General features: G+C 61.6%; 56 protein-coding genes, 1 tRNA gene, 1 pseudogene and 1 riboswitch (1 of these 59 cut by a window edge). Of the genes and pseudogenes, 26 read left to right on the top strand and 32 right to left on the bottom strand.

The annotated features are described in order from the left end of the window. The 6 genes from ACIQUB_RS27660 to ACIQUB_RS27635 form a co-directional block, all read left to right on the top strand. A protein-coding gene (locus ACIQUB_RS27660) for an RluA family pseudouridine synthase (RefSeq protein WP_018902332.1) crosses the window boundary here: on the top strand, positions 1-450 show its end. It extends 543 nt beyond the left edge of the window; 450 of the gene's 993 nt are visible here — the last part of the coding sequence; its start codon lies beyond the left edge, outside the window; it ends in the stop codon at positions 448-450. An 8-nt stretch (positions 451-458) separates the two neighbouring features. Further along, positions 459-1,112 carry an HAD-IA family hydrolase gene (locus ACIQUB_RS27655; protein ID WP_113236658.1) on the top strand — a complete coding sequence of 218 codons (654 nt, stop codon included), beginning with the start codon at positions 459-461 and terminating at the stop codon, positions 1,110-1,112. A gap of 8 nt (positions 1,113-1,120) precedes the next feature. Beyond that, complete coding sequence (locus tag ACIQUB_RS27650; RefSeq protein WP_113236659.1) at positions 1,121-1,930, top strand: ATP12 family chaperone protein; 810 nt, start codon at positions 1,121-1,123, stop codon at positions 1,928-1,930. Between the two features lie 69 nt (positions 1,931-1,999). Beyond that, a complete protein-coding gene (locus tag ACIQUB_RS27645) occupies positions 2,000-2,476 on the top strand; it encodes a hypothetical protein (RefSeq protein WP_402934264.1) in 477 nt (158 codons plus the stop codon). Positions 2,477-2,499: 23 nt separating this feature from the next. Continuing rightward, positions 2,500-4,032 (top strand): acyl-CoA carboxylase subunit beta, encoded by a 1,533-nt coding sequence (locus ACIQUB_RS27640; protein WP_113236660.1) that lies wholly within the window; start codon positions 2,500-2,502, stop codon positions 4,030-4,032. Positions 4,033-4,158: 126 nt separating this feature from the next. Further along, the gene (locus ACIQUB_RS27635) at positions 4,159-4,551 is read left to right on the top strand and encodes a DoxX family protein (protein WP_113236661.1); all 393 of its coding nucleotides are present in this window, start codon (positions 4,159-4,161) and stop codon (positions 4,549-4,551) included. Between the two features lie 119 nt (positions 4,552-4,670). Here ACIQUB_RS27635 and fghA read toward each other — a convergent pair whose 3' ends face one another. From fghA to ACIQUB_RS27585, 10 genes are all read right to left on the bottom strand, one after another. Continuing rightward, positions 4,671-5,504, bottom strand: coding sequence for an S-formylglutathione hydrolase (gene fghA, locus ACIQUB_RS27630; protein WP_113236662.1), 834 nt, complete (start codon positions 5,502-5,504; stop codon positions 4,671-4,673). 1 nt (position 5,505) lies between these two features. Then, the gene (locus ACIQUB_RS27625; protein ID WP_112534347.1) at positions 5,506-5,973 is read right to left on the bottom strand and encodes a YaiI/YqxD family protein; all 468 of its coding nucleotides are present in this window, start codon (positions 5,971-5,973) and stop codon (positions 5,506-5,508) included. A 171-nt stretch (positions 5,974-6,144) separates the two neighbouring features. Continuing rightward, on the bottom strand, positions 6,145-6,723 hold the full coding sequence (gene gfa / locus ACIQUB_RS27620; protein ID WP_113236663.1) for an S-(hydroxymethyl)glutathione synthase: 579 nt from the start codon (positions 6,721-6,723) through the stop codon (positions 6,145-6,147). A 222-nt stretch (positions 6,724-6,945) separates the two neighbouring features. Continuing rightward, on the bottom strand, positions 6,946-7,410 hold the full coding sequence (locus tag ACIQUB_RS27615; RefSeq protein ID WP_113236664.1) for a GNAT family N-acetyltransferase: 465 nt from the start codon (positions 7,408-7,410) through the stop codon (positions 6,946-6,948). Next, positions 7,407-8,534: an S-(hydroxymethyl)glutathione dehydrogenase/class III alcohol dehydrogenase gene (locus tag ACIQUB_RS27610; RefSeq protein WP_113236665.1), complete on the bottom strand. Its 1,128-nt coding sequence runs from the start codon at positions 8,532-8,534 to the stop codon at positions 7,407-7,409. Before ACIQUB_RS27610 ends, ACIQUB_RS27615 begins: the two co-directional genes overlap by 4 nt. A 134-nt stretch (positions 8,535-8,668) precedes the next feature. Further along, positions 8,669-9,940 (bottom strand): hypothetical protein, encoded by a 1,272-nt coding sequence (locus ACIQUB_RS27605; RefSeq protein WP_113236666.1) that lies wholly within the window; start codon positions 9,938-9,940, stop codon positions 8,669-8,671. A 98-nt stretch (positions 9,941-10,038) separates the two neighbouring features. Next, positions 10,039-12,048, bottom strand: a complete 2,010-nt coding sequence (locus ACIQUB_RS27600) for an acetyl/propionyl/methylcrotonyl-CoA carboxylase subunit alpha (protein WP_113236667.1) — start codon at positions 12,046-12,048, stop codon at positions 10,039-10,041. Positions 12,049-12,153: 105 nt separating this feature from the next. Next, positions 12,154-12,861 carry a hypothetical protein gene (locus ACIQUB_RS27595; RefSeq protein ID WP_402934255.1) on the bottom strand — a complete coding sequence of 236 codons (708 nt, stop codon included), beginning with the start codon at positions 12,859-12,861 and terminating at the stop codon, positions 12,154-12,156. Between the two features lie 96 nt (positions 12,862-12,957). Further along, complete coding sequence (locus ACIQUB_RS27590; protein ID WP_402934252.1) at positions 12,958-13,884, bottom strand: DMT family transporter; 927 nt, start codon at positions 13,882-13,884, stop codon at positions 12,958-12,960. A 133-nt stretch (positions 13,885-14,017) separates the two neighbouring features. Then, positions 14,018-14,102 (bottom strand) — tRNA-Leu (locus ACIQUB_RS27585). A 178-nt stretch (positions 14,103-14,280) separates the two neighbouring features. Between ACIQUB_RS27585 and lipB the strand changes: the two genes are divergently transcribed. Next, entirely contained in the window at positions 14,281-14,997 is a 717-nt protein-coding gene (gene lipB / locus ACIQUB_RS27580) for a lipoyl(octanoyl) transferase LipB (protein ID WP_113236696.1), read from the top strand. Between the two features lie 68 nt (positions 14,998-15,065). On the opposite strand, the gene ACIQUB_RS27575 is transcribed toward lipB, so the two are convergent. Both ACIQUB_RS27575 and ACIQUB_RS27570 read right to left on the bottom strand, forming a co-directional pair. Next, complete coding sequence (locus ACIQUB_RS27575) at positions 15,066-15,434, bottom strand: hypothetical protein (protein WP_113236670.1); 369 nt, start codon at positions 15,432-15,434, stop codon at positions 15,066-15,068. Positions 15,435-15,701: 267 nt separating this feature from the next. Next, a complete protein-coding gene (locus ACIQUB_RS27570; RefSeq protein WP_113236671.1) occupies positions 15,702-16,397 on the bottom strand; it encodes an HAD family hydrolase in 696 nt (231 codons plus the stop codon). A 208-nt stretch (positions 16,398-16,605) separates the two neighbouring features. Here ACIQUB_RS27570 and rpiA point away from each other — a divergent pair, with 208 nt between their 5' ends. From rpiA to gor, 3 genes are all read left to right on the top strand, one after another. Beyond that, entirely contained in the window at positions 16,606-17,304 is a 699-nt protein-coding gene (rpiA, locus tag ACIQUB_RS27565) for a ribose-5-phosphate isomerase RpiA (protein ID WP_047512011.1), read from the top strand. 15 nt (positions 17,305-17,319) lie between these two features. Next, entirely contained in the window at positions 17,320-17,883 is a 564-nt protein-coding gene (locus ACIQUB_RS27560) for a DUF2059 domain-containing protein (RefSeq protein ID WP_113236672.1), read from the top strand. A gap of 129 nt (positions 17,884-18,012) precedes the next feature. Next, complete coding sequence (gene gor / locus ACIQUB_RS27555; RefSeq protein WP_113236673.1) at positions 18,013-19,398, top strand: glutathione-disulfide reductase; 1,386 nt, start codon at positions 18,013-18,015, stop codon at positions 19,396-19,398. A gap of 10 nt (positions 19,399-19,408) precedes the next feature. On the opposite strand, the gene ACIQUB_RS27550 is transcribed toward gor, so the two are convergent. Continuing rightward, positions 19,409-20,725, bottom strand: coding sequence for a pilus assembly protein TadG-related protein (locus tag ACIQUB_RS27550; RefSeq protein WP_113236697.1), 1,317 nt, complete (start codon positions 20,723-20,725; stop codon positions 19,409-19,411). A gap of 323 nt (positions 20,726-21,048) precedes the next feature. On the opposite strand from ACIQUB_RS27550, the gene ACIQUB_RS27545 reads away from it, so the two are divergent. Beyond that, positions 21,049-22,422, top strand: coding sequence for a class II 3-deoxy-7-phosphoheptulonate synthase (locus ACIQUB_RS27545; protein WP_018902356.1), 1,374 nt, complete (start codon positions 21,049-21,051; stop codon positions 22,420-22,422). A 57-nt stretch (positions 22,423-22,479) separates the two neighbouring features. On the opposite strand, the gene ACIQUB_RS27540 is transcribed toward ACIQUB_RS27545, so the two are convergent. From ACIQUB_RS27540 to ACIQUB_RS27525, 4 genes are all read right to left on the bottom strand, one after another. Further along, on the bottom strand, positions 22,480-24,207 hold the full coding sequence (locus ACIQUB_RS27540) for a pilus assembly protein TadG-related protein (RefSeq protein ID WP_113236674.1): 1,728 nt from the start codon (positions 24,205-24,207) through the stop codon (positions 22,480-22,482). Between the two features lie 8 nt (positions 24,208-24,215). After that, the gene (locus ACIQUB_RS27535; RefSeq protein ID WP_018902358.1) at positions 24,216-24,638 is read right to left on the bottom strand and encodes a TadE/TadG family type IV pilus assembly protein; all 423 of its coding nucleotides are present in this window, start codon (positions 24,636-24,638) and stop codon (positions 24,216-24,218) included. Positions 24,639-24,811: 173 nt separating this feature from the next. After that, positions 24,812-25,336 (bottom strand): DUF1003 domain-containing protein, encoded by a 525-nt coding sequence (locus ACIQUB_RS27530; RefSeq protein ID WP_113236675.1) that lies wholly within the window; start codon positions 25,334-25,336, stop codon positions 24,812-24,814. Between the two features lie 87 nt (positions 25,337-25,423). After that, complete coding sequence (locus ACIQUB_RS27525; protein WP_402934350.1) at positions 25,424-27,319, bottom strand: LTA synthase family protein; 1,896 nt, start codon at positions 27,317-27,319, stop codon at positions 25,424-25,426. Between the two features lie 274 nt (positions 27,320-27,593). Here ACIQUB_RS27525 and ACIQUB_RS27520 point away from each other — a divergent pair, with 274 nt between their 5' ends. Both ACIQUB_RS27520 and bluB read left to right on the top strand, forming a co-directional pair. Further along, a complete protein-coding gene (locus tag ACIQUB_RS27520; RefSeq protein ID WP_113236677.1) occupies positions 27,594-28,427 on the top strand; it encodes a TolB family protein in 834 nt (277 codons plus the stop codon). 25 nt (positions 28,428-28,452) lie between these two features. Continuing rightward, positions 28,453-28,636: riboswitch (cobalamin riboswitch) on the top strand. A gap of 39 nt (positions 28,637-28,675) precedes the next feature. Further along, positions 28,676-29,362, top strand: a complete 687-nt coding sequence (gene bluB, locus ACIQUB_RS27515; protein WP_402934243.1) for a 5,6-dimethylbenzimidazole synthase — start codon at positions 28,676-28,678, stop codon at positions 29,360-29,362. A 13-nt stretch (positions 29,363-29,375) separates the two neighbouring features. Here bluB and ACIQUB_RS27510 read toward each other — a convergent pair whose 3' ends face one another. Both ACIQUB_RS27510 and ACIQUB_RS27505 read right to left on the bottom strand, forming a co-directional pair. After that, entirely contained in the window at positions 29,376-30,494 is a 1,119-nt protein-coding gene (locus tag ACIQUB_RS27510) for a DUF2865 domain-containing protein (RefSeq protein WP_113236679.1), read from the bottom strand. A 128-nt stretch (positions 30,495-30,622) separates the two neighbouring features. Then, positions 30,623-32,935, bottom strand: a complete 2,313-nt coding sequence (locus ACIQUB_RS27505) for an NADP-dependent malic enzyme (RefSeq protein WP_047511987.1) — start codon at positions 32,933-32,935, stop codon at positions 30,623-30,625. Between the two features lie 266 nt (positions 32,936-33,201). On the opposite strand from ACIQUB_RS27505, the gene ACIQUB_RS27500 reads away from it, so the two are divergent. Both ACIQUB_RS27500 and ACIQUB_RS27495 read left to right on the top strand, forming a co-directional pair. Next, positions 33,202-34,014 (top strand): UDP-2,3-diacylglucosamine diphosphatase, encoded by an 813-nt coding sequence (locus ACIQUB_RS27500; protein ID WP_113236680.1) that lies wholly within the window; start codon positions 33,202-33,204, stop codon positions 34,012-34,014. 171 nt (positions 34,015-34,185) lie between these two features. Beyond that, the gene (locus ACIQUB_RS27495) at positions 34,186-35,406 is read left to right on the top strand and encodes an MFS transporter (protein ID WP_113236681.1); all 1,221 of its coding nucleotides are present in this window, start codon (positions 34,186-34,188) and stop codon (positions 35,404-35,406) included. Here the strand turns inward: ACIQUB_RS27495 and dgcA are convergent. Continuing rightward, complete coding sequence (gene dgcA, locus ACIQUB_RS27490) at positions 35,358-36,341, bottom strand: N-acetyl-D-Glu racemase DgcA (protein WP_113236682.1); 984 nt, start codon at positions 36,339-36,341, stop codon at positions 35,358-35,360. The genes ACIQUB_RS27495 and dgcA overlap by 49 nt on opposite strands. A 98-nt stretch (positions 36,342-36,439) precedes the next feature. Here dgcA and ACIQUB_RS27485 point away from each other — a divergent pair, with 98 nt between their 5' ends. Genes ACIQUB_RS27485 through ACIQUB_RS27465 form a run of 5 tightly spaced genes read left to right on the top strand, consistent with a single transcriptional unit; the run spans position 36,440 to position 40,993 of the window. Continuing rightward, the gene (locus tag ACIQUB_RS27485) at positions 36,440-37,609 is read left to right on the top strand and encodes an MlaE family lipid ABC transporter permease subunit (RefSeq protein WP_402934234.1); all 1,170 of its coding nucleotides are present in this window, start codon (positions 36,440-36,442) and stop codon (positions 37,607-37,609) included. 9 nt (positions 37,610-37,618) lie between these two features. Continuing rightward, positions 37,619-38,467 (top strand): ABC transporter ATP-binding protein, encoded by an 849-nt coding sequence (locus tag ACIQUB_RS27480; RefSeq protein ID WP_018902369.1) that lies wholly within the window; start codon positions 37,619-37,621, stop codon positions 38,465-38,467. Positions 38,468-38,476: 9 nt separating this feature from the next. Further along, complete coding sequence (locus tag ACIQUB_RS27475) at positions 38,477-39,847, top strand: MlaD family protein (RefSeq protein ID WP_047511979.1); 1,371 nt, start codon at positions 38,477-38,479, stop codon at positions 39,845-39,847. Between the two features lie 16 nt (positions 39,848-39,863). Beyond that, the gene (locus ACIQUB_RS27470) at positions 39,864-40,472 is read left to right on the top strand and encodes an ABC-type transport auxiliary lipoprotein family protein (protein ID WP_018902371.1); all 609 of its coding nucleotides are present in this window, start codon (positions 39,864-39,866) and stop codon (positions 40,470-40,472) included. A 29-nt stretch (positions 40,473-40,501) separates the two neighbouring features. After that, the gene (locus ACIQUB_RS27465; protein ID WP_402934229.1) at positions 40,502-40,993 is read left to right on the top strand and encodes a GNAT family N-acetyltransferase; all 492 of its coding nucleotides are present in this window, start codon (positions 40,502-40,504) and stop codon (positions 40,991-40,993) included. 261 nt (positions 40,994-41,254) lie between these two features. On the opposite strand, the gene ACIQUB_RS27460 is transcribed toward ACIQUB_RS27465, so the two are convergent. Both ACIQUB_RS27460 and ACIQUB_RS27455 read right to left on the bottom strand, forming a co-directional pair. Next, a complete protein-coding gene (locus ACIQUB_RS27460) occupies positions 41,255-41,410 on the bottom strand; it encodes a hypothetical protein (RefSeq protein WP_183902062.1) in 156 nt (51 codons plus the stop codon). Positions 41,411-41,569: 159 nt separating this feature from the next. Then, positions 41,570-41,746: a hypothetical protein gene (locus tag ACIQUB_RS27455; RefSeq protein WP_181459357.1), complete on the bottom strand. Its 177-nt coding sequence runs from the start codon at positions 41,744-41,746 to the stop codon at positions 41,570-41,572. 215 nt (positions 41,747-41,961) lie between these two features. Between ACIQUB_RS27455 and coaD the strand changes: the two genes are divergently transcribed. From coaD to tgt, 5 genes are all read left to right on the top strand, one after another. Further along, a complete protein-coding gene (gene coaD / locus ACIQUB_RS27450) occupies positions 41,962-42,456 on the top strand; it encodes a pantetheine-phosphate adenylyltransferase (RefSeq protein ID WP_112945832.1) in 495 nt (164 codons plus the stop codon). 25 nt (positions 42,457-42,481) lie between these two features. Beyond that, entirely contained in the window at positions 42,482-43,045 is a 564-nt protein-coding gene (locus ACIQUB_RS27445) for a peptidylprolyl isomerase (protein WP_018902377.1), read from the top strand. A 26-nt stretch (positions 43,046-43,071) separates the two neighbouring features. Beyond that, positions 43,072-43,581 carry a peptidylprolyl isomerase gene (locus ACIQUB_RS27440; RefSeq protein ID WP_402934223.1) on the top strand — a complete coding sequence of 170 codons (510 nt, stop codon included), beginning with the start codon at positions 43,072-43,074 and terminating at the stop codon, positions 43,579-43,581. Between the two features lie 87 nt (positions 43,582-43,668). Next, the gene (gene queA, locus ACIQUB_RS27435) at positions 43,669-44,751 is read left to right on the top strand and encodes a tRNA preQ1(34) S-adenosylmethionine ribosyltransferase-isomerase QueA (RefSeq protein WP_113236685.1); all 1,083 of its coding nucleotides are present in this window, start codon (positions 43,669-43,671) and stop codon (positions 44,749-44,751) included. Next, positions 44,752-45,882, top strand: a complete 1,131-nt coding sequence (gene tgt, locus ACIQUB_RS27430; RefSeq protein WP_113236686.1) for a tRNA guanosine(34) transglycosylase Tgt — start codon at positions 44,752-44,754, stop codon at positions 45,880-45,882. Between the two features lie 3 nt (positions 45,883-45,885). Here the strand turns inward: tgt and ACIQUB_RS27425 are convergent, their stop codons facing one another. The 7 genes from ACIQUB_RS27425 to rutA all read right to left on the bottom strand — a co-directional run bounded on the left by ACIQUB_RS27425 (position 45,886) and on the right by rutA (position 50,396). Next, positions 45,886-46,314 carry a DUF4864 domain-containing protein gene (locus ACIQUB_RS27425; RefSeq protein WP_113236687.1) on the bottom strand — a complete coding sequence of 143 codons (429 nt, stop codon included), beginning with the start codon at positions 46,312-46,314 and terminating at the stop codon, positions 45,886-45,888. A gap of 80 nt (positions 46,315-46,394) precedes the next feature. Beyond that, on the bottom strand, positions 46,395-46,703 hold the full coding sequence (locus ACIQUB_RS27420) for a hypothetical protein (protein WP_113236688.1): 309 nt from the start codon (positions 46,701-46,703) through the stop codon (positions 46,395-46,397). 111 nt (positions 46,704-46,814) lie between these two features. Continuing rightward, positions 46,815-47,351 (bottom strand): flavin reductase, encoded by a 537-nt coding sequence (locus ACIQUB_RS27415; protein ID WP_018902383.1) that lies wholly within the window; start codon positions 47,349-47,351, stop codon positions 46,815-46,817. Between the two features lie 9 nt (positions 47,352-47,360). Beyond that, positions 47,361-48,152, bottom strand: a complete 792-nt coding sequence (gene rutD / locus ACIQUB_RS27410; protein ID WP_113236689.1) for a pyrimidine utilization protein D — start codon at positions 48,150-48,152, stop codon at positions 47,361-47,363. Positions 48,153-48,157: 5 nt separating this feature from the next. Then, positions 48,158-48,547, bottom strand: a complete 390-nt coding sequence (gene rutC / locus ACIQUB_RS27405; protein WP_018902385.1) for a pyrimidine utilization protein C — start codon at positions 48,545-48,547, stop codon at positions 48,158-48,160. Between the two features lie 26 nt (positions 48,548-48,573). Further along, the gene (gene rutB, locus ACIQUB_RS27400) at positions 48,574-49,311 is read right to left on the bottom strand and encodes a pyrimidine utilization protein B (protein ID WP_402934215.1); all 738 of its coding nucleotides are present in this window, start codon (positions 49,309-49,311) and stop codon (positions 48,574-48,576) included. Then, the gene (rutA, locus tag ACIQUB_RS27395) at positions 49,308-50,396 is read right to left on the bottom strand and encodes a pyrimidine utilization protein A (RefSeq protein ID WP_113239809.1); all 1,089 of its coding nucleotides are present in this window, start codon (positions 50,394-50,396) and stop codon (positions 49,308-49,310) included. Before rutA ends, rutB begins: the two co-directional genes overlap by 4 nt. 431 nt (positions 50,397-50,827) lie before the next feature. On the opposite strand from rutA, the gene ACIQUB_RS27390 reads away from it, so the two are divergent. Then, entirely contained in the window at positions 50,828-52,600 is a 1,773-nt protein-coding gene (locus ACIQUB_RS27390) for an ABC transporter ATP-binding protein (protein WP_113239810.1), read from the top strand. Positions 52,601-52,710: 110 nt separating this feature from the next. On the opposite strand, the gene ACIQUB_RS27385 is transcribed toward ACIQUB_RS27390, so the two are convergent. The 3 genes and pseudogenes from ACIQUB_RS27385 to ACIQUB_RS27375 all read right to left on the bottom strand — a co-directional run. Continuing rightward, the gene (locus ACIQUB_RS27385) at positions 52,711-53,490 is read right to left on the bottom strand and encodes an ABC transporter ATP-binding protein (protein ID WP_112983321.1); all 780 of its coding nucleotides are present in this window, start codon (positions 53,488-53,490) and stop codon (positions 52,711-52,713) included. Between the two features lie 110 nt (positions 53,491-53,600). Continuing rightward, positions 53,601-54,986, bottom strand: a complete 1,386-nt coding sequence (locus tag ACIQUB_RS27380) for an SH3 domain-containing protein (RefSeq protein WP_402934348.1) — start codon at positions 54,984-54,986, stop codon at positions 53,601-53,603. 108 nt (positions 54,987-55,094) lie between these two features. Continuing rightward, positions 55,095-55,241: pseudogene (locus tag ACIQUB_RS27375) on the bottom strand (DUF4236 domain-containing protein); the annotation flags it as partial. Positions 55,242-55,708: the final 467 nt, after the last annotated feature.

Below are 55,708 nucleotides of genomic sequence, written 5' to 3'. Positions count from 1 at the left end.
AAGGGCGTGCCGCGCAAGCACGAGGACAAGATCTCGACCTGGCTGGTGAAGGAACAGACGCCTGACGGCGACCGCATGCGGGTGTGCAAACATGGCGAGGAGGGCGCTGATCACGCGATCTCCTATTACAAGGTGCGCGAGACGGCAGCGCAGAACCTCGCCTGGCTGGAGATGGAGCCGTATACCGGCCGAACGCACCAGCTGCGCGTCCACGCGCTCCATATCGGCCATCCGATCATTGGTGACCCCAAATATTTCGACGACGACCACAACTGGGATTTCCCCGGCGGCATCCAGAAGCGGCTGCATCTGCACGCCCGCAAGATCGACATTCCGCATCCGAACGGCGGGCGCCTTCGGGTGACCGCGCCGCTGCCGCCGCACATGGTCCAGACCTGGAACCTGCTCGGCCTCGATCTGGCTGAAGCGGACCGGGAAGACTTTGAATGAGTTCAGGCATGAAACTGGCATTGTTCGATTGCGACGGCACGCTTGTCGATAGCGCCGCGCTGATCCATGAGGTGATGGCGCGGACCTTCGTGCATTTCGGTCATGACCGGCCCGAACTCTCGCAGACGAAGGCGATCATCGGCCTGACGCTCGATATCGCCATCGCGCGCATGCAAGGCAAGCCGCATGTGGACGACGAGGCGGTGGCGATGACGGCGCACTACAAGGCGATCTACGCTGATGTGCGCGCCGAAGCCGGCGTCGACGTGCCGTTGTTCGATGGCATCAGTGAGCTGATCCGCACGCTGGCCGAGAAGGACGAGGTGCTGATCGGTGCCGTCACCGGCAAGTCGCGTCGCGGGCTCGTGCATGTTCTGGAGACGCATGGGTTTTCGCGCGATTTCATCGTGTCGCGCACCGCTGACGATTGCCCGTCGAAGCCGCACCCGGCCATGGTGACGGAATGCTGCAGCGAAACGGGGATGAATCCCGCCGATACCATTGTCATCGGCGACGCGATTTACGATATGCAGATGGCAAAGGCTGCGGGCGCCACGGCGATCGGCGTGTCCTGGGGTTACGCCAGCGTCGATGATCTGATCGCGGCCGGCGCCGATACCATCGCCTACCATCCGGCCGATATACTGAAGCATTTTTCCTGAGGTGAGCCATGCGTGATCTGTTGTACGACCTGTCCGAGGGGCTGAGCCATCCCGATCCCATCCGCCGTGCGCAGATCCAGATGAAGAAGCCGCTGCCGAAGCGCTTCTACAAGGACGTCTCGGTGAGCGAGGCGCAAGGCACCGCCCCCCAAGGCACCGAAGCCGGCTTCGTCGTCGAGCTCGACGGCAAGGCTGTGCGCACGCCGGCCCGCAATCTTCTGGCTGCGCCGACGCGCAAGCTTGCCGAGCTGATGGCCGACGAGTGGAAGGCGCAGGGCGACGAGATCGACCCTGCATCCATGCCGTTGACGAAGCTGATCAACACGGCGATCGACGGTGTTTCGACCGACACGCAGGCGGTCTTCGAAGACATCTTGCGCTTTTCCGGCACCGACATGCTCTGCTACCGCGCAGAAGGCCCGGAGGAGCTGGTGGCGCGGCAGACCAAGCTCTGGGATCCGGTGCTTGATTGGGCGTCGAATACGCTCGGCGCGCGCTTCATTCTCGCCGAGGGCATCGTGCATCAGCAGCAGCCGCAGAGCGCGATTGCCGCGTTTTCGGCGGCGCTGCGCAAGCACGACAATGCGATCGCGCTCGCCGTGCTGCACACGATCACGACGCTGACGGGATCGGCGCTTCTGGCGCTGGCTTTTGCCGAAGGCGAGCTCGACGAAAATGAAGTGTGGTCGCTGGCGCATCTCGAAGAAGACTGGACGATCGAGCACTGGGGCAGCGACGAAGAGGCGGAAGAACGCCGGGCGCTGCGTTTCATCGATTTTCTGGCGGCCACGCGTGCTTTTTTGGCACTGAAGGGCTGAAATAGATTGCCATGACCGTCTTTATGGCGAAGATCGCGACTCTTAATGGGGTGGACGCGGTTTTTCGTCATGAATATGTTTCAGTCGGTTATTTCAAGAATTTTACTATCGTTTCTCGCGCTCGTTACAGGTCTGGCGCTGATTTCCTGCGGCTCGCTGATGCCGAAGGAGCCGCCGGGGCCGATCTATGACGTGCGCAGCGCCGTGGTCCTTTCCGGACCGAAGGTGCCGCCGGCCGTGCTTGCGGGTGTGGGCGATCGCGTCAACAAGGCGATCAACGCTACCGTTCGCACCGAGGTCTATCCGCGCGTCGTGCTCACCATCCGCGTCGTCTCCGTCACGACGGGGCAGGGCTACGACAAGAGCCAGAGCTCGGCGAAGATCACGGTTGACGCGGCTTCCGTTGAAGACGGCACCGTGATCGCCGTGTCGACGTTCGGCGTGCTCAGCCGCTCGAACCTTTCCGATGCATCCGAAGAAATTCTTGCTGAAAACATCGCAGCGCGTATCCGGTCGATCTTCACGCTCAGCCCGGGCTCGGAATAAGCGCGCCGTAACGGGAGGTCGCCTTGAAGGAAATTCTCGAAGAGCTCGAACGTCGCCGTGACATCGCCCGCAAGGGCGGCGGCGAGGCCAGGATCGAGGCGCAGCACAAGCGCGGCAAGCTGACCGCGCGCGAGCGCATCGATCTCATTCTCGACGAGGGGTCCTTCGAGGAGTTCGGCATGTTCGTCGAACACCGCTCCAACGATTTCGGCATGGAGAAGAGCCGGATCGCCGGCGACGGCGTGGTGACTGGATGGGGCACGGTGAACGGCCGCACGGTCTTCGTCTTCGCCAAGGATTTCACGGTTTTCGGTGGGTCGCTGTCCGAGGCGCATGCCGAGAAGATCATCAAGGTCCAGGACATGGCGCTGAAGAACCGCGCGCCGATCATCGGGATCTATGATGCCGGCGGCGCGCGCATCCAGGAGGGGGTGGCGGCACTTGGCGGCTATGCCGAGGTGTTCCAGCGCAACGTGCTGGCCTCGGGCGTGATCCCGCAAATCTCCGTCATCATGGGGCCATGCGCCGGCGGCGACGTCTATTCGCCCGCGATGACCGACTTCATCTTCATGGTACGCGACACCTCCTACATGTTCGTGACCGGTCCTGACGTGGTCAAGACCGTGACCAACGAGACGGTGACGGCCGAGGAGCTCGGCGGCGCCTCGGTGCACACGACGAAATCGTCGATCGCCGACGGCGCCTATGACAACGATGTCGAGGCGCTGCTGCAGGTGCGCCGGTTGATCGATCTCTTGCCGCAATCGAACACGTCTGCGGTGCCTGAGATCGAATGTTACCAGTCGGTGACCGAGACGGATGCGTCGCTGGATACGCTGGTGCCTGCCAATGCCAACAAGCCCTACGACATCAAGGAACTGATCCTGAAGACGGCGGACGAGGGGGATTTCTTCGAGATCCAGGCGAGTTTCGCCAAGAACATCGTCTGCGGCTTCGGCCGGATCGAGGGTTCGACCGTCGGCTTCGTCGCCAACCAGCCGATGGTGCTGGCCGGCGTGCTCGACAGCGACGCCTCACGCAAGGCGGCGCGCTTCGTGCGCTTTTGCGACTGCTTCAACATCCCGATCGTCACCTTTGTCGACGTGCCGGGATTCCTGCCGGGCACGGCGCAGGAATATGGCGGGCTGATCAAGCACGGCGCGAAGCTGCTCTTCGCCTATGCCGAGGCGACCGTGCCGAAGCTGACGGTGATCACCCGCAAGGCGTTCGGCGGGGCTTACGATGTTATGGCCTCGAAGCATCTGCGCGGCGATCTGAACTACGCCTGGCCGACGGCGCAGATCGCCGTGATGGGCGCCAAGGGCGCGGTCGAGATCATCTTCCGCAAGGACATTTCAGATCCGGAAAAGATCGCCGAACATACCAGGATGTACGAGGAGCGGTTCCTCTCTCCGTTCGTGGCGGCCGAGCGCGGCTATGTCGACGAGGTGATCATGCCGCACTCGACACGACGTCGGCTGGCGCGCGGGTTGAAGATGCTGCGCAACAAGGATCTTACCAATCCCTGGAAGAAACACGACAATATTCCCCTCTAAGGTGAAGATGTCGTGGAAAAATGATGAAAATCAAGCGGATGTGATGAGAATGGCTGATATCGTGACTTCTCTGCTTTCAACCAGATCGCTAACGCTCCTCTGTCTTTTGACCTAAGGAGAGTCTTTATGCCCCGTTTCGAACGCCTGAACGCGTACCAGCCGTACGCCCTGGCCGCCCTCCGCATCATTACTGCCTTGCTCTTCATCGAGCACGGCACGATGAAGCTTTTCGCCTTTCCGCTGCCTCAGCCGGGCCTCGGCGATTCGCTTCCGCCCATGCTTCTCGCAGCAGCGCTGCTCGAAGTTATCGGCGGCCTGGCGATCCTCGTTGGCTTCCTCACCCGCCCTGTTGCTTTCATCCTGTCGGGCCAGATGGCGGTCGCCTACTTCATGGCGCACCAGCCACGCGGTTTCTTCCCGGCCGAGAATGGCGGCGAAGCGGCAATCCTGTATTGCTTCGTCTTCCTGGCCCTGGTGTTCACCGGCGCCGGCGCGTTCGCGATCGACAAGAGCAAGTGATGTGACTGCCGCAGGCGTGTCCTGCGGTGTGGTTTGATAAAGCGACATAAGCGATGCGTCGGGGACGAGCGCATCAACCGATCGGCCCCTTCGGGGGCCGATCGTGTTTTCGGGATTTATCAGCCGAGGCGCTCGGCGTGCCACTTCAGGTGATCGTCCATGAAGGTCGAGATGAAGTAGTAGGAGTGGTCGTAGCGTTCGTGCATGCGCAGCGTGAGCTTTATGTCGGTGTCCTTGATCGCTTCTTCGAAGAGCCAGGGGCGCAGGCCGTTTTCCAGGAAGCCGTCGGCCTTGCCCTGATCGATCAGGAATTCGGGGAAGCGCGCGCCATCCTTGACCAAGGCGCAGGCGTCGTACTGGCGCCAGGCGGCGCGGTCGGCGCCGAGATATTTTTCGAAGGCGGGGGCGGACCAATCGGCGGTAGAGGGCTCGACGATCGGCGCGAAGGCCGAGCAGCTCTTGAAGCGACCGGGGTTCTTCAGCGCGATGGTCATGGCGCCGTGGCCACCCATGGAATGGCCGAAGATGCCCTGGCGATCCATGTCCATGCGGAAGTGCTGGCTGACGAAAGCGGGCAGTTCCTCGGTGATGTAAGTATACATCTGGTAGTTTTCGGCCCAGGGCTCTTCGGTGGCGTTCAGATAGAAGCCGGCGCCCTTGCCCATCTGCCAGTTGGTCAGTTCATCAGGCACGTCGTTGCCGCGCGGGCTGACATCCGGGCAGACGATGATCAGGCCGAGCTCGGCCGCCATGCGGCGATACTCGCCCTTTTCCATGACGTTGGCGTGGGTGCAGGTGAGGCCCGAGAGATACCAGAGGACAGGGCAGGGCTTTTCGATCGCCTGCGGAGGGACGAAGACCGCGAAGGTCATGTCGCACTTCAAGGCCTCGGACGTATGCGTGAAAACGCCCTGCATGCCGCCGAAGGCGGTCGCCTGGGATAGGATGTTCATTCTATTCTCCTGGTGGTGGCGTGACGGCCTTGGCGCGGCGGCACAGCCGATCGAATGTTTCGAGAAAACGGGAGCGGTCCTTCGGGCCGAAGGCGGCGTTGTAGCCCTTGCTTTCGCCGGTCTCGCGCAGATGCGCGCCGAGATCGCGCATGGCCGAGGCCATGCCGATGTTGGTGTCGTCGAAGACGCGGCCGGTGGGGCCCGTGACGAAGGCGCCCGTCGCGACGCAGCGGACCGCGAGCGGCACATCGGCGGTGACGACCACGTCGCCCGGGCCGGCATGTTCGGCGATCCAGTTGTCGGCGGCGTCGAAGGCGTTGGAGACGATGACGTTGTGCACCATCGGATCGCGCGAGGGGCGCAGGCCGGAATTGGCGACGAAGGTCACCTCGATGCCGAGCCGTTCGGCGACCTTGAGGACCTCGGGCTTGACCGGGCAGGCGTCTGCGTCAACGTAGATGTGGTGCATGGGTGTTTGTCGGTGTCCTATCGATGCGCTCGTACGATGGCTCCCGGTCGCCGCGCGGCGGCGACGAGGGAGCGCGGGGCTTGGTACCAAATATTTCAACCATTTGCGAGGGGAACCAGCGACGTCATTGCCCGGTGACACCGCTGGCTTCATTGATGCTGCGCTGGATCCTCACGCCTCCTTCAGCGTGCCGGCCTTCTTCGCGGCGAAGGTCGCCAACACATCCATCAGCGTTGGGTTCAGGCAGTCGTAGGGCGCAAGGCCTAGTTCGCCGAGACGGCTGCGGATACCAGACATCGCGGAGGGTGGCGTGCCGCTCTCGATGATCGAGGAGACGAAGGCGGCGAAGGTGGGTTCGGGCCAGCCGGGCTCCTGGAAGCGTTCGGGGTGGACGAAGGACAGGCCCTTGAAGGCGTGATCGCGTTCGACGGGGCCGTACATGTGGACGCCGCACTCCTTGCAGGCATGGCGCTGGATCAGCGCGTCCTTGTCGACGACGGCGAGTTTGTCGCCATTTTCGACAACGGTGACGTTGTCGGTCGAGGCGACCGCGACCACGGAGAAGGCGGCTCCCTTTGGCTTCCAGCACTTGGTGCAGCCGCAGGCATGGTTGTGGGCGACCGTGCCCTTGACCGCTACCTTGACCGGGCGGCTGGCGCAGGCACAGACGAGCGTGCCGCCGCCGAAATTCGCCTGGCCTTTCTTGACCCCGCCATCGAGCGCGGGGTGGATCGATACCTGATATGCCATGCTCAGCTTCTCCTCCTCAGCTGCCGATGGCTCCCAAATCAGGACCGATTTGTCAAAAAGCCGCCGGCCATTTCAAAGTCGTGCCGCATTGCGTGATGGGTGTGTCTTGGAGCTCCCTGAGCCCTGTTGGGCAGCGTCGGACGTCGGATGCAAATCTAACAAACCGGCCTTGTGAAAACCAGCGAATCCGCAGGGTAGGGTTCGCTGGTTTGGGTCATCAGGTCAGCGTACTGCTCTGACCATGTCGACGTGCGGGATGCCGTCCTCGAGATATTCTTCGGAGGTCGTCTCGAAGCCGAAGCTGCCGTAGAAGCGGGAGAGGTGGCTTTGGGCGGAGAGGTAGATCGGCGCTTGCGGATAGCGCTCTTCGCAGACGGATATGGCTTCGCGCATGACGGCGTCGCCGAGGCGTTTGCCGCGATGATCGGGAGAGACGACGACGCGGCCGATCTTGGCGGGCGCGTCTTGGTCTGCCGGGGCGAAGATGCGGGCCGCGGCGATCAGCTCGCCGGCCTGCAGCAGCCGCAGATGCAGGGCGTCCGCATCCTTGCCGTCGAGTTCCGGATAGGGGCAGTTCTGCTCTACGACGAAGACGTCGACGCGCATCTTCAGCAATGCGTACAGCTCGACGGCGGAGAGCTCATCGAGCCTCCGCGCGTCGACCGTGTAGTTGGGTGAGGTGGTCAATAGACCACCACGCCGCGGATCGATTCACCCTTGTGCATGAGGTCGAAGCCCTTGTTGATATCTTCGAGCGGCATGGTGTGGGTGATCATCGGATCGATCTGGATCTTGCCTTGCATGTACCAGTCGACGATCTTCGGCACGTCAGTGCGGCCGCGTGCGCCACCGAAGGCGGTGCCCATCCAGTTGCGGCCGGTGACCAGCTGGAACGGACGCGTGGAGATTTCCTGGCCAGCGCCGGCGACGCCGATGATGACGGACTTGCCCCAGCCGCGATGCGAAGATTCCAGCGCCTGGCGCATGACCTTGGTATTGCCGGTGCAGTCGAAGGTGTAGTCGGCGCCACCGATCAGGTCGCCGTGGCGCTTCGTCATGTTGACCAGATAAGGCACGATGTCGTCGCCGACTTCCTTCGGGTTGACGAAGTGGGTCATGCCGAACTTTTCGCCCCATTCCTTGCGGTCAGGGTTGATGTCGACGCCGATGATCATGTCGGCGCCGGCAAGGCGCAGGCCCTGCAGCACGTTGAGGCCGATGCCGCCGAGGCCGAAGACGATCGCGGTCGAGCCGATTTCGACCTTCGCCGTGTTGATGACGGCGCCGATGCCGGTCGTGACACCACAGCCGATGTAGCAGACCTTGTCGAAGGGGGCGTCGGGGTTGATCTTGGCGAGCGCGATCTCCGGCAGAACGGTGAAGTTCGCGAAGGTCGAGCAGCCCATGTAGTGGTGGATCTTGTCCTTGCCGATCGAGAAGCGCGAGGTGCCGTCAGGCATGACGCCCTGGCCCTGGGTCGAGCGGATCGAGGTGCAGAGGTTGGTCTTGCGCGAGGTGCAGGAATAGCACTCGCGGCATTCCGGCGTGTAGAGCGGAATGACGTGGTCGCCCTTCTTCAGCGAGGTGACGCCGGGGCCGACATCGACGACGATGCCGGCGCCTTCATGGCCGAGGATCGCCGGAAACAGGCCTTCCGGGTCGGCGCCCGATAGCGTGAAGTCGTCGGTGTGGCAGATGCCCGTGGCCTTCACCTCGATCAGCACTTCGCCGGCCTTGGGGCCTTCGAGCTGCACGGTCATCACTTCGAGTGGTTTTCCTGCCTGTACGGCAACAGCGGCGCGAACGTCCATGGTAGTCTCCAATATGCTGATTTGATTGGGCGGACTTTTGCACGCGTAAGGAGCGCGGCTCAAGGAAAAAGCCGCGCCGCTTTGTAAAATCCTTGTCAGATGAGCGGCTTGCGTCGATCTCTATACAGTCTGCGTCAAAACAGGCGGTCGATCGCGGTGATGACGGCGTAGCCGTGCATGGCGATGGCGGCGTAGAGGCCGAAGGAGACGAGCATGCGCTCGCCGCCATTCATTTCCTCAAGCTTCTGGCGCGGCTTGAACGAGCCGCCGCCGATGATGCTGACGAGGGTGAAAACCAGGAGGCCGATGCCGAGATAGCGCGCAGGAAGCCCGATTTCGGCGCCGACGGCGAGGATGCAAAGCGTGACCAGAAAGCTCGCCAGGATCTGCGACCGCTGGGTTCTGAATATCTGCCGCAACACCTGACCGCCATCGAAGCGCTGCATGGGCAGCAGATTGAGCAGGTTGAAGGCACCGAGGATCAACAGGAAGACGAGGATCGGCGCGTCGGCGGCGGCAGGGAGGATGCCGTGATCGGCGAAACTGTGGCCAAGCACGAGAATCGGCACCAAGAATGCCGACATGCCCGATCCCATCAGCGCGCATGTCGCGACCTCGAACAGAGACCGATAGGGCCGGCTGCCGATGGCGATGCCGCCGAGGAAGGGAATGAAGACCATGCGCACGGACGTGTGGCCGAACATTCGATAGGCGGCCATGTGGCCGAGTTCGTGTAGGGCAATCACGACCGTGAGAAACGTCGAGATCATCAGGCCGCGCTGCGTGAGGCCGAGGAAGGGCCAGAGAAGCAGTGTCGAGAGGATGGCGAGCGCGACCTGTACGAGTGGGTGCTCGAAATAGCCCTGCGGCTGTGAGATACCGGTCTTCAGCCAGCCATCAAGCGCCTTCATTTCGCGGCGGAGCGCGACGTAGCGGAAGATCAGGAAGGCGAGGCCGCGATAGCGATCCGTCTGGTCGACTTCCAGGACCGCCCGGCCATCCGCGGTGGGCCGGATGATGCGGCGCTCGCGATAATCCTTCCAGAAGGAGGCATCGAGCGTGCTGTCATCGACGATCGATGATTGGAAACCTTGGGCGTTGGGGGCGAGGGCCACCAGCGGCTCGATCGAAAGCAGGCGGCGCGTGGGGGCGTCGTTCCTGTCCTGATAGCGGTAGGTCTGCTCGACGACATTGCCGCCGGCCTCCATCTGCCGGCTCGATATGACGTGATGGTGCCAACTGGCGTTTGAACCCATCGGGTTCATGGCGGTCCACAGCGTTTCCGGCGTGCAATCGAAGGAGCGGCTGACATGCAGCGTCCTCAGCCCCAAGGGCATTCGCATCAGGAGCCACAGCATGCCGAGGTTGATAAACAGCAGCAGCAGGGCGGATTGCATGACACTCATCATTCACTCCATCCGGCAGGATCCGGATGGGTTAATATTAGCGTCGACGCGTTAATAAATGCGGAGCGGAACGTGACGGTCTGGTGTGCCGTAACGGGTCAGGCGAATTCCATGATGACCGCGTCCACCGCCAGGCTTTCGCCCGGCTTGGCATTGACGACGCCGACCACCAGATCGCGCTCGGCGCGCAGCACGTTCTCCATCTTCATGGCTTCGACGACGGCAAGCGTTTCGCCGGCTTTCACTTCCTGCCCTTCGGTGACGGCGATCGAGACGACCAGACCCGGCATCGGGCAGAGCAGCAGCTTGGAGGTATCCGGCGGCAGCTTGACCGGCATCAGGCGGTCGAGTTCGGCATGACGGGGCGTCAACACCTTGGACTTGACCGACAGGCCCTGCCAATCGAGCCTGACGCCATTGAGGATCGGGCGCAGCTGCGCGGTGACCGGTTGCTTGCCGACCTTGCCGCGCCAGACCGGCTCGCCCGGTCTCCAGTCGGTGACGACATTCAAGGTTTGCCCGGCGATATCCATGTCCATCTCGAAGGGCACCGTCACGAGGCCGTCGAGCAGGCGCACGTCGATATAGTCGTCGCCGAGCCTGACGCACCAGTGATCGCGCAGCGGATCGGAGGCGCTGCGTAGCCGGTCGGCGAAGGTTTCGCGGCGGTTGGCTTCGATCAGCGAGGCGGAGAGAGCGATGGCGGCGAGTGTGCCGCGTTGGCTGGCATCGGGCATCACGGGCGCGAAGCCATCAGGATATTCCTCGGCGATGAAGCCGGTCGACAGCCGGCCCTCGCGCCAGCGCGGGTGCTTCATCAAGGCGGAGAGGAACGGCACGTTGTGTTCGATGCCATCGACCACGAAGCCATCCAGCGCCTCGCCCATGGCCTCGACGGCCTCGGCTCGTGTCGGCGCCCAAGTGCAGAGCTTGGCGATCATCGGATCGTAGTACATCGAGATCTCGGCGCCTTCGAAGACGCCGGTGTCGTTGCGGACGACCGCGTTGCCGGCCTTGCCCTCCTGCGGCGGGCGGTAGCGCGTCAGGCGGCCGATCGACGGCAGGAAGTTGCGGTAGGGGTCCTCGGCGTAGATGCGGCTTTCGACGGCCCAGCCGTTCAGCTCGATGTCCTTCTGCGCGAAGGGAAGTTTCTCGCCCGCGGCGACGCGGATCATCTGCTCGACGAGATCGATACCGGTGACGAGTTCGGTGACGGGGTGTTCGACCTGCAGGCGGGTGTTCATTTCGAGGAAGTAGAAATTGCGGTCGCGATCGACGATGAATTCGACGGTACCGGCGCTCTGGTAGTCCACGGCCCTGGCGAGCGCCACCGACTGCTCGCCCATAGCGGCGCGGGTGGCCTCATCGAGGAAGGGCGAGGGCGCTTCTTCGGCAACCTTCTGGTTTCGGCGCTGGATGGAGCATTCGCGTTCGCCGAGATAGACGACATTGCCGTGGGCGTCGGCCAGCACCTGGATCTCGATATGGCGGGGATCGACCACGTATTTCTCGATGAAGACGCGGTCGTCGCCGAAGGAGCTTTTGGCCTCGGAGCGGGCGCGGTCGAAGCCGTCGCGCACTTCCGCCTCGGTCCAGGCGATGCGCATGCCCTTGCCGCCGCCGCCGGCGGACGCCTTGATCATCACGGGATAGCCGATCTCTGCGGCGATCTTTTCAGCGTGCTCGGCATTTTCGATGACGCCGAGATAGCCGGGGACGGTGGAAACATTGGCGGCGCTGGCGAATTTCTTCGATTCGATCTTGTCGCCCATGGCATTGATCGCCTTGGGTTTCGGGCCGATGAAGACAATGCCCTCCTTCTCCAGCGCTTCGCAGAAGGAGGCGCGCTCGGAGAGGAAGCCGTAGCCGGGGTGGACGGCCTGGGCGCCGGTTTGTCTGCAGGCTGCAATGATCTTCTCGGCAACGAGATAGCTCTCGGCGGCCGCGGCCGGGCCGATGTGGACGGCCTCATCGGCCATCTCGACATGGAGCGCGTCGCGGTCGGCGTCGGAATAGACGGCGACGGTCGCAATCCCCATGCGGCGCGCCGTCTTGATGACGCGGCAAGCGATCTCGCCGCGATTGGCGATCAGAATTTTCGTGAACATGAAGACTCCACCCGTGACCTGCGTTCCGAGTCTTAAGCATAAAGACTGGAACGCACAATCACGGATAGGACACGCACGGATAGGGCACGGAGAGAAGCGTCGCGATCAGGCGACGGCCGCCTCTGTCCCGAGCCTGTCGTCGACGATCCGGAGCCAGCGGGTGCGACGCGGCGCTTCGGCGTAATCGGTGAGCACAAGCGCCGAGATGATCTGCGACCAGCGCGGATGGTTCGACGCCGGTAGCGTCTCTTCGCCGATCTGCATCAGCACCGCCCAGGTGAGCGCCTGTACCGTTATGGTACCGCCGTCGCTGAGCGCGCGCAGGATGCGCATGACGTAATCCACATCCTGGCGGGTGATTCCCCGGCGATCGATGGCACGGCTCTTGTGGTAGGCGCCGCGGTTGTCCGACAGCGCGAGGCGCAGCTGATCGAGCGCAAAGGCGCGCAGCTCGTCCGGCACATAGGCGGAAATCTCGATGATGTGGAGCACGAGCTCCAGCTCGAGCGCCGAATGGACGATGCCGTCGGTCGCGACCATGCGCATCAGCCACGCGACGTTGATTTCGTCGAGAGAGCCTTGCGGATAGTTATAGTGGACGATGAAGGCCGCGAGCTGCTCCACGAAATAGGTGTTCCATTCGGGGCATTTCTCGGGGCAGGAGTTGTTCAGTGCCAGCATAACGACGACGTCGTCGGCGGTTCTGATTCCCTCGGGAAAACTGTGTCTGCGCAGAAGATCGATATCCTCCACGCCAAGTCGATGCTTCCCGGCGATGACACATGCCGGAAAAGCGAGTCGAATTTCGCTCATCTTTTCTCTCCAGGCCTCATCATGAAGCCGAAGATTCTTCTAGCGCCAGCGAATTGATGTTCTCTCAATAGGCGGAGTTAACAAGGTGTTTACGCCTTACGCCTGTTTGGCGACCCGCGCCTGCACCCGTTCGCGCCAGATGATGAAGAGGCCGGAGGCGACGATGATCATGATTCCCACCCATTTGGAGAAGTTCGGGAAATCGCCGAACAAGGCGTAGCCTAAGATGGTGGCGGAGATAATCTCGAAATACTGGAACGGCGCCAATAGCGAGAGCGGCGCCATCCGGAAGGCCCGGACGACGATCATGTGCACGTAGCCGGAGAGCGAGCCGAGAATCAGCAAAAGCACGAGGCCGAGCAGCGATGCCGGGAGCGATATTTCGAAATCGCTGACACCCATGCCGTTTCCGACGACCAGCGCGCCGGACATGAAGAGCGTGCCGCCGATACCGGCCATGGTCTGCATGGTCAAAGGCGAATCGGCATTGCCAATCGCGCGGTTGAGGAAAAGATACAGCGAATAAAGGAAGGCGCAGCAGACGGGGAGCAGCGCCTTGAGGCCGAAGACTTCATAGCTCGGCTGAATAACGATCATCGCGCCGCCGAAACCCACCACGATCGCGGTCCAACGCCGCCAGCCGACCTTGTCGCCCAGAAAAAGCGCCGAAAGGCCGGCGAGCATGAAGGGTTCGACGAAATAGATGGCGAAGACGTCGGCGAGTGGCATGTATTTGACCGCGACGAAAAACAGCAGGCTGGCCGCCCCATGCAGCGCGCCGCGCAGCAGATTCATCCAGGGACGCTTGGCTGACAGCGCGCCCCAGCCGAACATGATGAAGAGAATCGGCAGCGTGCAGACAAGCTGAAAAAAGAATCGGTAGAAGGTGACCTGTCCGGGCGACATGCCCTCGAACGTCGCCATGTACTTGGCGATGGCATCCATGGCGGGGAGGACGATCATTGCGCCGGCCATGAGCGCCATGCCTTGCAGAGGATTGTGCAGGTCGGTTTTATCGGACATCTTCGAGAAATTTCATTGGGCTGGGATCCAGCCGTTATAGACAATAAAATCTCTCGTTAAGAGATGCCGCAGACGACATATCGCGTCGTCGGGAGCCAGTTGCTCTGGCTGGTCTCACTCCTCAGGAGAGAGATGGTGCGGTCGAGAAGACTCGAACTTCCACGGGTTGCCCCACAGCGACCTCAACGCTGCGCGTCTACCAATTCCGCCACGACCGCATCGTGGTAGGTGCCGGTTTGTGCCGGCGACGCAGCATGTAGCAAAAGGTTTTTCGGGACACAAGGGCCATGTGACAGATTTTTTCAAAGAAGGTGACAGCGTTTGTAAAGGCAGCAATTCGGAGCCATATAGATGCTCGAAAAAGCCCGCGATCACAGGCGCTGCGGGCCGCAAGGAATGGCTATGTTACGAACGGACCTCGATTTTTCCATGTTTCCACAGGCCGGCTCGCGCCCGGTGCGCTGGCGGATCTCCAATGGGCTGGTGCCCTATCAGGAGGCTGTGGATATGATGGAGCAGGAAGTGGCAGCGATTGCCGAGGGTGGCGACGAACTGGTGTGGCTGCTCGAGCATCCGCCGCTTTACACGGCTGGAACCAGCGCCGATGCACGCGATCTGGTGCAGCCCGACCGCTTTCCCGTTCACGCCACCGGGCGGGGCGGGGAGTACACCTATCATGGGCCCGGCCAGCGGGTCGCCTATGTGATGCTCGACCTGAAACGACGCCGCCAGGATGTTCGCGCCTTCGTGGCGGCGCTGGAAGAGGTGATCATTCGCACGCTGGGTGAGATGAACGTGCGCGGCGAGCGCCGCGAGGATCGCGTCGGCGTATGGGTCTGTCGCCCCGACAGGCCGCCGCTGCCGGATGGAACGGTGGCGGAGGACAAGATCGCGGCGCTCGGCATCCGCTTGCGCAAATGGGTGACGTTTCACGGGCTGTCGCTCAATGTCGAACCCGATCTCGATCATTTCGGAGGAATCGTTCCCTGCGGGATCTCGGCCTATGGCGTCACGAGCCTGGTCGATCTCGGCCTGCCGGTGACGATGGATGATGTGGATGTGCTGCTGCGCGAATCGTTCGAATCGGTCTTCGGCGAGACGGTGAACGGCTGAGCGCGGAATCGGACGGTGCTGATATTGAAAAGGGCCGGCGATCCGTCGGCCCTTTCGCTTTTTCGCGCCTACTTGATGCCGACGTCGCGGCAGGCATCGGTGTGCGAAGCGCCGCTGTCACCACCTGCCGTATGCAGGCCGTGACCTCTAGGCGAGTCAGCGCATGGGGGGAGTGGCTTGATGCTTGCCGTCGACATCTTGTCGACCGGCGGTGCGACGCGAACGGGAGCGAAACCATCGCTGTCGTTGGTGTAGTCGTCGGAATATTCCGGCGCCTTGTGCTGCGTGTAGTGGATGGGCTTCGGCGGAGCAACTTTGACGGGAGCGAAACCGTCGCTATCGTTGGTGTAATCGTTGGAATACATCGGCTGGGCGACGGCGGCGCCGGAAAGGCAGAGGGTAAGCACGGCTGCGGCGGCTGCAAATTGAATGCGCATATCAGATCTCCTCAATCCATTGTTGCACACAATGTGACGTCCATTACCCTCGGCAAGAGCAAGTTCGCGCCTCAATTGAGGCCGGATTGTGAAGGTGATCTGACAGTCGGGCGCACGTTTTTTCACATGAAATCACGGCGCCGCGACTGTGTTTGATCGCTATTTGATTGGCCTTGCGATTCGCTAAACCAGCGAGCGACGCGGCGCCATCTCAGCAATCGGGAGCTGATGTTTTCTGCCAAAACAACCGCGTTTTGACCGAAAATGTTAGCCAGCGTTGCGGGCCTGCGCCGTGTCGATGAGTTCGTTCACCAGCTCGGGCGTCAGCTCGCTGAAGGCCTTGATGATGTGCGTCGGCTGCAGGCTTTCGATCGGAACGTCGGAATAGCCGAAGGGCACGGCGATCGAGGGGATGGCGGCATTGCGTGCGACGAGGATGTCGTTGGCGCTGTCGCCGATCATGATCGTGCGCTTCGGGTCGCCGCCGGCCTTTTCGATCGTGCCGAGCAGATGACCGGCGTCGGGCTTGCGCACCGCGAAGGTGTCGCCGCCTGTGATGGCGTCGAAATAATGGGTGAGCTGCAGCCGCTCCAAGAGGGTGCGGGCGAGACCTTCCATCTTGTTGGTGCAGACGGCGAGCTTGTATCCCTTGGCCTTCAACTGATCCATCGCATCGATCAGTCCGGGATAGGGGACCGTCGCGCCAGGCATGTTGTCCGTGTAATGCGTGATGAAACGCTCGAGCAGATCAGGAAACTTCTCGGGCTCCAGCGGATGCCCCTGCAGCTTGCAGGCCCTTTCGATCATCACCTTGGCGCCATGGCCGACAAGATGTGTCAGGTCGTCATAGACGAGTGGCGCGAGGTCGAGCGCGGCGATCGTGTAATTGAGGCTGTCGACAAGGTCGACATGGGTGTCGAGGAGGGTTCCGTCGAGATCGAAGACGACAAGGGCAGGGGTCAATGGAGTTTTCGCCTGTTCAGTTGGGATGCATCCGAGTTAAGCGATGAAGGCCGCAAAAGCAACGCTTTGGCCCGGCTTGGCAGGCCTCCCGCATGTGCTTCGGATTTCGAAAGTCTGACGTTATTTTGGCTTTCGTTTGACTGGCGGGCCGTGTAAACAACGCAACCAACGTAACAATGCGTAACGTAACACTGGGAGTAAGCGGCGCATGGACGCCCGCGAAATGAAGATCAAGGCCGCGGCTGCGGCACTCGCCCATGTCGAGCATGGGATGCGTCTCGGGATCGGAACCGGAAGCACGGCCGAGGAATTCGTGCGGTTGCTTGCCGAAAAGGTCGCCGACGGGTTCAAGGTCGAGGGCGTTCCGACATCGGAACGCACGGCACGGCTTTGCGTCGAGCTCGGCGTCCCCCTCAAATCGCTCGACGAGCTGCCGGAACTGGATCTGACGATCGACGGCGCCGACGAGGTCGATGCGGCGCTCGGGCTGATCAAGGGCGGCGGCGGAGCCTTGCTGCGCGAAAAGATCGTTGCCGCCACATCCGGCCGCATGATCGTGATCGCCGACGAGAGCAAGCTGGTGGATACGCTGGGCGCCTTCCCGCTGCCGATCGAAGTCAACATGTTCGGCCTCGTTTCGACGCGCATCGCCATCGAAAAGACGGCTGCGCGGCTTGGCCTTTCGGGTGAATTGACGCTGCGCCAATCCGGCGACGGCAATTTCACCACGGATGGCGGACACTACATTATCGATGCATCTTTTGGCCGTATTCCTGATGCAGAGGCGCTTTCAACCCAGTTGAATGCGATCCCCGGCGTCGTGGAGCACGGGCTCTTTCTCAATATGGCCGCGCTGGCGATCATCGCCGGTCCGGCGGGCGCGCGCGAACTGCGGGCAACAAGGTAACAGGAGTTGGAACTCATGAATAAATTTGCAGGTTTTGGCCGTTTTGCTGCTGCGACCGTCATTCTCTCGGGTGTTGTTCTGGGCTCTGCAGCCCATGCGCAGGAAGCATCGCCGGAACAGCTGAAGGCAGCCCGCGCGGCTATCGACGCAATCGGCGCCACCACCCAGTTCGACAACATCCTGCCGGGCCTCGCCGAGCGCCTGAAGGCCGACCTGATCCAGGATTCGCCGAACTACCAGGATCAGATCACCGCTGAAGTTGACAAGCAGGCGCTGGCGCTTGCACCGCGTCGCGCCGATCTCGAAAAGGAAGCCGCGGTGACCTACGCCAAGGCATTCTCGGTCGAAGAACTCAACGCGATCGCCGCTTTCTACAGCTCGCCAGTCGGCCAGAAGCTCCTGAAGGACGGCCCGATCGCTTCGCGCGAAACCGTCAAGGCCGCCGACATCTGGGCGCAGGGCATCTCCCGCGACCTGCAGAAGTCGACCAGCACCGAGCTTGCCAAGGTGATCAAGCCGGCCCCGGGCGCTGGCACCGATCCGGCAGCTCCGGCCGCCAAGCCTGCAGCCAAGCCGTAAGGTTTGCATCATCGCTCAATACGAAGCCCCGGTTCGCCGGGGCTTTTGTTTTTGGCGATATCGGTACTATATCAAGCCTCCTTCCACCTAACGATTCCTTCCTTCTGATGTTTTGTGCCGGAGATCCCCATGACAGCCTATGATTACGACCTATTTGTCATCGGTGGCGGCTCGGGTGGGGTGCGCAGCGCGCGCGTGGCGGCGGCCCTCGGCAAGAAGGTGGCGATCGCCGAAGAGTATCGCTACGGCGGCACCTGCGTCATTCGCGGCTGCGTGCCGAAGAAGCTCTTCGTCTACGCCTCGCAATATCACGAGCATTTCGAGGATGCCGCCGGCTTCGGCTGGACCGTCGGCGAAAGCACGTTCGACTGGAAGAAGCTGATCGCGGCCAAGGATGCGGAGATCACCCGGCTCGAGGGGCTCTACAAGAAGGGGCTGTCGGGCGCCAACGCCGAGATCCTCGACACGCGCGCCGAACTCGTCGACCGGCATACCGTGCGGCTGGTCAACACCGGCAAGACGGTGACGGCGAAGACGATCGTGATCGCGACCGGCGGGACCCCGAACCTGCATGGCGCGCTGCCCGGCCATGATCTCTGCATCACTTCAAACGAGGCGTTTCATCTGGAGGAGTTGCCGCGCTCGATCGTGATTGTCGGCGGCGGATATATCGCGGTCGAGTTCGCCAATATCTTCCATGGGCTCGGCGTCGAGACGACGCTGGTCTATCGCGGGGCGGAAATCCTGTCGCGCTTCGACCATGACCTGCGCCGCGGCCTGCACGAGGCGATGGTGGCCAAGGGGATCAAGATCCAGTGCCATGACATGCTGAAGAGCGTGGCGAAGGGCGAGGACGGACTGGTCGTCGAGACGCTCAACAACGGAACGATGAATGCCGACGTGGTGATGCTCGCGATCGGTCGCTTACCGAACACGCATGGCCTCGGACTTGAGGCGGCGGGCGTCGAGATGAACGCGCAGGGCGCGATCGTGGTCGACGACTACTCTCGCACCAGCGTCGAGAACATCTATGCGCTGGGCGATGTCACCGACCGGGTACAGCTGACACCAGTGGCGATCCACGAGGCGATGTGTTTCATCGAGACCGAATACAAGAACAACCCGACGAAGCCGGATCACGATACGATTGCCACCGCGGTCTTCTCGCAGCCGGAGATCGGCACGGTGGGGCTGACCGAGGAAGAGGCCGGCAAGCGCTATAGCGACGTCGAGGTCTATCGCGCGCAGTTCCGGCCGATGAAGGCGACGCTGTCGGGGCGGACCGAGAAGATGATCATGAAGCTGATCGTCGATGCGGCGAGCCGCAAGGTCATCGGCGCCCATATCCTCGGCCATGACGCCGGCGAGATGGCTCAGCTGCTTGGCATCACGCTGAAGGCCGGCTGCACCAAGGACGATTTCGACCGGACCATGGCTGTGCATCCGACCGCCGCCGAAGAGCTCGTCACCATGTATGCGCCGAGCTACAAGTTGAAGGATGGCGTGCGGGTCTGACGCGCGCCTATTAGCTGGTGATGCGGGGCGTGCTGACGATCTTCATGAACAGCGCCTGCATGGCTTCGGCGATGCCGTCGGTGGGGCTGACGGCGAAGTAGAGGCCCGGGCTCGCGCATTCCTGCATCTTCGTCGAGATCTTGCCTTCGAAGGGCTTGACCCAGTCATTATAGAAGCCGTTTTCGGGCAGCGGAAGATAGGTCGTGTAGAGAACCGCGATCTTGATGCCCTTGTCCTTGAGCGCCGTGCAGCTCTTGACGTCGATGGGCTCGATACAGCGATTGCCATTGGCGCCGCGCGGGCTGGTGCAGCCCGATGGCTTGGCGCTGTCGCCGACGCCATCGGCCACGAAGAAAACGATCTTCTGGCGGTCGGCATCGCTTGTGCCCTTGCCGATGGTGCCCTTGATCTCCGTCTTGATGCCGGCCAGCGCGTTGTCGAAACTCGTCTGTTGGTCGTTATTGTAATTCTGGTAAGGGATGCTCATCAGCTGGATGGCATTGGTCGCAGTTGCGACCTTGCCGAGGTCGTTGTTGATCTCAGCGACCTTAAACAGGTTGGCGTCCTGAGCGGTCTTGCCAAATGTATAGGCTGCGACGCGGAACTGGTTGTCCATCGTCTGTGTGTCGGTCGCTTTCGCCATCAGCGCCTTGACCGCTTGAGCGACGACGTCGATGCGGATCGTGATGCCGTTGTTTCGGGCAATGTTGTAATAGCTGTTCTTGTCCTCGACGCCTGATGTCGAGACGATGTGACAGGCAAATGCGCAGGTGCCGTCGGAGCCGGACTTCGTGGCCTTCAGCATCTTGTTGATGTCATCCTGCGTCGCGCCGACGCCCATCGAGGGCGTGTTGTCGAGCAGCATGTAGAAGTCCATGTAGGACGGCGTTTCGTAGCGGGCCGTTGCCGTGCCCGAGATCGGCATGCTGGTCTGGCCGAGGATTTGCATGAAGGAGGTCGGCACCCGCGTCTGGAAGGTGACGGACGAGGTCAGCACGTTGCCGGTCTTCACGACATCGACACTGACGTCAATCGGAAAGTTGGCGGCCTCGCCCGCGATCTGCGAGCGGAAGAGCTCCTGCGCGTCCGTGTTGCCGGTTGCGATGGGGCCGTCTCCGGTCATCGTCTGCGCCTGTTTCATCGCCGGCGACATTTGCGCGACCGCGCCAACGGCTGCGGCATCAGCTGCTGCCTGAAGCTGCGTGCGCATGCTGAGTGCGTGCGAGAAATCGATCGACAGGCCGGCTGCACCGATCAATGGAACCGCGAGAAGGGCGGTGATCAGGCCGAAATTGCCTGAACGATCCGCCATGAGGCGATCAAACATGCGCATTGGAAACATCCGAAGAATTGAAACGTCATTCTTGAAAAACCGAAGCGTCATGCCCCGCTGTGTCAAAACAGGACGATCCTTAGTGTCAAAGCATAAATTAGATACAAAGCGTCTTGGTATATCGAACGTTAAGGGCGCGCAGGATGTTTGAAAACGTGGCCGCGAATACCTTTATAGGGCGTCATCGCATGGCGCGATGAGGCGGACAAAAGCGCGCCGAACACCGCTATGCAAGTTGAAGCTAAACGGCTATAAGCCGCCAGTATTTTAAAGACGGGATATCCGGCCGGTACCGGATACTGAGACAGGTGAACGAGATGGCACAGAATTGGACTCCGAACAGTTGGCGGCAAAAACCGATCCAGCAGGTTCCGGATTATCCGGATCAGGCAGCAGTTGCGGCGACGGAAGCCCAGCTGGCGTCGTATCCTCCGCTCGTTTTCGCAGGCGAGGCGCGTCGTCTGAAAAAGCATCTTGCCAATGTGGCCGAAGGTAACGGCTTCCTCTTGCAGGGTGGCGATTGCGCCGAGAGCTTCGCGGAACACGGCGCGGACAATATCCGCGACTTCTTCCGCGCCTTCCTGCAGATGGCTGTCGTGCTGACCTATGGCGCGCAGCTTCCTGTCGTCAAGGTCGGCCGTATCGCCGGTCAGTTCGCCAAGCCGCGCTCCTCGGGCATCGAAACGCTCGATGGCGTGTCGCTGCCGAGCTATCGTGGCGATATCATCAACGGCATCGAGTTCACCGAGGAAGCGCGTATTCCGAACCCGGAACGTCAGGCCATGGCTTACCGCCAGTCGGCCGCGACGCTGAACCTGCTGCGCGCCTTCGCGATGGGTGGCTATGCCAACCTCGAGAACGTGCACCAGTGGATGCTCGGCTTCATCAAGGACAGCCCGCAGGGCGAACGCTATCGCAAGCTGGCGGATCGCATCAGCGAGACGATGGATTTCATGAAGGCAATCGGCATCACCGCCGAGAACCAGCCGAGCCTGCGCGAGACCGATTTCTTCACCAGCCACGAGGCGCTGCTTCTCGGCTATGAAGAAGCGCTGACGCGCGTCGACTCGACCTCGGGCGACTGGTACGCCACGTCTGGCCACATGATCTGGATCGGCGACCGTACGCGCCAGCTCGACCACGCGCATGTGGAATACTGCCGTGGGATCAAGAACCCGATCGGTCTGAAGTGCGGCCCGACGCTGCAGGCGGACGATCTGTTGAACCTGATCGACGTTCTGAACCCGCAGAACGAAGCCGGTCGTCTGACGCTGATCTGCCGTTTCGGCCACGACAAGGTCGCCGAGCATCTGCCGCGCCTCATCCGCGCTGTCGAGAAGGAAGGCCGCAAGGTCGTCTGGTCTTGCGATCCGATGCACGGCAACACGATCACGCTCAACCACTATAAGACGCGGCCCTTCGAGCGGATCCTGTCGGAAGTCGAAAGCTTCTTCCAGATCCATCGTGCGGAAGGCTCGCATCCTGGCGGCATCCACATCGAGATGACCGGCAAGGACGTGACCGAATGCACGGGTGGCGCGCGCGCCGTGACGGCGGAAGACCTGCACGACCGCTACCACACGCATTGCGACCCGCGTCTCAATGCCGATCAGGCGCTCGAGCTCGCCTTCCTGCTCTCCGAGCGGATGAAGAGCGGTCGCGACGAGAAGCGTATGGCCGTCAACGGCTGAGGGCTGATTGCCCGCTTGGACTGAATTGAAGGAGCCCGGCCATCGCGCCGGGCTTTTTCATTGCACCAGTACGGATTGCTGGCAGCGCGCATCGGTGAAGCGCACATCGGCCTCGCCGATCTTGATGCCGAGCATCAGCAGCGTGTTGTAGAGCACGTCGTCGAGGGGCGTGGTGACGCTCGACAGCGTGTCGGCGATCGCCTGCATCACGGCCTTGTTGGTGCCGAGCGTCAGGATCAGCAACTGGATCTGGATATCGGTGCCGGCGATGAGCGACTGGACGGCTGACGTGAGCGTGTCTCTTGTCGAGACATTCTTGATCGCCTTGTTGGTGATGTCGTTCGGCTGGAATGTCAGGCGCGTCTTGCTGGTGTTGGTGAGGTTGATGTCGGCCAGCGCGTTCACCTTGAGGAGCAGGGCGTCGATGATGGTGGCTGATGTGACGCGCGGCTTGGTGCCGAAATTAGCCATGGCGGTCGGATCGACATCGCCAAGCGCGATCTCGGCGACCCCCGGCACAACATCGACGCCGATGCTGGCGCTTTTCGGGCCGCCGCCGAGGCAGGCGAAACTCGCGAGCTTGGCTTCGGCATAGGCGGCCTCGACATAGAGCGGCACGCGAACCTTGATGCCGGCGATGGTGCTGAGCCCCGTGACGCCGGCTTCGATGGCGATGCGGATCTGCGCGGTGCGCACCGCCGATCCCGTGGTCCCGATGGCGTTGGAGGCGATGCCCTTGGGGCGTTCGCCGATCGCGATCTTCAGCGTGACGCTGGTCAGCCCCGGGACGGTGCCTGCGAGATTGACGCCGACCTGCTTGCCCTGGTTGGCGGCGAAGGCGCTTGCCGAGATGATGTCGAGAGCGCTTGCCTCGAGCAACAGGTGCGAGCCGGCGCCGATCATGCGCTCGCCTACGGAGCCGAGGCTTAAGAGGTTCTGCAGCTTGACCTTGATCTGCGTGGTGCCGAGCCCCTTCGAGAGCGAGGTGATCGCCTTTGTCACTGTTGGCGTCAGGCCTTGCGTGGCGGCCAGCGTATCCAGCAGGCGCGGATAGGAGATGTCGGTTGCCAACAGGTCGTCATAGGTGCCGGCGGTGAGGTTGAACTTGGTCGCGAGAAGATCGAGATAGGACAGAAGGTCGATATTGGCGGCGGCGAGTGCGTCGTAATCTGCCACCTTCAGCGAGACCGTCGTGCCAAGCAGGCCACCCAGGACGGCGTTGAGGATGCCGCCGTTGAGGCTCGCCAGACGGGAGCCGACGGAGAAGGCGGCGAGCTTGGAGGCGGATGCGGTTCCGGTTGCGCCGAGCGTCGGGGGTGGAATGATCGACGCGGCGAAGGTCAACTGCGCCTTCTGCTGGATCGCAACCTTGACGGCATCATAGGGCTGGGTTCCGGCCACGAAACGCTGCTCCAGCGGCACGGTGGGGTCGGCCAGATAAATCCCTGGCGTGTATTGGACGACGGCATCGTAAGTGTCGAGTTGCGCGGCGTTCAGCAGCTTCGTTCCAGATGATGTTGCGTAAGCCACGCCTGACTTTACGGCGACGTTCAAGCCGTTCTGCTGGTAGTTCGTGACCAGGTTGCTGGCGGCGTTGTTGATGTCGGAGGCCGCGACGATGGCGCCGATATCGCTCAATTGCTGCAGGCGTCGCTGCTGCAGCGTCATCGCGCCAAAGTCGACACCAAGCGCAAGCGTGGAAATGATCAGCGGCGCCGAGAGCGCCGCCATGATCGCGATGTTGCCATCCCGGCGGGTGCTGAAACCCGCCAGATATCGCCTCATGCCTGCTTTCATATACCACCCATGCGGATCGTGGCGAAGCGGCGGATCTTGGTGTCCGGAAGCGGGAATGTGTAGAGATTCCAGATCGGTAGGGCGCTGGCGTCATACTCGGTCGTGACCGTGAACTGATTGGCGTTCGTGGGGTCGGTGGCGACGGTGACCTGGAGTTTCTTGCGGTCGATCAGTGGATCGTTGAGGGTCGAGAGCGCGATGTAGTTGTTGACGAGCTGGGCGCGCTCCTGCTCGGAGAGACCGGCCACCGCCGTGCGTGCCGCATCCGCCGTCAGCTGCTGCAGCGCATGCGCGGCGCTCAGGTAAATACCATAGGCGATCAGCGTGAGAAGAACGAGTAGGAAAACCGGTGCAACGATTGCGAACTCTATCGCGGCCGCACCCTGCCGGTTGGCGAGAAGACGTCGGGCATTTCTCATGCACTGCACTCCTTGCAATGGCCAACGCCGCAGCGAAGACAACCGAAGGATACATTTAACCTTCTTAATTTTTGCTTACCTAATAAACCCCATGCGTGTACCTGCAAAATATCAGGGTGTACGGAAATGGCGCGCTATTCCTGTGGCCGGCTAATCTGTTCGCCGGCCAAGGATCAGTTGCCGAGCTTCTGGGTCAATCTGGCGATATCCTCGCGCAGCGCGGCGATCTCGGTCATCACCTGCATGTCGATCTTCTGGTGCAGAGACAGCACTTCCAGCTCGGCCTTCAGGTTGACTTCATAGTCCTTGGCAGCCTCGAAGCGATCGCGCTCGGCCTGCCGGTTCTGCGACATCATGATGATCGGCGCCTGGATGGCGGCGATCATGGAGAGGACGAGGTTGAGGAAGATGAAGGGGTAGGGGTCGAAGGCGCGGGTCGACAGGATGATGGTGTTGATGACGCACCAAACGGCCAGGAAGACCAGGAAGGTGGTGATGAAGGCCCAGGAGCCGCCGATGCGGGCGATGCTATCGGCCATCCGCTCGCCGAAGGACGATTCGGCTTTCAGCGCGGCATTGATATCCGTCGAGATGATCTTGCGGGCATGGGCCTTTTCCAGCACGCGCTTTTCGATGTCGCCGAGCTCGTTGGCGGATTTGTCGAAATGCAGGTGGACGAAACTGGAGAGATTGTTCATGGCGCGACTCCCGATCAACTTATGTTGGCGGGGAGTATTCCGTTCTGCGCCAGGAATGCAATGCGGCAACGTGCATGTCTGCCGTGCTTAGGAGCCCTCAGCTCGCAGCCAAGAGTGCTGCGGGAAGAAGCGCTCGACGGTCTGCGCCTTGCCGAACATCACATCGTGCTGGAGATAGCGATAGTCGCGGACCAGCGGATCGATGGTCTTGGCGTCGCGAACCCAGTCCGGCGAAGCGGTGTTGTCGCGGGTGATCAGCTGATAGCGGTCGACGATCGGATACTTCTTCTGCACGCGGCCGAGGAAGCCGGTATAGAACGGGTGCTCGTAGCCGGCGAATTTCAGCACATGATAGGGCAGCTGCGACGGGCTGATGGTGCCGACGTTCTGCTTCACGCCCTTGCGGTTCGACCAGATGACGAGCGGCGTCTCGTGCTCCTGCTTCATCACGCTGACGGATGCCCGGCGGGTTGCGACTTGGTCTGGCATGTAGCCGGTATTCGTGTAGACGCTGCCGAGCGGCGGCAAGTGGTCGCCCCAGAGCACGATTATCGTTTCGCGATCGCGCTTGGATGCCCATTCGGTCAGCATCTGGAAGCTCTCGTCGGCCTCCTTGACGCCTTGCGTATAGGTGGCGAGCGTGGCGCGGTCGGCGTCGGTCAGATTGCCGGTGATGTCGACCGTGTTGTTGGCGTAGCGGTTGGGCTCGTAAGGGCCATGTCCCTGCAGGGTGACCGCGAAGAAGAAGAAGGGCCGGTCGAGCCCGTCGGCTTCCTGCATGATCTCCTTCATCAGGCTGTCGTCGGAGGCGAAGATGCCGCGCTTTTCCATGGTCGGCATGGTGTCTTCGGTGCGGAATTCCTCGAATCCGAAATCCTTGTAGACCTCGTTGCGGTTCCAGAACCAGCCGCTGAACGGATGCAGCGCGCGGGCCGCATAGCCTTCGCCGCGGAAGAAGGTGGCAAGCGACGGGATGTCGTTGCGGATATACTGCTGGTAGGGAATGCTGCCATAAGGCAGGAAGGCATTCGAGAAGCCGGTCAGCGCCTCGAATTCGACATTGGCGGTCATGCCGCCGAACTCGGGCGAAAAGACGTGGCCGGACTGTGCCGCGCGGATCGTCGGCATCGGGTCTTCGGAGAATTTCAGCGTCTTGAGGCGCGTCGGGTCCCAGAAAGATTCGCTCATCAGCATGATCACGTCGGGCTTGTCGCTCGGTCCGCTGAGATAGCCGTAGTTGCGTGAGGGAATGGCGTCGAGCGCCTGCGCATTGAGGCCGGCGGGCGAGGCGACGTCGGCCATCGGGATATTGAAGATAAAGGCGAGAATGAAGCCGTTGCTACGGTAGTTCTCTTTCTGGTCCCACATCATCGGCACGACCTGAAGGCGGTCGCGGATATAGGAATATTGCGAGTAATCCATCAGCGAGCCGAAGGCGGCGATGACGGGAACAGTCAGGCAGAGATTACGGATGCGGTTGCGGCGCGCCATCTTCGGCAGGCGACGCCAAGCGTAACGCCATGCGAGCACGAGGCCGGTGACGGAGAGCAGAATGCCGACGGCAACCGCGATAGCCGTCATCGGGCGGTCGCGGACCATGACCGGAAGCAGTTCGAGGATCTGGCGGCCGAACAGCATGTCCGAGGGATAGAGCGGATCGGAGAGATAGTGCTGTTTCTGATTGGAGACGAGCGCCGGCATGAGCACGAGCGGCAGGACGACCAGTGCAGAGAGGAAACGGCGGCCGAGGATCGCATCGACGCAGAGCATCACGATGGTCAGCATGACGACCGTGGTCATGCCCGGGCGGGCCGTGGAAGACAGAAAGGCGCCCACGTCGGTTGCGCCGCCGCGCGCGATCACTTCGACAGAGAAGGTTGCAAGCAACGCCATCACGGCGGTCAAGGCGACTGCAATTGCGCCGCGCAGGATGGAAGGGCGGGTATCCGCGCCAACGCCACCATAGAGTGCCGCCTCGCGCATTGCCGCTCCGGACTTGAAAACTTGCGCGATCAATGGCGGAACTCCAGCGTCATCATAACGTCATCGAACTGTCACATCTTCGTCATGAACGCTAGATGAACCATTGTTGTTTCGCGGCCTTAACGCTTTTTTGATCACAAACTTTTCGGTGGCCGGTTGCCTGATTTCGCGCGGGCTCGGGATGAGGAGTGCCATTGCCGCGCGCGGGCGATCCTTGCGTGCCTTAATTAGCTGTCGTAGGTCATGGATATGTTCGCGTCAGAGGAGAGTTTGCATGCGCAGTTCCGTCGAGATCTACAACGTCAAGACGGGCGAGGCCCGTGTGATCTGGCAGACCGAGAGGTTGGTCGAAGCGCCCAACTACGCTCCTGACGGTAGCTATCTCCTGCTCAACGACGAGGGCCTGCTCTACCGGCTGGCGCTCGACGGGTCTGCCAAGGTGGCGCATGTCGATACCGGCTTTGCGACCGCCTGCAACAACGACCACGGGATTTCGCCCGATGGCAAAAGGATCGTCATCTCCGACAAGGTCGAGTTCGGCAAGTCGGCGATCTACACGCTGCCGATCGAGGGTGGGGCGCCGCAGCTGGTGACCACCAATCATCCGTCCTACTGGCATGGCTGGTCGCCTGACGGGAAGGACCTCGCCTATTGCGGCATTCGCGGCGACCTGTTCGATATCTACACGATCGACGTGACCGGCGGCGAAGAACGGCGGTTGACGCATGGCGAGGGCCGCAATGACGGGCCGGATTATTCGGCAGATGGGCGCTGGATCTATTTCAACTCCAGCCGCACCGGCCTGATGCAGATCTGGCGCATCCATCCCGACGGAACCGGCGTCGAGCAGGTGACGCACGACAATTACGGCAACTGGTTCGCGCATCCATCCCCGAATAACGACAAGGTCGTGCTGATTTCCTACGATCCCGATGTGTTCGACCATCCGCGCGACAAGCATGTGCGGATGCGGATCATGGATATGGACGGGGGAAATCTGACGACGCTGTTCGAACTCTTCGGCGGGCAGGGATCGATCAATGTTCCAAACTGGTCACCGGATGGTGATGAGTTCGCCTATGTGCGATATTTCCCGGTCGAGGTTTGAGCGATTGCACAAGTCACGGTTTGTCGGCATAGGTGGCGCGTCGGGTGCCCGCAAGCTTGCGGGAGAATCGGGAATTCGGTGCAAGACCGGAACGTGCCCAACGCTGTAAGGCCGACGTCTGCCGCTTGATGCCACTGGCGCTTTGCCGGGAAGGCGTGGCAGACGGATGACGCCAAGTCAGAAGACCGGCCCGACAATCATAGACTGACCGCCTGGACAGCGGCCGGTTGTGTTGTTGGGGATTGACGATGCGACCAGACCAATCTGGCTCTCTTGCGAGAGCTGGTGCCTTTTCGACGAGCGAGCGCGACGCCGTTTACAGAGCCATCGAGACCAGACGCGACGTACGATCGGAATTTCTGCCGGATGCCGTGCCCGATGACGTCATCGGGAGGCTGCTGGCTGCCGCCCATCACGCGCCGTCCGTCGGCTTCATGCAGCCGTGGAATTTCATCGTGGTGCGTGATCAGGCCGTGCGATCCACTGTGTGGGAAGCCTTTTCCAAGGCGAATGCCGAGGCGGCGGAGATGTTTTCCGGCGAGCGGCAGCAGGCCTACCGAAACCTGAAACTCGAGGGCATTCGCACAGCGCCCGTCGGCATCTGCGTGACCTGCGATCCGGATCGCTGCGGCGACGTGGTGCTGGGGCGTACGCATAATAGGCGGATGGATTCTTACTCCACCGTCTGTGCCGTGCAGAACCTGTGGCTTGCGGCGCGTGCCGAAGGCATCGGCGTCGGCTGGGTCAGCATTTTTCACGAGGCGGATTTGAAACGGGCGCTCGGCGTGCCTGATCGGATCGAGATCGTCGCCTGGCTCTGTGTTGGCTATGTCGACCGGCTCTACGAGGAGCCGGAACTCGCCGTGAAGGGCTGGCGGCAGCGGCTGCCGCTGGAAGAGCTGGTGTTTGCGGATCGCTGGGGCGGGGGCGAATAGCGCGCGACGCCCTCTACTGCTTCTGCGCCGGCGGTTGCTGGGGTTGGGCGCCCGGCATGGCGGGGTGTTTCAGGTCAATCGATCCCTGATCGCCCGCCAGAAACTGCGGACCAACTTGGCGCACCTTGCCGGCGCTGGGATCGTAGGGGCGATCGGGGACCTGCGCCTGCGGTGCGGGCTGTTGAGGTGTGGCCGGGCTCTCGGGCTTGGCGGCGGCGGTGTTCGGGGTTTCGATCGTGGTGATCGAGCTCTGAGGCGACGGGGCGCTCACAGACTGGTTGCGGCGCATCTGTTCGTAATAGGCGGGCAGATTGCAGCTGCAGGAGGATTTTTCACCGGGCTTGCGGTTCTTGTAGGCGAATGCGTTCGGCATGGCGCTGTAAGGCGCACCCGTTGAGGCCGAGATCATGTTCTCGCTCTCGCCGCTGGAAACGTCGTGATAGTAGAGCTCTGTTTCGATGCCGGGGCACATCTGCTGGCAGGTGTTGGCGTCGCGGGCGAAATCGAAGGAGGTGGCGTTCGAGCGGATGGGGAAGAAGCCGCCGTCGCAGCTGCGCACGCAGATCGTGTTCAGATGCGTCAGAGGTTGGCCGCCGGGCGAGAACTCGTAGGAGCGCTGACGCTCGCCGCCGAGCGGAATGAAGGTGTCGCTGCGCATCGCCTGATCGTCGATGCTGGGCGGGTTCGCATATTGCGGCTCTTCATATTGCTGCACGGGCGCGTTGCAGTTGTTCTCGTCGAGCGCTGCGAAGAGCTCGTTGCGCAGGCGGGCGTCCGGGCTTTGCGCGCGCAACTCGTCACGACGCATCTGCAGGTCGGCGATGTTGTCGAGCATCTTCGCTTCGGCTTGTTCGAGCTCGCCGCAATAGCCGGCATTGTCGCCGCCGATCACCACCATGCTGCCGCTGCTGCAGCCGCTGCGGCGCTGGTCGCTGCGCAGCTTGCGAAGCTCGAGGTTCTGTTCGGTGATGGCGCTGGCGAAGCGGCGTATTTCTGACGACATGCCGCCGCCGATCGTTTCCGGGATGGTTGCCAAGCGAGCGCGCAGTTGACCGCAGATCGGCGCCAGCTGCGAATAGGCAGGGGCGGAAAGGGCAATCAGGAGTGCTGCGGCCAGCGTGAGGCGTTTCAAGGCATCGTCCCGTCAGTGAGCAAATACCAAATGGCGAAGGGCGGACCATGGCCCGCCCTTCGATATAACCTGCTTGTCTTAACAAGCTGCCGCTCAGAGCCTAACGCATTTTCAGCGTTCAAGGCAAATTACGCAGGTTGTGATGCTTCCACGACCGCGAGGGCCGCCATGTTGACGACGCCGCGCGAGGTGACCGACGGCGCCAAGATGTGGGCCGGCATGGCCGCGCCGAGCAGGATCGGGCCGACATGCAGGCCATCCGTCATCGACTTGACGACGCCGAGCGTGATGTTGGCCGCATCGAGGTTCGGGAAGACCAGAAGATTGGCTTCGTCGTGCAGCGTCGTGTTCGGCATGACGCGCTTGCGCAGCGTTTCGGAGATCGCGCTCTCGCCATGCATTTCGCCATCGACTTCCAGATCGGGGGCAGTGTCGCGCACGAGCTGCAGGGCGTTGCGCATCTTCGTGGCGCTTTCGGATTCACGCGAACCGAAGTTCGAGTGCGAGACGAGGGCCGCGCGCGGCGTGATGCCGAAGCGCTTGATTTCCTCGGCGGCGAGAACGGCGGATTCCGCCACTTCCTCTGCCGTCGGGTTGAACGTGACATATGTGTCGGTGAAGAAGGTGGCGCCGCGCTGCGAGATCAGCAGGCTGAGTGCCGAGAAATCGCGAACGTTCGGGCGCTTGCCGACGATCTGGCGGACGTCGCGCAGGTGCTTTTCATAGCGGCCTTCGAGACCGCAGATCAGCGCATCGGCCTCGCCACGCTTCAGCGCCAGCGCGCCGATAACCGTGGTGTTGGTACGAACGATGGTGCGGGCCGCTTCCGGGATGACGCCGCGGCGGCCGACCAGCGAGAGATAAAGCTCGACATACTCGCGGAAGCGCGGATCGTCTTCCGGGTTGATGACGTCGAAATCCGACAGCGGACGGATACGCAGGCCGTAGCGCTTCAGGCGCGTCTCGATGACCTGCGGACGACCGATCAGGATCGGCTTGGCGATACCTTCCTCGAGAAGGACCTGGGCGGCGCGCAGCACGCGCTCGTCTTCGCCTTCGGAGAAGATGACGCGCTTCTTGTCGGCATTCTTCGCGGCCGCGAAGATCGGCTTCATGACGAAGCCGGAGCGGAAGACGAAGCGGTTCAACTGGTCGAGATAGGCGTCGAAATCGGCGATCGGCCGCAGCGCCACGCCGCTATCGGCCGCAGCCTTGGCGACGGCAGGCGCGATGCGCAGGATGAGGCGCGGATCAAACGGCGAGGGGATGAGATAGTTGGGGCCGAAGATCGGCGTTTCGTCCGAATAGGCGCGGGCGGCGACATCCGACGGCTCCTCGCGAGCGAGGGCCGCGATGGCGCGCACGGCCGCCATCTTCATTTCCTCGTTGATCGTCACAGCGCCGCAATCGAGCGCGCCGCGGAAGATATAGGGGAAGCAGAGGACGTTGTTGACCTGGTTCGGGAAGTCCGAGCGGCCAGTGCAGATCATCGCGTCCGGGCGGGCGGCGCGGGCGAGATCGGGCATGATTTCCGGGTTCGGGTTGGCCAGCGCCATGATGAGCGGCTTTTCGGCCATCTGCGCCAGGAGTTCCGGCTTCAGGACGCCTGCGGCCGACAGGCCGAGGAAGACGTCAGCGCCGCCGATGTTCTCAGCCAGCGTGCGGGTGTCGCTCTTCTGGGCGTAGACGCTCTTCCATTCGTCCATAAGCTCGACGCGGCCTTCATAGACGAGGCCTTCGAGGTCGTGGACCCAGATGTTTTCGCGCTTGGCGCCGAGCGTGACGAGAAGGTTGAGGCAGGCGAGCGCCGCCGCGCCGGCGCCGGAGGCGACGATCTTGACCTCTTCGATCTTCTTGCCGGCCAACTCAAGGCCGTTCAGGATCGCGGCGGCGACGATGATGGCGGTGCCATGCTGGTCGTCATGGAAGACCGGGATCTTCATCTTTTCGCGCAGCTGGCGCTCGATCTCGAAACATTCCGGCGCCTTGATGTCTTCAAGGTTGATGCCGCCGAAGGTTGGCTCCAGCGCGGCGACGGTGGAGACCATGTGGTCGACGGTCGTTGCATCGACCTCGATGTCGAAGACGTCGATATTGGCGAACTTCTTGAAGAGAACCGCCTTGCCTTCCATGACCGGCTTGGAGGCCAGCGGGCCGATATTGCCGAGGCCGAGAACGGCCGTGCCGTTGGAGATCACGGCAACCAGATTGGCGCGCGAGGTGTAGTCGGCGGCGGTTTCCGGGTTGTCGCGGATGGCAAGACAGGGCGCGGCGACGCCCGGCGAATAGGCGAGCGCGAGGTCGCGCTGGTTGCCGAGCGGCTTGATGGCCTGGATCTCGATCTTGCCGGGACGGGGATAACGGTGGAAGAACAACGCCTGTTCATCGAGGCTGCCGCCTGCCGCTTTGTTGTCCGTCTTCGGTTTGTCGCTGTGATCCATCGTAATGCTCCAGGCTGTCGCACATGCTTTCATTGGAGCGCTTTCAATACATCAATCGAAAGACGGTAACAGCGGGAATTTCGGTTCCGGTTCCCAAAAAGAGCGCAAATGTGCAACAGCGCCCGCGAGATACCGGGGATTTGCGACGCTAGGGCCTGTGATCAGGGCCCGACACCCGGGCCGTGTCATCTTCCTGAAACACGAGTCTGGTTTTCAGAGGCACAGATGAAGCATGGGGCACGGGCAGTTTGCTTGTGAAGGACAATATGGATACGCGCCACTTCCGTACGCTCTTTATTTCCGACGTCCATCTCGGCTCGAAAGCCGCGAAAGCCGACTTCCTGATCGACTTTCTGAAGTACCACGAAGCCGACACGATCTTCCTGGTGGGAGACATCGTCGACGGCTGGCGCCTGAAGCGCAGCTGGTACTGGCCGCAGGAATGCAACGACGTGATCCAGAAGCTGCTGCGCAAGGCGCGCAAGGGAACGCGTATCGTCTACATCCCCGGCAATCACGACGAATTCCTGCGCGACTTCCCCGGCATGCACTTCGGCGGCATCGAAGTGGCCGAGCGGATGATGCACGAGGCGGCCGACGGCAAGAAGTATCTGGTACTGCATGGCGACGAGTTCGACGTCGTGGTACGCAACGCCCGCCTGCTCGCCTATCTCGGCGACTGGGCCTACGACATGGCGATCATGATCAACATCGGGCTCGCCGCCGTTCGCCGCAAGCTTGGCATGCCCTACTGGTCGTTCTCGGCCTGGGCGAAGCTTCAGGTCAAGCACGCCGTCAACTTCATCGGCGAGTTTCAGAAGGTGGTGGCCGACGAGGCCCGCAAGAGCGGCGCCGACGGCGTGATTTGCGGCCATATCCACCATGCCGTCATGGAAGACATGGACGGCGTGCGCTACATCAACACTGGCGACTGGGTCGAAAGCTGCACGGCGATCGCCGAGCACGAGGACGGCACATTCGAGCTGATCGAATGGCGGACCATGGGTGGCGCTGCCGCTCCAGCACCGCTGGCGCTCGAAGATCACCGCAAGCGCGAGCCGGCACAGCAGGCGGCCTGATACCACCAATTGTTTCGCTGTTGCGAAATGGCATTGTGCAGCTGCTGCCGTTGCCGTTTCGCGACAGTTTTTGCTTATTTTTGAAATCGGTTTGGGACGACCCGATCTCGCCTTGGTTGCCCTTAATGTGACGTGTTAGGCAACTTGCAGGTTCCTTTTCAGGTCACACCGATGATTCCCGCCACGAATGCCTCCTTCACCGAGGCCGCGCCCGCCCATTTCCGGCTGCTGAGCGCTTTGTCCTACTGTGCGCCACTGCTCGTGAACGGTGTCGCGCTGCCGTTCTTTCCCGTCTGGCTGGCGATGCACAAGTTCAGCGACCACGAGATCGGCATCATCCTAGCGGTGCCGATGGTGGTGCGCGTGCTCGTGGCGCCGATCGTGGCCATGTACGCGGACCGGATGAAGGAGCGGGCCGATGTGCTGGTGTTTTCCGGCGGCCTGTCGCTGTTGACGGCGATCGCGCTCTACTGGACAGACACGTTCTGGCCGGTGCTGATCGTCTACACGATCCAGGGCGCCACCTTTTCTCCCTATGTGCCTGTGATCGAATCGATCGTCATCTCCGGCGTGCGGCGCTGGGGTTTCGATTACGGCTCGATGCGGGTCTGGGGCTCGATCGCCTTCATCGCCTCGACGCTGGTCGGCGGGCGGCTGGTCGGGAACTGGGGCGGACAGATGGTTCTGCCCGTGATGATCTTCGGTTTCGTCATGACCATGGTGATGGCGGCCTATTGTCCGCGCATCGGGCCTACGCGGCGGCGCGGAACGCCTGTCGATCTGCAGCAGGCGACCGGCAGCTCGCTCAGGCAGCCGCATCTGCTGGTGCTGCTCATCGGCGTCGCCATCCAGCAATCGAGCCACGCGCTGGTTTACACCTTTGCGACGATCTACTGGCGTGATCTCGGCTTTTCCGGCACGGAAATCGCGTTGTTGTGGAGTGCTGGCGTCGCGGCCGAGGTGACCGTATTCTTCCAGTCGAAGCGGCTCAGCCGCCATTTCGATGCCTGGACTCTGATCCGTGTCGGCGCCGCGATATGTGTCTGCCGTTGGCTGTTGTTTCCGATGCACTGGGGCTTCGTCGGTTTCTTCCTGCTGCAGTGTCTGCACGCCTTCAGCTACGCCTTCGTCCACACCGGCGTGCAGCGGCGGATCATCGCCTCGGTGCAGGCGACGCAGGAATCGTCGGCGCAGGGCGCCTATTTCTTCTACAACGGGATGTTCATGGGGCTGATGACCATCGCGTCTGGATATATCTACGCAGCACTTGGCATGGCGAGCTACTACATCATGGCGCTGACGGCGGTTCTGGGGCTAGGCCTCATCATCGTCGCCTACTACCTTCAGCCCCAGAGTGCCGGTTCCGGCGGAAAGACCAGCGAACCGGCGTAGCGCAAGCCCGGCTCGCGATCGCGAGCGAGTAGCAGCGGTCCGTCGAGATCGACGAAGGCCACGTCCTGGGCCAGAAGCACGGCGGGCGCCATGGCGAGCGAGGTTCCCACCATGCAGCCGAGCATGATCTGGAACTCCAGCCGCTCAGCTTCGTGCTTCATCGCCAAGGCTTCGGTCAGACCACCCGTCTTGTCGAGCTTGATGTTGATGGCGTCGTAGCGGTCGCGCAGGCTGGCGAGATCGCCGGTGTGATGGACGCTTTCATCGGCGCAGACGAGGATAGGGCGCTCGATCTCTGCCAGCATCTCGTCCTTGCCTGCCGGCAGCGGCTGCTCGACCAGCGCCACGCCGCATTCGGCGGCGACCCGCAGATGGTGGGCGAGGCGGTCTTCCGGCCAGCCTTCGTTGGCGTCGAGAATGATGGCGGCGTCGGGGGCCGCAGCACGCACCGCGCGGATGCGGCTCTCGTCGTCACCGGTGCCGACCTTGACCTTGAGCAGCGCGCGAGCCGCGTTGGCGCGGGCATGCTCGGCCATGACTTCGGGTTCGCCGAGTGAAATCGTGTAGGCTGTGGTCAGCGAATGCGGGTTGGTGAGGCCGAGCATGGCAGCGACGGATGTTCCGCTTTGCTTGGCCTCGAGGTCCCAGAGGGCGCAATCGACCGCGTTACGGGCGGCACCCGGCGGCATGGCTTGCTGCAGATCGGCGCGGGAGAGGCCGGCTTCGATCAACGGGCGGGCGGCTTCGATCTGCGCGCCGACGCTTTCCATCGTCTCGCCGTAGCGGCGATAGGGGACGCATTCGCCGCGGCCGGAGACGCCGTTCTCGCTCACCGTGCAGAGGATCACCTCCGCACTCGTCTTGGTGCCGCGCGAGATGGTGAAGGTGCCCGCAATCGGAAAAGAGTCCGTCTGAATTTCAAGTGACCGTGGCATAAATGCAATCCTGCAAGCATGGAAATCTGATGCGGCATCGTTATATTGGCACAACGTTGCGGACCTGTGTTCGCGAGTCGGCAATGTCGCCGTAAGCCTTGAGAGACACAAGCATTTTGAAGTCCGAGAACCGTAACGCCGCCTCACTGCACGTGGACGACCAAGCTCATGGTTCGGATACGCTCGTGCATCTCGAAGGCAATTGGCGAAGCGCCAACATACATCTCGTTCTCAAGGATTTCGACAAGCTTTCGGCCCACAAGGGCGGGAACCTGACGCTCGATCTCTCCGGGATCACCGATATCGACACGGCCGGCGTCTGGCTGCTCTGCCGGCTGAAGAAGCAGGTCGAGGATGCCGGCGGCACCGTCCATATCGAGGGCAGCAACCAGCATATCGACGAGCTGCTCGAATCGTTTTCCGAGGAACGTGCGAAGCCCGAGGCCGAAGAGCTGCCGCCGCGTTCGCTGCAGGAGCGGATTTTCGCGCCCATCGGCAGGATGATGTACGATCTGTGGAACAATCTTTCCGCGGCGATGTATATTCTCGGATCGGCGGTGCGCGGCGCGCAGATGAAATTCGGGCGCGGCAGCGGCGTTTCGCCGGCGTCGATCATCAACCAGATCGACCATATGGGCGTTCGCGCCACGCCGATTATTCTGCTGATGTCGTTCCTGATCGGCGCGATCATTGCGCAGCAGGGCGCCTTCCAGCTGCGTTATTTCGGCGCCGAAGTGTTCGTCGTCGACCTCGTCGGCATTCTGCAATTGCGCGAAATCGGCGTGCTCCTGACCGCCATCATGATCGCCGGCCGTTCCGGCAGCGCGATCACGGCCGAAATCGGCTCGATGAAGATGCGCGAAGAGGTTGATGCGCTGAAGGTCATGGGCCTCAACCCGATCGGCGTACTGATCTTCCCGCGCCTGGTGGCGCTGACCGTTGCGCTGCCGCTTCTGACCGTGCTTGCCAATTTCGCCTCTCTCTTCGGCGCGGCCGTCGTTGCCTGGGGCTATTCGGGAATCACGTTTGCCAACTTCATCGCCCGTCTGCACGAGGCGATTACGCTGTCGACCGTGCTGTCGGGGATGATCAAGGCGCCGTTCATGGCGCTGGTTATCGGTATCGTCGCCGCCGTCGAGGGCTTAAAGGTAGGTGGCAGCGCCGAATCGCTCGGCCAGCACGTGACCTCGTCGGTGGTGAAGGCGATCTTCGTGGTCATTCTCATGGACGGGCTATTCGCCATGTTCTATGCAGCTATTAATTTTTAGGGATTTTGCGTGGACGAGCAGCAGACAACGACCAAGGACGAGGCAGGGCGGGACATCGTGCTTTCAGCGCGCGACGTCACTGTTGGCTTCGGGTCGAAGATCGTTCTCGATAATCTCAACCTCAATATCTACAAGGGCGAGATTCTGGGCTTCGTCGGCGCGTCCGGTACCGGCAAGTCGGTGCTGATGCGCACGGTTCTGCGCCTGCTGCCGCGCCGCTCCGGCCAGATCAAGATCCTCGGCCAGGACTTCGACGAATTGAACGAGCCACAGCGCAACGCGCTCGACATGCGCCTTGGCGTGCTCTTTCAGCAGGGCGCGCTGTTCTCCTCGCTGACAGTGAAGGAGAATATCCAGGTTCCGATGCGCGAGTATCTCGACCTGCCGCCGGCGTTGATGGACGAGCTGGCGCATCTGAAGATCCGGCTGGTGGGCCTGGCGGCGGATGCGGCCGACAAATATCCTTCGGAACTCTCGGGCGGGATGATCAAGCGTGCCGCACTGGCGCGCGCACTGGCGCTTGATCCGGAGCTGGTTTTTCTCGACGAGCCGACCTCGGGCCTCGATCCGATCGGGGCGGCGGAATTCGACGAGCTGATCGCCAAGCTTCGCGATACGCTCGGTCTCACCGTCTACATGGTGACCCACGACCTCGACAGCCTGTTTTCCGTCTGCGACCGCATCGCGGTGCTGGGCAAGAAGAAGGTGATGGTCGAGGGGACGATCGAAGACATGCTGGCCTATGACGACCCCTGGGTTCAGGCTTATTTCAAGGGCAAGCGCGCGCGTTCGATCGTGCCGCAGGATGGCCACGCTTCAGCCGACATCAGGCTGGCGCAAGATAGCCGCGGGAAGTGAGCGGATAAGATGGAAACCAAAGCGAACTACACAATCGTCGGCTTCTTTACGGTTCTGGTCATCGCGGCTGCCTTCGGCTTCGTTTACTGGATGGCCGAATATGGCCGTGGCGGACCGATGGCGGAGCTCATCGTGCGCATTCCGGGCTCGGCCAACGGATTGAGCGTCGGCTCGCCGGTGCGCTTCAACGGCATTCAGGTGGGGTCGGTGCAATCGCTGTCGATCGACGCCGATGATCCGCAGTTCTCGCTGGCATTCACCGAAGTACGCGTCGATGCGCCGATCTATCCGACGACCAAGGCGATCCTCGAGATCCAGGGCCTGACGGGTGCTGCCTATGTCGAACTTTCCGGCGGCCGGGTGGGCGAGAAGAACATCCTGCAGACGGCGGCGGAGACGGGCAAGCGTGCGGTCATCGTCGCCGACCAGTCGAGCGTCACCAACCTGCTCGCCACCGCCGACAAGATCCTCGACCGCGCCAACGACGCCGTCGGCCAGGTGCAGGGCTTCGTCAAGGATGCCCGTGGCCCGCTGACGAAGACGCTGCAGAACGCCGAAACCTTCTCGGACGCGCTGGCCAAGAACTCAGGCAACATCGACAGCTTCCTGCAGAGCGTGGGCCAGCTTTCCGACACCGTGCGCAACGTGTCCGGCCGCGTCGACTCGACGCTGGCTGCGATCGAATCGCTGGTGAAGACGGTTGATGCCAAGAAGATCGACACGATCCTCTCCAACGCCGAAACCGTGAGCCGCAATGTCGCCGACGCCTCGGGCGGCCTGAAGGACGCCATTCAGAAGTTCCAGGAGACGGCCACCACCTATAACGACTTCGGCAAGAAGGCGCAGGCGACGCTCGACAAGGTCGATACGCTGGTGGCGCAGATCGACCCGGCCAAGGTGAAGGGCTCCGTCGACGACATCGCGCAGACAACCAAGGATGCGCGCGCGGCAGTCGCCTCGATCAAGGATGTCGCGGACACGGTGAATTCGCACCAGAAGGACATCGATTCGACGATCCAGAACGTCACGCAGATGGCCAACAAGCTGAACGCCGCATCGACCCGCGTCGACGGTATCCTGGCAAAACTCGATACGCTGCTTGGAGATGACAGCACGCAGTCGATGTTCACGCAGGCGCGTGAGACGCTGGATTCGTTCAAGAAGGTCGCGGACAATCTGAACAGCCGCATCGGACCGATCGCCGACAATCTGCAGAAGTTCTCGAGCGGCGGCCTGCAGAACGTTCAGGCGCTGATCAACGATGCGCGTCTGACGGTGCAAAATTTGAACGATGCGATCAGCAATTTCGACAAGGACCCGCAGCGGCTGATCTTCGGCGGGGACACAGTGAAACAATATGATGGCCGGACCAGGCGTTAACAGGGGAAGTCAACATATGGCTGTGTCGGATATGCGTCGTTCGCGTCTTATGAAGACCATGCTCGCTCTGCCGCTTCTTGCCCTGGCATTGTCGGGATGCGGGACGGCGGCCAAGAACGATACCTATGATCTCTCCGCGCCTGTCAGCGGCAGCGGCCCTTCGGCGAAGGGGCGCCAGATCCTGGTGCAGCAGCCGACGGCGCTGCAGGCGCTGAACAGCGAGCAGATCGTCATCAAGGTCTCGTCTTCGGAGATTCAGTATCTCGCCAAGGCGCAGTGGAGCGACAAGCTTCCGCGTATGGTTCAGGCCAAGCTTGTCGAAGCGTACGAGAATTCCGGCAAGCTCGGCGGCGTCGGCGTTCCCGGGCAGGGGCTGGCGATCGACTATCAGGTCGTGACCGACATCCGCGCCTTCGAGATCCGCACCGGTGGCGGCAGCCAGGCGGTGGTCGAGATTTCGGCCAAGATCCTCAACGATCGCAATGGATCGGTGCGGGCGCAGAAGGTGTTCTCGCAGACGGTACCCGCTGGCGGCGGCTCGAACGAGGCCTTCGTCAAGGCGCTCGACCGCGCATTCGCCGGCGTCACCAGCGAGATCGTCGACTGGACGCTGAAGTCGATCTGATCGATCGGCACGCTGTTTGGGAGAGCGGCATGATCAGGATTTTGGGCGCTGACGATGTCGAGGCGTACAAGCGCATCCGGCTCGAGGCACTACGCCTGGAGCCATCCGCCTTCGCCAGCAGCTTCGACGAATGGGCAAAGCTTCCCGACGATGAATGGCGGCGGCGACTGCTTGCCGATCCCGTCTTTCTTGCTTTTGACGGCGATCAGCCCGTGGCGATCATGGGGCTTCTCCGGCAGCGGGCCGGCAAGATGGCGCATCGCGCCACGATCATCATGGTCTATGTGCGTCGGGAGAAGCGCGGAACGGGGCTGGCGCGCGACCTGCTCGACCATGTCGTGGACTATGCCCGGCAACACGGCATTCGCCAGCTCGAGCTAACTGCCAGCGCTGAAAATCCCGGAGCAATCAACTTTTATCGGAATGCGGGGTTTATCCAGGCGGGGCTGATACCTGCTGGTGTGCTGGAAGGCGACCGTGAGGTCGATGATGTCATCATGGTCAGGCGGATCGTCGACTGACGTTTTGCTCATCTTGCTCAAGACGCGAAAAGGCCGAGCGCTGGGAACCGCTCGGCCTTTTCGTATTTCCGCTGTCGGGCTGCTCAGAGCCGATCAAAAGACGCTATGCTTGCCATGTAGTCTCTTATCTTCTTCGGTTTCGCGCCGCAGGGCGGTCACGGTCGATGCCACAGATACGATAAACATGATGCTGATAAGGGCAGTAAGCACAGTCAAGATCGTGAACATAAGCAATCCTCCAGGATTTTGCTTTCACGTCCCTTAGTATTGGCTCACAACAGAGGTGCGGGCCGATGCGTAGGGGCCGTATACTTTGGACGTTTCCACCTTCTGGTCATAAAGCGCAACAGTTGCTGCAAGCATACCCGTCATCATTACCATCCATACTGCGTTAATCATGGTAATCTTGTTTGGCATATTTATCTTCCTTGTAGCGCCTATTTGCGCAACGCTTCGATTGAAAGAACGCGTCCGTTTGGAATTGGTTCCGCAGGACATTGACAAGTCGTTTACCAACGCCGATCTGAAGCCTCTTTGAATGCCTCGTTCATCTGGCGTTCATCTTCCTAAATCGGTTTATGCGTCTTCTCTAATCGGTTTAAAGGAGACGCGACCCATAACGCGTACGATCTCGTGATGTTCCCTCACGTCGCTGCGCACCCATGCCGCGTCACGCACTTCCAGGATGTAGGCGTAGACAAATTCGAAGGCGAGGGAGAGGGCGACCGAGGTGATGACAAGCAGGATGAGCATCGTGGGTTTCCAGGAGTGAACCGATCCCTGTCGGCATCGGCGGCGTTGATGCATCCTGTTATAGAGATCGCGGCTGAAGCGGCCTTGAATGGGCCGTTCATCCGGCATTCAGTCGCCCGGCGAGCACCGGTTGCACGTGGGTGGAGCTTGGGGCAAATGACTTGCGGCAAGGCTTTATCCGTGACAAAAGGCGTCGAAACAAATGGCCGGGGCCAATGACGACAGCTTTCTATCCGGGGTCTTTTGACCCGATCACGAACGGACATGTTGACGTGCTCGTCCAGGCGCTGAACGTCGCGTCGAAGGTGATCGTCGCGATCGGCATTCATCCCGGCAAGACGCCGCTTTTCTCGTTCGAGGAAAAGGGTGAGCTGATCCGCCAGTCGCTGGCCGAGGTGTTGCCGGAGCGGACGTCGGACATATCGGTCGTGTCCTTCGACAATCTAGTGGTCGATGCTGCCCGTGCGCATGGCGCGACGCTTCTGATCCGGGGCCTGAGAGATGGCACCGATCTCGATTACGAAATGCAGATGGCCGGGATGAACCGGCAGATGGCGCCGGATATCCAGACCGTTTTTCTGCCCGCCGGCACGGCCTCGCGGCCCATAACCGCCACATTGGTCCGGCAAATCGCAGGCATGGGAGGCGATGTCAGTGCATTCGTGCCTGCCGCCGTCTTGAAAGCCCTTCAATCCAAGCGCAAATCCTAGGCATATTCGCCGAAACGGAGCTCACATGAAACTTTTCTATATTGCATTTGCCGGCGTGCTTTATCTCGCTTCGTTCGTTGGCGACGTTTTCGCCGCCGACACGATGACGATCCAGCTGAAGAGCGGCCCCGTCGTGATCGAGCTTGCGCCTGATGTCGCGCCGAAGCACGTCGCCCAGATCGAGGCGCTGGCCAAGAAGGGCGCCTACGACAACGTTGCCTTCCACCGCGTGATCGACGGCTTCATGGCGCAGACCGGCGACGTACAGTACGGCAACATGGAAAAGGGTTTCGACAAGAACCAGGTCGGCACCGGCGGTTCGGACATGCCGAACATTCCGGCCGAGTTCTCCAAGACCCCGTTCGTGCGCGGCACGGTCGGCATGGCGCGCTCGCAGGATCCGAATTCGGCCAACTCGCAGTTCTTCATAATGTTCGCTGACGGCTCCTTCCTGAACGGCCAGTACACGGTTGTCGGCAAGGTGATCTCCGGCATGGAGAACGTCGACAAGATCCAGAAGGGCGAAGGCCAGAACGGCGAAGTCAGCAATCCTGACCGCATGGTCAAGGTCACCATCGCCAAGAAGTAAGTTTCAAGACCAGTAGGAGATTAAGAATGGCTGAGATCAAGGATCCGGAAAACACCATCATCGTGGAAACCACCAAGGGTAATGTCGTCATCCAGCTTCTGCCTGAAGTGGCGCCCGAGCACGTGGCCCGCATCAAGGAACTCGCACGCGAAAAGGCCTATGACGGCGTCGTGTTCCACCGCGTCATCAACGACTTCATGGCGCAGACCGGCGACGTGAAGTTCGGCAAGAAGGGCGGCGAGAGCTTCAACCCTGGTCGTGCGGGCATGGGCGGCTCCGAGAAGCCTGATCTAAAGGCTGAATTCTCGGCCGTCAGCCACATCCGCGGCACCTGCTCGATGGCGCGTTCGCAGAACCCGAACTCCGCCAACTCGCAGTTCTTCATCTGCTTCACGGATGCTCCCTGGCTGAACAAGCAGTATTCCGTCTGGGGCCAGGTCATCGAAGGCATGGACAACGTCGACAAGATCAAGAAGGGCGAACCGGTCGTCGATCCGGATTCGATCGTCTCGATGCGGGTTGCCGCCGACGTCTGATTGTGATTTCTGCTGGAACCCGCCCTTGCGCGAGAGCGCGGGGCGGGTTTCGCTTTGCCTGGACCAGCCTTCCCCGGAACTGCCCCTATGCGCGTAGACCTTTTCGATTTCGAGCTTCCCGATGAGCGGATCGCTCTGCGGCCCGCCGAGCCGCGCGACAGCGCGCGCCTGCTGGTCGTCGATCCCAATGGCGAAACGCAGCTCTCCGATCACCGTGTGTCCGACCTGCCGTCCTTCCTGAAGGCGGGCGATGCGCTTGTCTTCAACGACACCAAGGTCATTCCGGCGCAGCTCGAAGGCATCCGCCACCGCGAGGGCGCAGGTGGCCAGCAGGTTTCGGCGACGCTGCACATGCGGGTCGGCGCCAATCGCTGGAAGGCCTTTGCCAAGCCCGGCAAGCGCATCAAGGTCGGCGACCGGATCGCCTTCGGCCATGGTGGCGGAAGCTGCCTTCTCGGCTCGCTCGACTGTACCGTCGAAGAAAAGGGCGAGGGCGGCGAGGTGACGCTGGCCTTCGATCTGTCGGGCCCGGCGCTCGACGAAGTCATCCATTCCGTCGGCCATATTCCGCTGCCGCCCTATATCGCCGCCAAGCGCGCCGAGGACGAGCGCGACCGCGCCGACTACCAGACCATCTATGCCCGCGAGGACGGCGCTGTCGCCGCGCCCACCGCCGGGCTGCATTTCACGCCCGAGCTTTTCGAGGCACTCGACAAGGCCGGCATCGAGCGGCATTTCGTGACGCTGCATGTCGGCGCCGGTACTTTCCTGCCGATGAAGGTCGACGACACCGACGACCACAAGATGCATCTCGAAAGTGGCTATGTCAGCGGCGAGACGGCCGCCAAGCTCAATGCCGTGAAGGCGAGGGGCGGGCGGATCGTCTGCGTCGGCACCACCTCGCTCAGGCTGATCGAGAGCGCTGCGCAGGATAGCGGTGAAATCCGCGGCTGGGCGGGCGCCACCGGCATTTTCATTACGCCTGGCTACCGATTCAAGGCAGTCGATGTACTGATGACTAACTTCCACCTGCCGCGCTCGACGCTGTTCATGCTGGTCTCGGCCTTTGCCGGCCTCGAGACAATGCACGCGGCCTATGAACATGCCATTTCGACAGGCTACCGCTTCTATTCCTATGGCGATTCCAGCCTTCTTTTCCGGAAAGACTAGATGACCGAGACCTTCCAGTTCACCCTCAAGAAGACCGATGGCGGCGCCCGTCTCGGCGAAGTCTCCATGCCGCGCGGCACGATCCGCACGCCGGCCTTCATGCCCGTGGGCACCGTCGGCACCGTCAAGGCGATGTATCTCGACCAGGTGCGCGAGGGCGGCGCCGATATCATTCTCGGCAATACGTATCACCTGATGCTGCGGCCGACGGCCGAGCGCGTGGCGCGGCTTGGCGGCCTGCACAAGCTGATCCGCTGGGATGGGCCGATCCTGACCGATAGCGGCGGCTTCCAGGTCATGTCGCTGTCAGGACTGCGCAAGCTCGACGAGCAGGGCGTGACTTTCAAGAGCCATGTCGACGGGAGCCTGCACCACATGTCGCCGGAGCGCTCGATCGAGATCCAGGGGCTGCTCGACAGCGATATCCAGATGCAGCTCGACGAATGCGTGGCGCTTCCGGCCGAACCGCGCGAAATCGAGCGCGCGATGGAGATGTCGCTGCGCTGGGCCGAGCGCTGCAAGGTCGCCTTCGGTAACCAGCCGGGCAAGGCGATGTTCGGCATCGTGCAGGGCGGCGATATTCCGGCACTGCGCGTGCGCTCGGCTGCCGCGCTCGCCGATCTCGACCTCAAGGGCTACGCGGTCGGCGGCCTTGCCGTCGGCGAGCCGCAGGCTGTCATGCTCAAGATGCTCGAGGAGACGCTGCCGGTCCTGCCGACCGAAAAGCCGCGCTATCTCATGGGCGTCGGTACGCCCGAGGACATGCTGCGCTCGGTGGCGCGCGGGATCGACATGTTCGACTGCGTGATGCCGACGCGTTCCGGTCGCCACGGCCTGGCCTTTACCCGTCGCGGCAAGGTCAATATCCGCAATGCCCGTCATGCCGAGGATATGCGTCCGCTCGACGAGCAGTCGAACTGCCCGGCGACGCGCGATTACTCGCGCGCCTACTTGCATCACCTCGTGCGCTCCAACGAAGCGCTGGGCGGCATGCTGCTCTCGTGGAACAACCTCTCCTATTATCAGGAACTGATGCAGGGCATCCGCAAGGCGATCGCCGAAGGTCGCTTTGCGGACTTCATGGCGGAGACGGAAGCAGAATGGGCTAAGGGCGATATCGACCCGGTCTAAGGCTCAGATGCCTTTGCTCGCCGTATCCGGCAGAATCTGGACGCCGCCGATCTTGTAGCTGCCATCCGGCTGACGGATGACTTGGTAGATCGCCGTCCAGTCCTTGCCGTCGCGGCCGGAGATCAGCACCTCGTGGTAGATCATCGCGCCGTTGTCGATCGATCGACTGCGGCCGAAGGCGTAGTTTCCGGGGTGATAGACCGGCTCGTAGCTCTTCTTGACCATGGCGAAGAAGACGTTCTTGTCGGGATAGACGGCCTTGATGCCCGGGGCTGCATAGGAATAGGCCGCTTCCGGATCGTCCTGCAGGAAGGCCTTGATCTGCGCCTCGATCATCGACCGCGTGGCATCCAGCGGGTCTTCCGCGCGCGCCGGCGACAGCGTGAAAATCGCGGTGAGACTGAGGATTAGGACTGCGAAGAAGGCGCGCATCGGCAAATCTCCCGCTATCCCGTGGCGATAGCCGCCACCCCTTGAATTGTAGGGCTTTCAGCGCGCAAGGAAAGAGGCAATCAGAGCCGGCCGCGTGCGAATATTCGAGACAGGATAAGACCCGCGACAAGCACGCCGGCGGCGATGAAGATGGTGTCAATCGGCGTGCCGATATAGAGCGGTCCGACATTGGCGAAGAGCAGGAAGGCGACGACGAAGTTCGCCCAACCCCAGACAACGTTCAGCTCCGCCGAGCTCTCCCCGGAACCTGACATCCGCACGAATGGCGTACGGAACGGCCGGCCACAGACGCCGTTGACGAAGTGCGGAATGCCGTTCGTCATGATGGCGGCGGCAAAGAAGTGAACGATAAAGGCGATCCAGGGCATCGGCGTCTCCAAAATGGTCATCCTGGCGACGCGACAGGACGTCACGTTACGGGATGAGCCAGAATTCCGGCAGGGAACGCGTTGACCTAAGCTCTTGTTCCAAAAGTGGGATCAGATCGTGTGGTAGCGGCGATCGAAATAGATCAACGCCTGACCACCTTCGTTCTCCTTGATGGCGACCACTTCACAGATCAGGATGTCGTGGGTACCGCCATCGGAGACCGACTTCACCTTGCAGTCGAGCGAGATCAGCGCGTCGTCAAGCGCGGGCGCACCTGTTTCGAGCACCGACCAGCTGGCGCCTTCGAAGCGTTCCTGCACCGGGGTCTTGCCACCGAAACGTCGGCTCAGGTCCTCATGGGCATGCGACAGCGTGTTGACGCAGAGTACGCGGTTGGCGTTCACGGCCGGATAGGCGGATGAGCCACGATTGATGCAGACCAGGAGGGTGGGCGGATCGTCGGTGACGCTGCAGACGGCGGTTGCCGCAAAGCCCGCAAGCCCTGCCGGGCCATCCGATGTGACGACGTTGACGGCGGCGCCGAGGCGGGCCATGGCGTTGCGGTAATCCTGCTTGCGCTGGTCCGTCGTATCGGCGCCTGTGGCCGTTGCGGTTACGTCCGGGATCAATTTGGCTGATGCTTGCATATCGGGGTCCTAGCGGATTTCGGATCTCGCGTCACGAAGGAAGCGCAGCATGGTGTCGTTGAACGTCTTGGCCTCCGTCACGTTGACGGCATGGGCGCCGAAATCAGTCAGCGCCAGTTCTGCATGCGGCAGTCCCTCGGCGAGGCGCACCGATCGGGTGTAGGGGACGAGGAGGTCGTCGCGGGTTGCCATGACCAGCGTGTGGGCCGCAATATCCGACAGCCGGTCGTCGAGATCGAAGGCCCGGAGAGCCGCGATACGGCGCAGGATATTGGTCTTGCCCTGGAAATGGGTGATGGCGTGACGCTCCTCGGTATCGAGACGCACGGCATTCTCGGACATCCAGACCGACGGATAGAGGAAGAGCGGCTGCGCCTTGACGAACATCTCGACGCCCGACCGCTCCAGCAGTTCGATCCTCACATCAAAGCAGCGGCCGGAATGCGGGTCCGCCTTGCTCCAGGCGTTAACGAGGATGAGCTGGCCGATCATGTCGGGGCGGCGGAGCGCGATATCCAGCCCGATCAGCCCGCCGAGCGCGTGGCCCATGAAATCGAAGCGCTCTATGCCGAGTTCCAGCGCGATCTCCAGCACATCATCGGCCATGGCGGCGATGCCGCCCACCTCGGGCACCTCGCCGCCGGTGCGGCCGGTGCCGCGATGATCGTAGGTGATGACGCGGAAATCGGCCGCGAGCGCCTCGATCTGCGGTGCCCAGTAGCTTGCTGCGCCGCCAAGGCCGGATGACAGGATGATGGTCCTGGCACCGGCATGGCTCTGGCCATGTATGTCGTAATGCATGCTCGTCACTTCTTGCCGATATGGGCCACGGTTGCGATCTCGACGAGCGCGTCAGGCTTCACCAGGCCGCACTGGACGCAGTAACGGGCCGGCTTGTCGCCGGGGAAATATTCGGCATAGACGGCGTTGACCGCCTGGTAGTTCGCCCAGTCAGTGACGAAGATGTGGTTCATGGTCACGTCTTCCATCGTGCCGCCGGCCGTCTCGATCACCGACTTGATGGTCTCGAGCACATGGCGGGTCTGGGCGCCGGCATCGCCGACATGGACGACATCGTTGTTCTTGTCGAAGGGTAGAGTGCCTGAGACATAGACGATGCCGTCGGCAAGCGTGCCCGGCGAATAGGGGGCGATCGGCTTCTGGGTTCCCTCGGGGACGATGATCGATTTTGGCATGATGTGTCCTCTTCTGTTGTTCTTAATCAGGCTTCGGTGGGCGCTGCTTGTGAGATGACGCCGCAGAAATCGTTGACGGTGGCGACCCAGCCGAAGAATTTTTCGACGTTGTAGACGGTCGCCTGCTGGATGAAATCGGGCCCGAGGTGATGGGTCGCGTCTTCGAGCATTACGCCGAAATATTCGAGGTGGAAGGCATCGCGCAGCGAGCTCTCGACGCAGACGTTGGTGGCAATGCCGACGAAGACGAGATTGCGGATGCCACGGGCGCGCAGCACGCTGTCCATGTTGGTGTTGAAGAACCCGCTGTAACGGGTCTTCGGCACCAGGATGTCGCCCGGCTGCGGCTGCAACTCGTCGACGATCGCATAGTCCCATGTGCCCTTTGCCAGAAGCTGGCCCTGCAGCTCCGGCCGCTGGCGCATGGTCTTCAGCGCATTCGACTTGTGATAGTTGGGCGAGCCCGGTCCGCCGGCCTCGACATAGTCTTTGTCCCAACCGTTCTGGAAATAGATGACCTGGACGCCCGCGGCACGCGCGGCGTCGAGCGTCTTCTTGATGTTTGCGATTGTGCCCTTGGCGCCTGCGATATCGAAGCCGGCGAGATCGACATAGCCGCCTTCCGTCGAATAGGCGTTCTGCATGTCTACGACCACGACGGCGGTTTCGCTCGGCTTCAGCGTGATCGGCTCGGGGCGGGCGGGGAGGGTGACGCTCTGCGTGCGCTCGCGCGGCGCCTCGTATCCAACAGGTGCGGCGCTCATTCGGCGGCCTCCAGCATTTCGGTGACGTGTCGGCGGCTTTGCATCAGCGGCTGGACGTATTTGCCGAACTTCTCGACGCCTTCGACGAAATCATCGAAGGTCAGCATGACGCCGCCTGTGCCGGGCACCGCGGCCATTTCGTCGAGCATGGCAGCGACTTCCTCATAGGAGCCTATCAGCGTGCCCATGTTGATATTGACCGCAGAGACCGGGTTCGACATGTGGCGAACATTGGTGTCGGAACCGGACTTGGTATCGGCGGCACTCTGCAGGCCGAGCCACTTGATCGCCTCCTCGTCGGCGCCTGCCTTGTAGTGCTCCCACTTCGCCCAGGCGTCCTCCGACTTCTCTTCGGCAAGCACCATCGTCAGCACGAAGGAGCGCACGTCGCGTCCGGTCTTTGCCGTTGCGTTGAGAAGCCGCTGGTTGGTCGAGGCGAAGGCTGTCGGCGTGTTGACGCCGACGCCGAAGCAGAAGCTGTAATCGGCATAGGCGGCGGAGAATGCCATGCCCTTGTCGGAAGAGCCGGCGCAGATCAGCTTCACGCTTTCGGGCACCGGCTTCATCCGGCAATCGTCCATCTGGAAGAACTTGCCCTTGAGATCGGACTGGCCCGTCGTCAAAAGGTCCTTGAGGACGGTCGTGTATTCGCCGAGATATTCGTAGCGATCGCCGAAATAGTCGTCGCCCGGCCACAGGCCCATCTGGCTGTATTCCGGCCGCTGCCAACCAGTGACGAGATTGACGCCGAAACGACCGCCGGAAATGCTGTCGATCGTGGTCGCCATGCGCGCGACGATCGCCGGCGGCATGACCAGCGTCGCCGCCGTCCCGAACAGCTTGATCTTCGACGTGACGGCGGCAAGGCCGGCCATCAGCGTGAAGGATTCCAGATTGTAGTCCCAGAACTCCGTCTTGCCGCCGAAGCCGCGGAGCTTGATCATCGACAAGGCAAAATCGAAGCCGTATTTCTCGGCCTTCAGCGTGATCTCCTTGTTGAGCTCGAAGCTCGGCTTGTACTGCGGCGCGTTTTCCGACAGCAGCCAACCATTGTTTCCGATCGGGATGAAAACACCGACTTCCATATCTGCTCTCCTCTTGAGGCAATGCGGCAAAGGATCTGGTTCGGTATTTTCAATGCAGGTGGCGTGCCAGATTGATAAACGTCAATAAAATCAGCATGATGCGACATGGGTGGCCTGAATTTATTTATCGTTTGGTCAATTTTTTACCGAACGATAAATTTTCTGCCGAAAAAGCAGACATTGCTGCTCAAATTTTTAGCCGTGCCCGATCATGCCTGAATATTCCGCACATCCGGACATCGACAGTATCGCCCGCAACCTCGGGGCGCGGTCTCACCAACAAGTAACTTGACTTTTTGACGCCGGATTTGGATATCGGGCAAATCCTTGAAGCGGCTGGCTTTTGCCAGGGCGCACTGTCTTCCACACAGTTGCATTCAGCGCCCGATGGCGCGCCGCAAGCATTTTCATCGATTGGGGAGGGCTCGCGGATGAGCACATCGTCGCTGCTGAAACGCTTCGCCGGCTATTACAAGCCGCACCGGGGGCTGTTCGTGCTCGACTTCGGCAGCGCGGTGACGGCGGGCCTGCTTGAGCTTGCCTTTCCCGTTGCCGTCACGATGTTCATCGACAGGCTTTTGCCGACCGGCCAGTTGGGTCTGATCGGACTGGCGGCGATCGGCTTGCTCGCGATCTATGTCGTCAACGCCGGACTGCAGGTCATCGTCACATACTGGGGCCATATGCTTGGCCTGAAGATAGAGACCGAGATGCGGGCGAGGGCGTTCGACCATCTGCAGAAGCTCTCCTTCTCCTATTTTGACAACCAGAAGACCGGCCACCTCGTGGCGCGACTGACCAAGGATCTCGAAGAGATCGGCGAAGTCGCCCATCACGGCCCCGAGGATATCTTCATTGCCGTGATGACGCTGGTCGGCGCCTTCATTCTGATGTGGTGGGAACATCCGCCGCTGGCCATCGTGACCGCGCTGATCGTGCCGCTGACGGCCCTTGTGACGACACGCTACGGCCGCCGGATGACCAAGACCTGGCATTCGCTCTACGGCCGCGTGGCGGATTTCAACGCCCGCATCGAGGAGACGGTCGGCGGCATTCGCGTTGTGCAGGCTTTCGCCAACGAGGATCACGAGCGCAAGCTCTTCGCCGTCAACAATGCCGGCTATCTCTCGACCAAGCTGCAGGCCTACTGGGCGATGGCGGCTTCGACGTCGCTCTCCTATCTCTCGATGCGCTTCGTGCAGGTGGTCGTGATGCTTGTCGGCGCCTGGTACGTCACAAGAGGCGAACTCTCGGCCGGTGGCTTCGTCGGCTTCCTGCTTCTCGTCGGCGTCTTCTTCCGGCCGATCGACAAGATCAATTCCGTCATCGAGACCTATCCGAAGGGGATCGCCGGCTTCCAGCGCTATACGGCGTTTCTCGACACAGATCCCGATATCGCCGACCGGACTGGCGCCCGCAACATGCCGCGGCTGACGGGCGATATCCGCTACAGCGACGTTCGCTTCGCCTACCAGGCCGGCAAGCCTATTCTCGACGGGCTCGACCTGACCATCAAGGCGGGCGAGACGATCGCCTTCGTAGGACCGTCAGGGGCAGGCAAGACGACCGTCTGTTCGCTGCTGCCGCGCTTTTATGACGTTACCAGCGGCGCCATTTCTATCGATGGCGTCGACATCAGGCAGATGACGCTGGCGTCGCTGCGCTCGAGCATAGGGATCGTGCAGCAGGACGTGTTCCTATTTGCGGGCACCATGCGCGAAAACATCGCCTATGGCAGGCTGGGCGCGAGCGAAGCCGACATTCTCGATGCGGCCCGCCGGGCCCGTCTCGACGAGGTGATTGCCGGCCTGCCGGCTGGACTGGATACCATCATCGGCGAGCGCGGCGTCAAGCTCTCGGGCGGCCAGAAGCAGCGGCTGGCGATCGCCCGCATCTTCCTGAAGAACCCGCCGATCCTCATTCTCGACGAGGCGACCTCGGCGTTGGACACGGAGACCGAACGGGCGATCCAGCAATCGTTGGCCGAGCTGTCTCAAGGCCGTACGACGCTCGTCATCGCACACCGGCTGGCGACGATCACCGAGGCCGACCGGATCTGCGTGATCGACAAGGGCAGGGTGGTGGAAGAGGGCAGCCACAGCGACCTCCTGCGTCGCGCAGGCCCCTATCGGCGGCTGCATATGGCGCAACAGACGAGCGCGCCCGACGATGATGGCGCGCCGCATACGAAGAAGCTGGCGTAGGTTCTGGCGCTAACATCCTTACCTAAGGTGAGGATCTCGATTATCGCATTCAATCCGATGCTTGGCCGGCTATGTTGTTGAAAGACCGGCCAGCCGAGCGCGTCATGACGCTAGAGCAGATAGCTGACCGGCTCGTTGCTCACAGGGTGCGGGAAGACGCCCATCTCGACGCCGAAGACTGACTTCAACACATCCGACTGAACGATCTCGGCAGGCTTGCCGCGCGCCGAAATCCTGCCGTCGTTCAGCGCCACCAGCTCGTCGCAGTAGCGCGCGGCGAGGTTGATATCGTGAAGGACGACGACGATCGTCAGGCCGCGCTCGTGGCTCAGTTCACGCAGCAGCGACAGGACGCCGGCTTGGTGGGCGAGGTCGAGCGCGGAGGTGGGTTCGTCGAGCAGCAGGCAGCTGGCGTTCTGCGCCAGCATCATGGCAATCCAGGCGCGCTGGCGCTCGCCGCCCGACATGTTGGCGACGAGGCTATCGGCGAAGCGCTCGAGATCAGTGCGGCGGATCGCATCCTCGACCAGATCGCGATCAGCCTGCGTGAAGCGTCCGAGCGTGCCGTGCCACGGAAAGCGGCCGAGCGCGACAAGCTCGCGCACCGTCATGCCATCGGTGGCGGGGGTGAACTGCGGCATGTAGGCGATCTCGCGGGCAAAAGCGCGCCCGCCCCAGCTGGCTGCCGGCTTGCCCTGAAGCGCTACGGCGCCCGACGTCGGATCGACCTGGCGGGCGATGGTCTTCAGGAGCGAGCTCTTGCCCGAACCATTCGGTCCGACAAGCCCATAGACCCGGCCCGCCTCAAGCGTCAGATCGACACCGCGCAAGATATGCTTCTTGCTGGCCTCGTAATGGATCTGCGACAGGGTGAGGAATTCGGCGGGCATAGTGGCATCTCCGGCTTCGTATGGCGCGACGCCGGACATCCGGATCACACGGATGTAAGTGCAAAAGTTCACTGAGGATGTCAACTTATGTGGTGATGGGAGGAGGGCGGTTATCGGATCGCATCCGTTATCAGCCAACCCGTGGTTTGCTCATCCACTCTAATCTTCGTCCAACTTCCGCTCGTCTCCAACTGCGTCACTGCGGTTTCTTTCTTCAGTGTCGTCAGCACGCGGTAGGTCTTTCCTGGACCTTCTCTGAGGTTCACACCATATCGCGTCATGCTGGCAAGTGCGGGCGTTGAGGCTGACTTCGATGCGGCGGCACTGTCGGCTGTCTGGACAGTAACTGGTATCCCAGTGCCCAACTGCGGTGGTTCCGTGGCAATGGCTATGCCTGATTTGGTCGCTTCTCCACTGAGTTGTAAGCTTGGTGCCATCGACGTGAGATTTTCGCTGACGGGCGCAGCAACTGCGTTGTCGCTATTGGTGGTCGCCGAGTGTCTCGAACCCAGGATAGATGTCCCCAGTACCAACAGCCCCGTGAAGACTACAATGCCAAACAGGGTAAGCAACACAGGCGATCGGCGCCGACGCTGCACGACCGAGGGCGAAGAAGCAACGTCAGGGGGCGGGAAAACAGGCTGTTCCGCGATCGCCTTTCTCTCCCTTGGTAAGCGTGCAAGAAGCTCGCAAGCGGCTCCGAACACGGCGGCATTGCCGGTGCGGGAAAACTCCAGGAGTTCGTTCACCCCGCTATCGCTGCGGAAATGAATGACCTCATAGAGACATATGGGAATCTGTTTATTATCCTTGAAGCGTCGGTCTGGCCCTCCGCTTTTGTTGGGATGTTTCCACGTGTGATCGACGATACGAGCGTCGCTGGGGACCGGTCCGTCCTCGATGAAACGCGAATCCTGCCAACGGATTTCTAGATCCCGATATGTGATCGCGCCGATGCGACTTCCTTCCTGCATCAACACCACATCTGGGAAGAAGTACATGACCTGCTTTCCGACGTTGAGCGCAGGCGGCGTCAGATTGCTTTTGATGACAGAGGGCAGGGAGTAGGCGAGTGTCGTAGACTTCTTTTCGACAAGATGGGACGCACCAGCGTTTCGCTTCCAGGCCGTGAGGTTCGTTATCGTCCCGCCAGCTTCCACGTGCCACTTTCCCGCGCAGCTACGCATCGCATCGAACCCTTGCGCAAGCTTGGTGTAGGCCGTTTCCGCGTCACCTTCGAGATCGTAGAAAAGTACGGAACTCCGGCGATAGGAATCGAACCAGGCGCCGACCGCCCAGAGAGGAAGTGCGATCGCCCCGACAACAATTCCTGCACCGCTCGTCACGAGCCCCGCGATAGTACCGGCTACAATGCCGACCCAGCAAAGAACGACAGCTAATCTAGCCTGTTGGCTTTTCGCGTTAATCTCGTCGAGCAACTCGGTGAACGACTCGTCACGCATTAGCATCACGTCGCCGGACTCGATGTCGACCATTGCGGCGTCATTTTGCTCGACAAAGTATTCCTGCGTCGGTGCCACAGGAGGCGGCGTACCTTCGGGCTTCTTTCGGCCAGCGTTTCCTAGTGACGCTCTGTAATAGAGGCCTCCCGTTCCCGCGTGGACGTAATGGCCGCGCGGTCCAGTGCCGAGCCTGAGACCTCTGACACCCACCGAAACGCCGACGCCGCTTTTCGAGAAGTTGAACCGGAAAGGCCCTGCCGATACCGACTTGCGAATAGAGAACCCCACAGATGCGCTCCTCAAAGCCGGAACCACCTCCGGGCAGGAGAAAGTTACAACTGCCGTTAAAGAGATGCAATTCAAGCGAGTACATCAATACGAAGGATGCAACGAGTTGCTGTCGGAACGCCACGATCATGCCAGAAATTGCGTCGCAGTTCCCGGCAGATCGCCCAAACTCAACTGCTCCATCCTCCTGAAACCATGGCCATTATTGTCCTCGTTGCATTTGAAAATGGAATCTGCCCCCTTACATACAATGTCAAAGCTGAATAGGGCTGCGACGTTGTCAGCCATTTAGAAACGCGACACTGGCTGCTGGGATCAGCTCCCGATCCGACCGGCTGGCCGGGGTTGAAAGGGCGGAGCGGGGGCGGGTGAGGGCACCCCTTCGGCTTTAGCTTGGACACTATTTCCACACCCATTCATTCCGCAGCTTCCATCCGAGCCAGTGCTTTCTGGCGCCGCGCAATCAC

Origin of the sequence: Rhizobium sp. NPDC090275, assembly GCF_044772225.1 — a bacterium.
Lineage (GTDB): Bacteria > Pseudomonadota > Alphaproteobacteria > Rhizobiales > Rhizobiaceae > Rhizobium.
This window is presented reverse-complemented; position numbering and strand designations above follow the sequence as displayed.

Bases quoted from the DNA above. Each gene is read 5' to 3' on its own strand.
- ACIQUB_RS27655 (WP_113236658.1), top strand. From the start codon at position 459: ATGAAACTGGCATTGTTCGATTGCGACGGCACGCTTGTCGATAGCGCC.
- ACIQUB_RS27650 (WP_113236659.1), top strand. From the start codon at position 1,121: ATGCGTGATCTGTTGTACGACCTGTCCGAGGGGCTGAGCCATCCCGAT.
- ACIQUB_RS27645 (WP_402934264.1), top strand. From the start codon at position 2,000: ATGAATATGTTTCAGTCGGTTATTTCAAGAATTTTACTATCGTTTCTC.
- ACIQUB_RS27635 (WP_113236661.1), top strand. From the start codon at position 4,159: ATGCCCCGTTTCGAACGCCTGAACGCGTACCAGCCGTACGCCCTGGCC.
- fghA (WP_113236662.1), bottom strand. From the start codon at position 5,504: ATGAACATCCTATCCCAGGCGACCGCCTTCGGCGGCATGCAGGGCGTT.
- ACIQUB_RS27625 (WP_112534347.1), bottom strand. From the start codon at position 5,973: ATGCACCACATCTACGTTGACGCAGACGCCTGCCCGGTCAAGCCCGAG.
- gfa (WP_113236663.1), bottom strand. From the start codon at position 6,723: ATGGCATATCAGGTATCGATCCACCCCGCGCTCGATGGCGGGGTCAAG.
- ACIQUB_RS27610 (WP_113236665.1), bottom strand. From the start codon at position 8,534: ATGGACGTTCGCGCCGCTGTTGCCGTACAGGCAGGAAAACCACTCGAA.
- ACIQUB_RS27605 (WP_113236666.1), bottom strand. From the start codon at position 9,940: ATGAGTGTCATGCAATCCGCCCTGCTGCTGCTGTTTATCAACCTCGGC.
- ACIQUB_RS27600 (WP_113236667.1), bottom strand. From the start codon at position 12,048: ATGTTCACGAAAATTCTGATCGCCAATCGCGGCGAGATCGCTTGCCGC.
- ACIQUB_RS27595 (WP_402934255.1), bottom strand. From the start codon at position 12,861: ATGAGCGAAATTCGACTCGCTTTTCCGGCATGTGTCATCGCCGGGAAG.
- ACIQUB_RS27590 (WP_402934252.1), bottom strand. From the start codon at position 13,884: ATGTCCGATAAAACCGACCTGCACAATCCTCTGCAAGGCATGGCGCTC.
- lipB (WP_113236696.1), top strand. From the start codon at position 14,281: ATGGCTATGTTACGAACGGACCTCGATTTTTCCATGTTTCCACAGGCC.
- ACIQUB_RS27575 (WP_113236670.1), bottom strand. From the start codon at position 15,434: ATGCGCATTCAATTTGCAGCCGCCGCAGCCGTGCTTACCCTCTGCCTT.
- rpiA (WP_047512011.1), top strand. From the start codon at position 16,606: ATGGACGCCCGCGAAATGAAGATCAAGGCCGCGGCTGCGGCACTCGCC.
- ACIQUB_RS27560 (WP_113236672.1), top strand. From the start codon at position 17,320: ATGAATAAATTTGCAGGTTTTGGCCGTTTTGCTGCTGCGACCGTCATT.
- gor (WP_113236673.1), top strand. From the start codon at position 18,013: ATGACAGCCTATGATTACGACCTATTTGTCATCGGTGGCGGCTCGGGT.
- ACIQUB_RS27550 (WP_113236697.1), bottom strand. From the start codon at position 20,725: ATGTTTGATCGCCTCATGGCGGATCGTTCAGGCAATTTCGGCCTGATC.
- ACIQUB_RS27545 (WP_018902356.1), top strand. From the start codon at position 21,049: ATGGCACAGAATTGGACTCCGAACAGTTGGCGGCAAAAACCGATCCAG.
- ACIQUB_RS27540 (WP_113236674.1), bottom strand. From the start codon at position 24,207: ATGAGGCGATATCTGGCGGGTTTCAGCACCCGCCGGGATGGCAACATC.
- ACIQUB_RS27535 (WP_018902358.1), bottom strand. From the start codon at position 24,638: ATGAGAAATGCCCGACGTCTTCTCGCCAACCGGCAGGGTGCGGCCGCG.
- ACIQUB_RS27530 (WP_113236675.1), bottom strand. From the start codon at position 25,336: ATGAACAATCTCTCCAGTTTCGTCCACCTGCATTTCGACAAATCCGCC.
- ACIQUB_RS27525 (WP_402934350.1), bottom strand. From the start codon at position 27,319: ATGCGCGAGGCGGCACTCTATGGTGGCGTTGGCGCGGATACCCGCCCT.
- ACIQUB_RS27520 (WP_113236677.1), top strand. From the start codon at position 27,594: ATGCGCAGTTCCGTCGAGATCTACAACGTCAAGACGGGCGAGGCCCGT.
- bluB (WP_402934243.1), top strand. From the start codon at position 28,676: ATGCGACCAGACCAATCTGGCTCTCTTGCGAGAGCTGGTGCCTTTTCG.
- ACIQUB_RS27505 (WP_047511987.1), bottom strand. From the start codon at position 32,935: ATGGATCACAGCGACAAACCGAAGACGGACAACAAAGCGGCAGGCGGC.
- ACIQUB_RS27500 (WP_113236680.1), top strand. From the start codon at position 33,202: ATGGATACGCGCCACTTCCGTACGCTCTTTATTTCCGACGTCCATCTC.
- ACIQUB_RS27495 (WP_113236681.1), top strand. From the start codon at position 34,186: ATGATTCCCGCCACGAATGCCTCCTTCACCGAGGCCGCGCCCGCCCAT.
- dgcA (WP_113236682.1), bottom strand. From the start codon at position 36,341: ATGCCACGGTCACTTGAAATTCAGACGGACTCTTTTCCGATTGCGGGC.
- ACIQUB_RS27475 (WP_047511979.1), top strand. From the start codon at position 38,477: ATGGAAACCAAAGCGAACTACACAATCGTCGGCTTCTTTACGGTTCTG.
- ACIQUB_RS27470 (WP_018902371.1), top strand. From the start codon at position 39,864: ATGGCTGTGTCGGATATGCGTCGTTCGCGTCTTATGAAGACCATGCTC.
- ACIQUB_RS27465 (WP_402934229.1), top strand. From the start codon at position 40,502: ATGATCAGGATTTTGGGCGCTGACGATGTCGAGGCGTACAAGCGCATC.
- ACIQUB_RS27460 (WP_183902062.1), bottom strand. From the start codon at position 41,410: ATGCCAAACAAGATTACCATGATTAACGCAGTATGGATGGTAATGATG.
- ACIQUB_RS27455 (WP_181459357.1), bottom strand. From the start codon at position 41,746: ATGCTCATCCTGCTTGTCATCACCTCGGTCGCCCTCTCCCTCGCCTTC.
- coaD (WP_112945832.1), top strand. From the start codon at position 41,962: ATGACGACAGCTTTCTATCCGGGGTCTTTTGACCCGATCACGAACGGA.
- ACIQUB_RS27445 (WP_018902377.1), top strand. From the start codon at position 42,482: ATGAAACTTTTCTATATTGCATTTGCCGGCGTGCTTTATCTCGCTTCG.
- ACIQUB_RS27440 (WP_402934223.1), top strand. From the start codon at position 43,072: ATGGCTGAGATCAAGGATCCGGAAAACACCATCATCGTGGAAACCACC.
- queA (WP_113236685.1), top strand. From the start codon at position 43,669: ATGCGCGTAGACCTTTTCGATTTCGAGCTTCCCGATGAGCGGATCGCT.
- tgt (WP_113236686.1), top strand. From the start codon at position 44,752: ATGACCGAGACCTTCCAGTTCACCCTCAAGAAGACCGATGGCGGCGCC.
- ACIQUB_RS27425 (WP_113236687.1), bottom strand. From the start codon at position 46,314: ATGCGCGCCTTCTTCGCAGTCCTAATCCTCAGTCTCACCGCGATTTTC.
- ACIQUB_RS27420 (WP_113236688.1), bottom strand. From the start codon at position 46,703: ATGCCCTGGATCGCCTTTATCGTTCACTTCTTTGCCGCCGCCATCATG.
- ACIQUB_RS27415 (WP_018902383.1), bottom strand. From the start codon at position 47,351: ATGCAAGCATCAGCCAAATTGATCCCGGACGTAACCGCAACGGCCACA.
- rutD (WP_113236689.1), bottom strand. From the start codon at position 48,152: ATGCATTACGACATACATGGCCAGAGCCATGCCGGTGCCAGGACCATC.
- rutC (WP_018902385.1), bottom strand. From the start codon at position 48,547: ATGCCAAAATCGATCATCGTCCCCGAGGGAACCCAGAAGCCGATCGCC.
- rutB (WP_402934215.1), bottom strand. From the start codon at position 49,311: ATGAGCGCCGCACCTGTTGGATACGAGGCGCCGCGCGAGCGCACGCAG.
- rutA (WP_113239809.1), bottom strand. From the start codon at position 50,396: ATGGAAGTCGGTGTTTTCATCCCGATCGGAAACAATGGTTGGCTGCTG.
- ACIQUB_RS27390 (WP_113239810.1), top strand. From the start codon at position 50,828: ATGAGCACATCGTCGCTGCTGAAACGCTTCGCCGGCTATTACAAGCCG.
- ACIQUB_RS27385 (WP_112983321.1), bottom strand. From the start codon at position 53,490: ATGCCCGCCGAATTCCTCACCCTGTCGCAGATCCATTACGAGGCCAGC.
- ACIQUB_RS27380 (WP_402934348.1), bottom strand. From the start codon at position 54,986: ATGGTCGACATCGAGTCCGGCGACGTGATGCTAATGCGTGACGAGTCG.